This is a genomic window from Mycolicibacterium holsaticum DSM 44478 = JCM 12374 (assembly GCF_019645835.1).
GTDB lineage: Bacteria > Actinomycetota > Actinomycetes > Mycobacteriales > Mycobacteriaceae > Mycobacterium > Mycobacterium holsaticum.
In genome coordinates this window covers 4,678,007-4,731,973 of the sequence record NZ_CP080998.1, presented here as the reverse complement: position 1 = coordinate 4,731,973, position 53,967 = coordinate 4,678,007, and the positions used below count along the sequence as shown (strand labels likewise).

At 67.8% G+C, this 53,967-nt stretch carries 59 protein-coding genes, 1 tRNA gene and 1 pseudogene (2 of these 61 only partly in view); 35 read left to right on the top strand and 26 right to left on the bottom strand.

What is annotated here, in order from left to right; all coding sequences use genetic code 11:
• The 3 genes from K3U96_RS22760 to K3U96_RS22750 all read right to left on the bottom strand — a co-directional run.
• Window positions 1-670: the 5' portion of a hypothetical protein gene (locus K3U96_RS22760; protein ID WP_220691187.1), read on the bottom strand. Its footprint begins 602 nt before the window's first position; 670 of the gene's 1,272 nt are visible here — the first part of the coding sequence; it begins with the start codon at window positions 668-670; its stop codon lies beyond the left edge, outside the window.
• Between the two features lie 90 nt (window positions 671-760).
• Window positions 761-2,401 (bottom strand): fatty-acid--CoA ligase FadD8, encoded by a 1,641-nt coding sequence (gene fadD8, locus K3U96_RS22755; protein ID WP_230982256.1) that lies wholly within the window; start codon window positions 2,399-2,401, stop codon window positions 761-763.
• 69 nt (window positions 2,402-2,470) lie between these two features.
• Window positions 2,471-3,388 carry an oxygenase MpaB family protein gene (locus K3U96_RS22750; RefSeq protein WP_069406349.1) on the bottom strand — a complete coding sequence of 306 codons (918 nt, stop codon included), beginning with the start codon at window positions 3,386-3,388 and terminating at the stop codon, window positions 2,471-2,473.
• A gap of 293 nt (window positions 3,389-3,681) precedes the next feature.
• Here K3U96_RS22750 and K3U96_RS22745 point away from each other — a divergent pair, with 293 nt between their 5' ends.
• Window positions 3,682-4,281 (top strand): Rv1363c family protein, encoded by a 600-nt coding sequence (locus tag K3U96_RS22745; RefSeq protein WP_220691185.1) that lies wholly within the window; start codon window positions 3,682-3,684, stop codon window positions 4,279-4,281.
• A 56-nt stretch (window positions 4,282-4,337) separates the two neighbouring features.
• Window positions 4,338-5,081, top strand: a complete 744-nt coding sequence (locus K3U96_RS22740; RefSeq protein WP_372515053.1) for a mannan-binding family protein — start codon at window positions 4,338-4,340, stop codon at window positions 5,079-5,081.
• Between the two features lie 110 nt (window positions 5,082-5,191).
• Here K3U96_RS22740 and K3U96_RS22735 read toward each other — a convergent pair whose 3' ends face one another.
• The gene (locus tag K3U96_RS22735) at window positions 5,192-5,653 is read right to left on the bottom strand and encodes a YciI family protein (protein WP_220691184.1); all 462 of its coding nucleotides are present in this window, start codon (window positions 5,651-5,653) and stop codon (window positions 5,192-5,194) included.
• 99 nt (window positions 5,654-5,752) lie between these two features.
• Here K3U96_RS22735 and K3U96_RS22730 point away from each other — a divergent pair, with 99 nt between their 5' ends.
• The gene (locus tag K3U96_RS22730; protein WP_220691183.1) at window positions 5,753-7,357 is read left to right on the top strand and encodes an amidohydrolase; all 1,605 of its coding nucleotides are present in this window, start codon (window positions 5,753-5,755) and stop codon (window positions 7,355-7,357) included.
• Window positions 7,358-7,359: 2 nt separating this feature from the next.
• Window positions 7,360-8,928 (top strand): long-chain-fatty-acid--CoA ligase, encoded by a 1,569-nt coding sequence (locus K3U96_RS22725; protein ID WP_220691182.1) that lies wholly within the window; start codon window positions 7,360-7,362, stop codon window positions 8,926-8,928.
• A 7-nt stretch (window positions 8,929-8,935) separates the two neighbouring features.
• On the opposite strand, the gene K3U96_RS22720 is transcribed toward K3U96_RS22725, so the two are convergent.
• Window positions 8,936-9,553 (bottom strand): SOUL family heme-binding protein, encoded by a 618-nt coding sequence (locus K3U96_RS22720; protein WP_220693654.1) that lies wholly within the window; start codon window positions 9,551-9,553, stop codon window positions 8,936-8,938.
• A 112-nt stretch (window positions 9,554-9,665) separates the two neighbouring features.
• On the opposite strand from K3U96_RS22720, the gene K3U96_RS22715 reads away from it, so the two are divergent.
• Genes K3U96_RS22715 through K3U96_RS22705 form a run of 3 tightly spaced genes read left to right on the top strand, consistent with a single transcriptional unit; the run spans window position 9,666 to window position 12,367 of the window.
• The gene (locus tag K3U96_RS22715; RefSeq protein ID WP_220691181.1) at window positions 9,666-10,631 is read left to right on the top strand and encodes an o-succinylbenzoate synthase; all 966 of its coding nucleotides are present in this window, start codon (window positions 9,666-9,668) and stop codon (window positions 10,629-10,631) included.
• A gap of 53 nt (window positions 10,632-10,684) precedes the next feature.
• The gene (locus K3U96_RS22710; RefSeq protein ID WP_230982255.1) at window positions 10,685-11,644 is read left to right on the top strand and encodes a GlxA family transcriptional regulator; all 960 of its coding nucleotides are present in this window, start codon (window positions 10,685-10,687) and stop codon (window positions 11,642-11,644) included.
• Window positions 11,645-11,656: 12 nt separating this feature from the next.
• Entirely contained in the window at window positions 11,657-12,367 is a 711-nt protein-coding gene (locus K3U96_RS22705) for a DJ-1/PfpI family protein (RefSeq protein WP_220691180.1), read from the top strand.
• Here K3U96_RS22705 and K3U96_RS22700 read toward each other — a convergent pair.
• The gene (locus K3U96_RS22700; RefSeq protein WP_220691179.1) at window positions 12,364-13,245 is read right to left on the bottom strand and encodes a PDDEXK-like endonuclease domain-containing protein; all 882 of its coding nucleotides are present in this window, start codon (window positions 13,243-13,245) and stop codon (window positions 12,364-12,366) included. The genes K3U96_RS22705 and K3U96_RS22700 overlap by 4 nt on opposite strands.
• Window positions 13,246-13,361: 116 nt before the next feature.
• Between K3U96_RS22700 and K3U96_RS22695 the strand changes: the two genes are divergently transcribed.
• The 3 genes from K3U96_RS22695 to K3U96_RS22685 are packed head-to-tail and all read left to right on the top strand — an operon-like array spanning window position 13,362 to window position 16,392.
• Window positions 13,362-14,150 (top strand): alpha/beta fold hydrolase, encoded by a 789-nt coding sequence (locus tag K3U96_RS22695; protein WP_069406467.1) that lies wholly within the window; start codon window positions 13,362-13,364, stop codon window positions 14,148-14,150.
• The gene (gene menD, locus K3U96_RS22690; protein ID WP_220691178.1) at window positions 14,147-15,802 is read left to right on the top strand and encodes a 2-succinyl-5-enolpyruvyl-6-hydroxy-3-cyclohexene-1-carboxylic-acid synthase; all 1,656 of its coding nucleotides are present in this window, start codon (window positions 14,147-14,149) and stop codon (window positions 15,800-15,802) included. The genes K3U96_RS22695 and menD overlap by 4 nt, the downstream gene beginning before the upstream one ends.
• A 29-nt stretch (window positions 15,803-15,831) precedes the next feature.
• The gene (locus K3U96_RS22685) at window positions 15,832-16,392 is read left to right on the top strand and encodes a DUF3592 domain-containing protein (RefSeq protein WP_275086057.1); all 561 of its coding nucleotides are present in this window, start codon (window positions 15,832-15,834) and stop codon (window positions 16,390-16,392) included.
• Here K3U96_RS22685 and K3U96_RS22680 read toward each other — a convergent pair.
• On the bottom strand, window positions 16,353-17,024 hold the full coding sequence (locus tag K3U96_RS22680; protein WP_220691177.1) for a DsbA family protein: 672 nt from the start codon (window positions 17,022-17,024) through the stop codon (window positions 16,353-16,355). The genes K3U96_RS22685 and K3U96_RS22680 overlap by 40 nt on opposite strands.
• Window positions 17,025-17,133: 109 nt before the next feature.
• Here K3U96_RS22680 and K3U96_RS22675 point away from each other — a divergent pair, with 109 nt between their 5' ends.
• The gene (locus tag K3U96_RS22675) at window positions 17,134-18,261 is read left to right on the top strand and encodes a glycosyltransferase family 4 protein (protein ID WP_220691176.1); all 1,128 of its coding nucleotides are present in this window, start codon (window positions 17,134-17,136) and stop codon (window positions 18,259-18,261) included.
• Window positions 18,262-18,264: 3 nt separating this feature from the next.
• Here the strand turns inward: K3U96_RS22675 and K3U96_RS22670 are convergent, their stop codons facing one another.
• The gene (locus K3U96_RS22670) at window positions 18,265-19,089 is read right to left on the bottom strand and encodes an SDR family oxidoreductase (protein ID WP_220691175.1); all 825 of its coding nucleotides are present in this window, start codon (window positions 19,087-19,089) and stop codon (window positions 18,265-18,267) included.
• A 69-nt stretch (window positions 19,090-19,158) separates the two neighbouring features.
• Between K3U96_RS22670 and K3U96_RS22665 the strand changes: the two genes are divergently transcribed.
• The 3 genes from K3U96_RS22665 (at window position 19,159) to K3U96_RS22655 (ending at window position 22,780) form a co-directional block, all read left to right on the top strand.
• Entirely contained in the window at window positions 19,159-19,845 is a 687-nt protein-coding gene (locus tag K3U96_RS22665; protein ID WP_069406471.1) for a demethylmenaquinone methyltransferase, read from the top strand.
• Window positions 19,846-19,981: 136 nt separating this feature from the next.
• On the top strand, window positions 19,982-21,679 hold the full coding sequence (locus K3U96_RS22660; protein ID WP_230982254.1) for a hydroxysqualene dehydroxylase: 1,698 nt from the start codon (window positions 19,982-19,984) through the stop codon (window positions 21,677-21,679).
• A gap of 45 nt (window positions 21,680-21,724) precedes the next feature.
• Window positions 21,725-22,780: an alpha/beta hydrolase fold domain-containing protein gene (locus K3U96_RS22655; protein ID WP_220691173.1), complete on the top strand. Its 1,056-nt coding sequence runs from the start codon at window positions 21,725-21,727 to the stop codon at window positions 22,778-22,780.
• Here the strand turns inward: K3U96_RS22655 and K3U96_RS22650 are convergent.
• From K3U96_RS22650 to menJ, 3 genes are all read right to left on the bottom strand, one after another.
• Complete coding sequence (locus tag K3U96_RS22650; RefSeq protein WP_220691172.1) at window positions 22,777-22,989, bottom strand: hypothetical protein; 213 nt, start codon at window positions 22,987-22,989, stop codon at window positions 22,777-22,779. The two genes, K3U96_RS22655 and K3U96_RS22650, sit on opposite strands and share 4 nt — an antisense overlap.
• Window positions 22,990-23,084: 95 nt before the next feature.
• Window positions 23,085-23,525 (bottom strand): GAF domain-containing protein, encoded by a 441-nt coding sequence (locus K3U96_RS22645; protein ID WP_220691171.1) that lies wholly within the window; start codon window positions 23,523-23,525, stop codon window positions 23,085-23,087.
• Window positions 23,525-24,745 carry a menaquinone reductase MenJ gene (menJ, locus tag K3U96_RS22640; protein ID WP_220691170.1) on the bottom strand — a complete coding sequence of 407 codons (1,221 nt, stop codon included), beginning with the start codon at window positions 24,743-24,745 and terminating at the stop codon, window positions 23,525-23,527. The genes K3U96_RS22645 and menJ overlap by 1 nt, the downstream gene beginning before the upstream one ends.
• 21 nt (window positions 24,746-24,766) lie before the next feature.
• On the opposite strand from menJ, the gene grcC1 reads away from it, so the two are divergent.
• Window positions 24,767-25,774, top strand: coding sequence for a nonaprenyl/(2E,6E)-farnesyl/geranylgeranyl diphosphat synthase (gene grcC1 / locus K3U96_RS22635; RefSeq protein WP_205871009.1), 1,008 nt, complete (start codon window positions 24,767-24,769; stop codon window positions 25,772-25,774).
• Window positions 25,775-25,863: 89 nt separating this feature from the next.
• Complete coding sequence (htpX, locus tag K3U96_RS22630) at window positions 25,864-26,754, top strand: zinc metalloprotease HtpX (RefSeq protein ID WP_069404997.1); 891 nt, start codon at window positions 25,864-25,866, stop codon at window positions 26,752-26,754.
• On the opposite strand, the gene K3U96_RS22625 is transcribed toward htpX, so the two are convergent.
• The gene (locus K3U96_RS22625) at window positions 26,748-27,227 is read right to left on the bottom strand and encodes a nitroreductase family deazaflavin-dependent oxidoreductase (RefSeq protein ID WP_220691169.1); all 480 of its coding nucleotides are present in this window, start codon (window positions 27,225-27,227) and stop codon (window positions 26,748-26,750) included. The two genes, htpX and K3U96_RS22625, sit on opposite strands and share 7 nt — an antisense overlap.
• Window positions 27,228-27,328: 101 nt before the next feature.
• Between K3U96_RS22625 and K3U96_RS22620 the strand changes: the two genes are divergently transcribed.
• Window positions 27,329-27,901 (top strand): hypothetical protein, encoded by a 573-nt coding sequence (locus K3U96_RS22620; protein WP_220693652.1) that lies wholly within the window; start codon window positions 27,329-27,331, stop codon window positions 27,899-27,901.
• A 13-nt stretch (window positions 27,902-27,914) separates the two neighbouring features.
• On the opposite strand, the gene K3U96_RS22615 is transcribed toward K3U96_RS22620, so the two are convergent.
• Window positions 27,915-28,940: an NAD(P)H-dependent glycerol-3-phosphate dehydrogenase gene (locus K3U96_RS22615; protein ID WP_220691168.1), complete on the bottom strand. Its 1,026-nt coding sequence runs from the start codon at window positions 28,938-28,940 to the stop codon at window positions 27,915-27,917.
• 70 nt (window positions 28,941-29,010) lie between these two features.
• Entirely contained in the window at window positions 29,011-29,502 is a 492-nt protein-coding gene (locus K3U96_RS22610) for a YajQ family cyclic di-GMP-binding protein (RefSeq protein ID WP_220691167.1), read from the bottom strand.
• Window positions 29,503-29,617: 115 nt separating this feature from the next.
• Here K3U96_RS22610 and K3U96_RS22605 point away from each other — a divergent pair.
• A tRNA-Tyr gene (locus K3U96_RS22605) sits at window positions 29,618-29,700 on the top strand.
• 16 nt (window positions 29,701-29,716) lie between these two features.
• On the opposite strand, the gene K3U96_RS22600 is transcribed toward K3U96_RS22605, so the two are convergent.
• A complete protein-coding gene (locus K3U96_RS22600) occupies window positions 29,717-30,952 on the bottom strand; it encodes a tyrosine-type recombinase/integrase (RefSeq protein ID WP_220691166.1) in 1,236 nt (411 codons plus the stop codon).
• 333 nt (window positions 30,953-31,285) lie between these two features.
• On the opposite strand from K3U96_RS22600, the gene K3U96_RS22595 reads away from it, so the two are divergent.
• From K3U96_RS22595 to K3U96_RS22540, 12 genes are all read left to right on the top strand, one after another.
• Window positions 31,286-31,516 (top strand): helix-turn-helix transcriptional regulator, encoded by a 231-nt coding sequence (locus tag K3U96_RS22595; RefSeq protein WP_230982252.1) that lies wholly within the window; start codon window positions 31,286-31,288, stop codon window positions 31,514-31,516.
• Window positions 31,517-31,561: 45 nt separating this feature from the next.
• A complete protein-coding gene (locus K3U96_RS22590; protein ID WP_220691165.1) occupies window positions 31,562-32,578 on the top strand; it encodes a hypothetical protein in 1,017 nt (338 codons plus the stop codon).
• Between the two features lie 71 nt (window positions 32,579-32,649).
• Complete coding sequence (locus K3U96_RS22585; RefSeq protein ID WP_220691164.1) at window positions 32,650-32,796, top strand: hypothetical protein; 147 nt, start codon at window positions 32,650-32,652, stop codon at window positions 32,794-32,796.
• Window positions 32,793-33,119, top strand: coding sequence for a hypothetical protein (locus tag K3U96_RS22580; protein WP_220691163.1), 327 nt, complete (start codon window positions 32,793-32,795; stop codon window positions 33,117-33,119). Before K3U96_RS22585 ends, K3U96_RS22580 begins: the two co-directional genes overlap by 4 nt.
• Complete coding sequence (locus K3U96_RS22575) at window positions 33,116-33,319, top strand: hypothetical protein (protein WP_220691162.1); 204 nt, start codon at window positions 33,116-33,118, stop codon at window positions 33,317-33,319. The genes K3U96_RS22580 and K3U96_RS22575 overlap by 4 nt, the downstream gene beginning before the upstream one ends.
• Window positions 33,316-33,594, top strand: a complete 279-nt coding sequence (locus tag K3U96_RS22570) for a hypothetical protein (protein ID WP_220691161.1) — start codon at window positions 33,316-33,318, stop codon at window positions 33,592-33,594. The genes K3U96_RS22575 and K3U96_RS22570 overlap by 4 nt, the downstream gene beginning before the upstream one ends.
• Window positions 33,591-34,373 carry a hypothetical protein gene (locus K3U96_RS22565; RefSeq protein ID WP_220691160.1) on the top strand — a complete coding sequence of 261 codons (783 nt, stop codon included), beginning with the start codon at window positions 33,591-33,593 and terminating at the stop codon, window positions 34,371-34,373. The genes K3U96_RS22570 and K3U96_RS22565 overlap by 4 nt, the downstream gene beginning before the upstream one ends.
• Window positions 34,370-34,753, top strand: coding sequence for a helix-turn-helix domain-containing protein (locus K3U96_RS27180; RefSeq protein ID WP_220691159.1), 384 nt, complete (start codon window positions 34,370-34,372; stop codon window positions 34,751-34,753). Before K3U96_RS22565 ends, K3U96_RS27180 begins: the two co-directional genes overlap by 4 nt.
• Window positions 34,754-34,785: 32 nt before the next feature.
• The gene (locus tag K3U96_RS22555; protein WP_230982251.1) at window positions 34,786-35,358 is read left to right on the top strand and encodes a hypothetical protein; all 573 of its coding nucleotides are present in this window, start codon (window positions 34,786-34,788) and stop codon (window positions 35,356-35,358) included.
• Window positions 35,355-35,738 (top strand): capsid cement protein, encoded by a 384-nt coding sequence (locus K3U96_RS22550; protein ID WP_220691157.1) that lies wholly within the window; start codon window positions 35,355-35,357, stop codon window positions 35,736-35,738. Before K3U96_RS22555 ends, K3U96_RS22550 begins: the two co-directional genes overlap by 4 nt.
• A 14-nt stretch (window positions 35,739-35,752) precedes the next feature.
• The gene (locus K3U96_RS22545; protein WP_220691156.1) at window positions 35,753-36,637 is read left to right on the top strand and encodes a major capsid protein; all 885 of its coding nucleotides are present in this window, start codon (window positions 35,753-35,755) and stop codon (window positions 36,635-36,637) included.
• A gap of 19 nt (window positions 36,638-36,656) precedes the next feature.
• Window positions 36,657-37,121: a phage protease gene (locus K3U96_RS22540; protein ID WP_220691155.1), complete on the top strand. Its 465-nt coding sequence runs from the start codon at window positions 36,657-36,659 to the stop codon at window positions 37,119-37,121.
• Window positions 37,122-37,624: 503 nt separating this feature from the next.
• On the opposite strand, the gene K3U96_RS22535 is transcribed toward K3U96_RS22540, so the two are convergent.
• The 3 genes and pseudogenes from K3U96_RS22535 to K3U96_RS22525 all read right to left on the bottom strand — a co-directional run.
• On the bottom strand, window positions 37,625-38,725 hold the full coding sequence (locus K3U96_RS22535; protein ID WP_220691154.1) for a class I SAM-dependent methyltransferase: 1,101 nt from the start codon (window positions 38,723-38,725) through the stop codon (window positions 37,625-37,627).
• Window positions 38,726-38,827: 102 nt separating this feature from the next.
• Window positions 38,828-39,817: a Bpu10I family restriction endonuclease gene (locus K3U96_RS22530; RefSeq protein WP_220691153.1), complete on the bottom strand. Its 990-nt coding sequence runs from the start codon at window positions 39,815-39,817 to the stop codon at window positions 38,828-38,830.
• A 468-nt stretch (window positions 39,818-40,285) separates the two neighbouring features.
• Window positions 40,286-40,600 (bottom strand): annotated as a pseudogene (locus tag K3U96_RS22525) (O-methyltransferase); the annotation flags it as partial.
• 209 nt (window positions 40,601-40,809) lie between these two features.
• Between K3U96_RS22525 and K3U96_RS22520 the strand changes: the two are divergent.
• Complete coding sequence (locus tag K3U96_RS22520; protein ID WP_230982250.1) at window positions 40,810-41,841, top strand: Bug family tripartite tricarboxylate transporter substrate binding protein; 1,032 nt, start codon at window positions 40,810-40,812, stop codon at window positions 41,839-41,841.
• A 211-nt stretch (window positions 41,842-42,052) separates the two neighbouring features.
• Here K3U96_RS22520 and K3U96_RS22515 read toward each other — a convergent pair whose 3' ends face one another.
• Entirely contained in the window at window positions 42,053-42,535 is a 483-nt protein-coding gene (locus K3U96_RS22515) for a hypothetical protein (protein ID WP_220691152.1), read from the bottom strand.
• A gap of 141 nt (window positions 42,536-42,676) precedes the next feature.
• Here K3U96_RS22515 and K3U96_RS22510 point away from each other — a divergent pair, with 141 nt between their 5' ends.
• Window positions 42,677-43,525 carry a phytanoyl-CoA dioxygenase family protein gene (locus K3U96_RS22510; protein WP_220691151.1) on the top strand — a complete coding sequence of 283 codons (849 nt, stop codon included), beginning with the start codon at window positions 42,677-42,679 and terminating at the stop codon, window positions 43,523-43,525.
• Window positions 43,526-43,533: 8 nt separating this feature from the next.
• Here the strand turns inward: K3U96_RS22510 and K3U96_RS22505 are convergent, their stop codons facing one another.
• The 3 genes from K3U96_RS22505 to K3U96_RS22495 form a co-directional block, all read right to left on the bottom strand.
• Window positions 43,534-43,962, bottom strand: a complete 429-nt coding sequence (locus K3U96_RS22505) for a hypothetical protein (RefSeq protein WP_220691150.1) — start codon at window positions 43,960-43,962, stop codon at window positions 43,534-43,536.
• A gap of 123 nt (window positions 43,963-44,085) precedes the next feature.
• A complete protein-coding gene (locus tag K3U96_RS22500) occupies window positions 44,086-44,574 on the bottom strand; it encodes a hypothetical protein (RefSeq protein WP_069405867.1) in 489 nt (162 codons plus the stop codon).
• A 43-nt stretch (window positions 44,575-44,617) separates the two neighbouring features.
• A complete protein-coding gene (locus K3U96_RS22495; protein WP_220691149.1) occupies window positions 44,618-45,004 on the bottom strand; it encodes a DUF2237 family protein in 387 nt (128 codons plus the stop codon).
• Between the two features lie 62 nt (window positions 45,005-45,066).
• Between K3U96_RS22495 and K3U96_RS22490 the strand changes: the two genes are divergently transcribed.
• Entirely contained in the window at window positions 45,067-46,317 is a 1,251-nt protein-coding gene (locus K3U96_RS22490) for a KasA/KasB family beta-ketoacyl-ACP synthase (protein WP_220691148.1), read from the top strand.
• A gap of 48 nt (window positions 46,318-46,365) precedes the next feature.
• On the opposite strand, the gene K3U96_RS22485 is transcribed toward K3U96_RS22490, so the two are convergent.
• The 4 genes from K3U96_RS22485 to K3U96_RS22470 form a co-directional block, all read right to left on the bottom strand.
• A complete protein-coding gene (locus K3U96_RS22485; protein ID WP_069405856.1) occupies window positions 46,366-47,259 on the bottom strand; it encodes a cyclopropane mycolic acid synthase family methyltransferase in 894 nt (297 codons plus the stop codon).
• 71 nt (window positions 47,260-47,330) lie between these two features.
• Entirely contained in the window at window positions 47,331-48,275 is a 945-nt protein-coding gene (locus tag K3U96_RS22480) for a cyclopropane mycolic acid synthase family methyltransferase (protein WP_220691147.1), read from the bottom strand.
• A 119-nt stretch (window positions 48,276-48,394) separates the two neighbouring features.
• A complete protein-coding gene (locus K3U96_RS22475; RefSeq protein ID WP_220691146.1) occupies window positions 48,395-50,764 on the bottom strand; it encodes a lysylphosphatidylglycerol synthase transmembrane domain-containing protein in 2,370 nt (789 codons plus the stop codon).
• An 88-nt stretch (window positions 50,765-50,852) separates the two neighbouring features.
• Window positions 50,853-52,019 (bottom strand): FAD-binding domain, encoded by a 1,167-nt coding sequence (locus tag K3U96_RS22470; RefSeq protein ID WP_069404461.1) that lies wholly within the window; start codon window positions 52,017-52,019, stop codon window positions 50,853-50,855.
• 80 nt (window positions 52,020-52,099) lie between these two features.
• Here K3U96_RS22470 and K3U96_RS22465 point away from each other — a divergent pair, with 80 nt between their 5' ends.
• The gene (locus tag K3U96_RS22465; protein ID WP_069404462.1) at window positions 52,100-53,464 is read left to right on the top strand and encodes a cytochrome P450; all 1,365 of its coding nucleotides are present in this window, start codon (window positions 52,100-52,102) and stop codon (window positions 53,462-53,464) included.
• A gap of 41 nt (window positions 53,465-53,505) precedes the next feature.
• Window positions 53,506-53,967, top strand: the 5' portion of a protein-coding gene (locus K3U96_RS22460) for a S15 peptidase family protein (protein WP_230982249.1). Its footprint extends 2,010 nt past the window's final position; the window shows 462 of its 2,472 coding nt (coding positions 1-462); the start codon lies at window positions 53,506-53,508; its stop codon lies off the right edge, out of view.

Below are 53,967 nucleotides of genomic sequence, written 5' to 3'. Positions count from 1 at the left end.
CAGCGAGCCGGTCGACACGGCGCTGCAGTTGCTCGGCGGTGTAGGGGGCGCGTTCGCCGACCGACAGCCGCTGCATGTCGACTGGGAAATGCTCGACGAGCTCAGCTGGCAGCCGACCGGCCTTGTGTGAGCCGGCGAGCCGGCCGAGCGCACCCAGCATCGCCTCGTAGTGGCCGAGCGGGTCGGGCATCCTGTAGTCCAAGCACTTGTCGTAGTGAGGCTCGATACCGTTGGCGCCGTAGGCGATTCGTTCGGTGATCAGGATGCCGGTCCCGGTTGCTGCGTGGTAGTCGGCGAACAGGCAACCCGGCACCGTGATCGGAAAGCCCGGTGTGCGCGACAACAGGGCGAAGCGGACCTCGAACTCCATCTGCGCGCGTCCGCGGTCGCGCGCCGCGTCGTCGAAGTCGCGCGAGAACTTGACGAACAGCTCGTCCGGCAACCCCGCCGCGGCGGAGTAGTCGACCGACAGCAGTGCCTTGCGGCCGGTGCTGCCGCCGCGGAACTCCCGCAGGTCGGTGATGGCGGCGACGTCGGCGTGTGCGCCGAGCACCCCGGAGCGGCGGAACGCCTCGGTGAGAAACGCTGGCCCGCCGGCACGTAACGCGTCGACGTGTGCGGGCAGGTCAAGGCCGAGGGAGTCGCCGCGCACCCAGCCGTCGTCGCTCATCGGTAGTCACCTTCTTCCGCGAGCGTGCGCAAACTCGGGTGTTTTGTCGGCGTGTCGGCCGCTGACACGCACGCTCGCGCCCAAGGGGAATTAGCCGACGGCGCGCTCAGAACCCTCCCAGAACTGTGCGCGCACCGCCTTCTTGTCGGGCTTGCCCAGCGCCGTCACCGGCACCGAGTCGACGACGATCACCTGCTTGGGCGACTGCACCGAACCCTTGCGCTCCTTGACCGCGGCCTGGATCTCCGCGGTCATGCGGGCCACCGCATCCTCGGACCCGTCGGCGTCGGGGCGCAGCACCACCACAGCGGTCACCGCTTCGCCCCACTTCTCGTCGGGGGTGCCGATCACGCACACCTGGGCAACCGAGGGATGTTCGGCCACAACGTCTTCCACTTCCCGCGGGAACACGTTGAAGCCGCCGGTGACGATCATGTCCTTGGTGCGGTCGACGATGTAGTAGAAGCCGTCGGAGTCCTCGCGGGCCAGATCACCGGTGTGCATCCAGCCGTCATGAAAGGTCTTAGACGTCTCGTCAGGACGGTTCCAGTAGCCCCCGGACACCAGCGGGCCGGACACGCAGATCTCGCCGACCTCGCCCTGGGGCACCGGCTGGCCGTCCTCGCCCAGCAGGGCCACCCGCGAAAACAGCGTCGGGCGCCCGCACGACGTCAACCGCTTCTCGTCGTGATCGCCCTTGGCCAGATATGTGATCACCATCGGGGCTTCGGACTGGCCGTAGTACTGAGCGAAGATCGGCCCGAAGCGGCGGATCGCCTCGGCCAACCGCACCGGGTTCATCGCCGACGCCCCGTAGTACACCGTCTCCAGCGACGACAGGTCGCGGGTGTGTGAATCCGGGTGATCCATCAACGCATAGATCATCGACGGCACCAGCATGGTGGCGGTGATGCGCTGCTCCTCGATCACCCGCAGCACCTCGGCCGGGTCGAACTTGGACAGCACCACCATCTCGCCGCCCTTGACGATGGTCGGCACGAAAAACGCCGCCCCGGCATGCGAAAGCGGCGTGCACATCAGGAATTTCGGGCGCTCGGGCCATTCCCACTCGGCCAGCTGGATCGTCGTCATCGTGGTGATCGACTGCACCGTGCCGATCACGCCCTTGGGCTTGCCGGTGGTGCCGCCGGTGTAGGCCATCCCGCCGATGTGGTCGGGCGGCAGATCCGCCGCGACCAGCGGACGCGGCGCGTACTTCTCGGCCTCGGCGGTGAGATCGACTGCGACGCCGGTCAACGCCTGGGGCACCGGGCCGATCGTGAGGATCTGCTTGAGCGACGGCACCTTCTCCAACAGGCCCAGCGCGCGCTCGACGAACATCGGCACCGGGTCGATGATCAGCGCCGAGACGCCGGCATCGTCGAGCACATAGGCATGGTCGTCGAGGGAACCGAGAGGATGTAGTGCCGTGCGCCGGTAGCCCTGGGTCTGGCCGGCGCCGATGATCATCAACACCTCGGGGCGGTTCAGCGACAGCAGCCCGACCGCCGCGCCGCTGCCCGCACCCAGCGCCTCGAACGCCTGAATGTACTGGCTGATGCGTTCGGCCAACTCGCCGCCGGTCAGCGTCGTGTCGCCGAGGAACAACACCGGTTTGTCCTTGTTCCGCTTCAACGCTCCCACGGTGAGGTGGCCGGAGTGGATGGGGTGGCGCAGGAGGTCCACCGACGAGCGCTCGCGCGAGGAGTCAACAGCCTGGGTCATGGCCATCACACTAGAACGTGTTCCAGAATGCCTACCCGGTACCCCGGAACTGCCCGGATCCGGCGTACGACGACCTCAGAACCGGGCCGGGACGCGGCCCCGTTCGCGCAACCAGCCCTTCCGCGCGGCCGGGTACCACTTGAACGACGCGGGCACGCCGGGCCAGCCCGTCCGGATCGCGGCGCGGATGGCGCGGTAGCGACGTTCGTCGCCGCGGCTCCACGGAATGTCGAAGCGCTCGCGCACCAGCGGTGGCAGGCCGCCGAAGATGACCAGCCGCATCGGCGGGGCCAGCGCCATGCGCACCGGCAAGGTGGGCAGCAACGCATCGGCCAGCGGACGAAGCCGCGGGTGGGTCGGATAGTCGGGTGAGGCGCTCATGTCCGGGATCGCCGGCCGGCCGATGAACTCGATCAGATAGTCCGACGCCGGGTTGGGCGCCAGCACCTCGCGGCAGTACCGGTCGACCTCGCGCTCGAAGGCGACCCGGTCCGCGGGCACGACACTTCCCGTCATGCCGTAGCGGCGGTACCACTCGCAGCCCTCGGCGTACAACTGCTCGCTTTCGCGCGCGGTGAGCCGGTGCCGATCCCAGTACATCGCGATCCGGTCGACCATGCGCTGAAAGGTCGCATGCGCCCACCAGAACGTCTCGGGGTTCAGGGCGTGGTAGCGGCCGCCGCCCATCCGCGCGTCGAGGGTGCCCTTGATGTCGTGGTGGAAGTCGCGCACGCGCAGACCCGTCGCCTCGGCTTGGGGACCGTCGTACACGGTGCCCAGAATGCCGGGCAGCGAACGGAATACCCGGTCGACGGGGTCGTCGAAGAAGTCGGAATGATCGATCAGGCCCTGTCCGATGGCGGGGTGCATGGTTTGCAGCAGACCCGCGGTGCCGCCCTCGAACGCGATGCGCATGTCCCCGGCCCACCGCCACAGCAGCGAGGACGGTCCGAGCGTGGTGTGCCGTTCAGCGGGGGAGTTGACCGATGCCATGGTGTTGCTCTCCGAAGTACCTGTCCAACGGTGGCGCACTGGACCCTGCACCCCAGGGCTCGGGGTAGGCCCGACCGGGTCGGGTGCGCGAACGCACCTGATGGTGAGCGGTGTCCTTGGCGATGACGGGCATCACCGCCCAGGGTAGTGCGCGCAACGGCTTCGGCCCGCATGCCCTCGCGGCCCCGGGCGAGGTGTGGGCGTCGCGCACCCGCGTCAGCGTCGATTGTGCAACGCCATGGGCGGTCCTTCCCATCGAGCCGGCCCGCTGATCCGAGCGCTAGGAGATGATGATGTCCGTGAGCACCGACGAAGACCGCGAGACTGGCGAGGAACCCGACGAGGGCGACGCTGCAAAGCAGGCCGAAGCTCCCGACACCACCGAGGACAGCGGCGCGGCGCCCGCCGCCCCGAACTGGCGCCGTCGCGCGCTGCGCGCAGCGGTGGCGGCGGCGTTCGTGGTGCTTGCCGCCGCGGTCGGGTTCCTGGGTTGGCAACTGTGGCAGGAGCGGCAGATCACGCAGGCCGGCGAGCAGGCCCGGCAGGCGGCGACCGACTACGCACAGGTCTTGACGAGCATCGATTCGGAGAAGGTCGACGAGAACTTCGACGCGGTGCTCGACGGCGCGACCGGGGAGTTCAAAGACATGTACTCGCAGTCGAGCTCGCAGCTGCGGCAGTTGCTGATCGACAACAAGGCGTCCGCGCACGGGGTCGTGCTGGAATCCGCGGTCCAGTCGGCGACCAAGGACAAGGCGGTCGTGCTGCTGTTCGTCGACCAGTCGGTGTCCAACACCAACGTGCCCGACCCGCGCATCGATCGCAGTCGCATCAAGATGACGATGGAGTACGTCGACGGTCGTTGGCGCGCAAGCAAGGTCGAGCTGCCCTGAGGAGACACGCGATGAGCCTGCTGAGTCGGGCAGTGGCGGTGGCCGCGGTCGCCACGATGGTGGTCGCCGCACCTGTCGCCGAGGCGTCGGCGCCCTCGTTCTGTGACGAGCTGGGCGGGCAGTGGGACGGCCAGTACTGCCGCACGGCGGTGCCCTCCGAACGAAAGGCCGTCCGCGACATCAAGATCGCCATCCCCGGCGATCTCGTCGACAATCCGGTGACGGGTCCGGTCATCCGGGATTACCTCGGCACGCTGATGAACAACTGGAAAACCGCGGCCACCAAGATGGTCGCGGACAGTTTCGGGGAGGGTAACTACCAGATCTTCCGCCGCGGCGACGTTCTCAGCGTCGTGTTCCGCGAGACTTATCACGCCGACGGGCCGGACTTCAACAATGCGTACCGCACGTTCACCTTCGACATGGCCGACGGCCGGCGGCTGCAGTTGGCCGATCTGGTCAAGCCCGGGTTGGATCCGCTGACCGCGATCGCGCCGCTGGCGCAACCGTTCGTCGAGCAGGCACTCGATGCCGCCCCGCCGCCGCACCAGCCGGGCACGTACCCGTTCGCGATTGACCGCTGGAGCCCCGACAAGGTCTACTCCGGCGCATACAAGGCGTGGGCGCTGACGCCCGACGAGCTGGTCATCTACATGCCGGACTATCCGGTGGCCCACGATCGGCCGATCGACTTCACCCCGGGCATCATGCAGTGGTCGATGGACGGCGGCACCGTACAGGCGCACATCCCGCTCACCGCGCTGGCACCGATACTGCGCCCCGAGTTCGGCGGCCGATAGCCCCCGTGCGCTGAGGGGAGATCAGCAGCGTGCCGCCAAACTGCATTCCGGCAGGTGTGCCGTCGAACTTTCGGTGACAAAACGCAGTTTCACGGCAACGGCACCAGCGCCTAGCCCAGCCGGTCCGCGTCCGCTCGCGCTTGCGCGGCGATCTTCTCGGCCAGCTCGGCCTTCCACCGGATCTCCTTTTGGACCCACGGATTGTCCTGCGGAAACTCGAAGGTCTCCGCCACGCGCCGCACTTCGATCTTGACGCCCTTGCCCAGCGGCACCTTCCTCGCCCACTGCTTGGCCTCGTCCTTCGACGACACCTCGAGGATCCAGAACCCGTTGAACACGTCGGCGCCGGGGTACGGGCCGTCGGTGACCGTCGGCGGGTCGGCGTTGAAGTCGACGACGAAGCCCTCCTCGGGTCCTGTCAGGCCCTCGCCGGCCCGTAGGACGCCGGCCGTGATGAGCTGCTCGTTGAAGCGGCCCATCTCCTCGAAGATCTGGTCGAAGTCGATGTCGGCCTCCGCCATCGCGGCCTCGGCCTCCGCGGTGGACCGCATGATCAGCATGTAGATCGCCATTGGGGTGTCTCCTTGGGTAGTGCACGTGTTGACAAAAAGACCGACTCGCCCCGGCGAGATTTCTCATCGCAGTTCGCAACGGCCTGCAAAGATGACCGGATGCCGACCGCTGACCTCGTCCTACGGGGCACCGTGCTCACCGTCGACGAGAACCGACCCACTGCGCAGGCGCTGGCGGTGTCCGAGGGCCGCATCGTCGCCGTCGGCAGCAGCGCCGACGTCGAGAGCTGGGTCGGCCCGGAAACCCGACAGCTCGACGTCGAGGGCTGCGTGATGCCGGGATTCGTTGAAGCACACGGGCACCCGCTGATGGAGGCGATGGTGCTCTCGGACGCCATGGCCGATATCCGGCCGGTGACGCTGCGCGACGCGGACGCCGTCGTCGCCGCGGTCCGCGCCGAGGTCACCGCCCGCGGCGCCGAGGGTGCCTACCTCAACGGTTGGGATCCGCTTCTGCAGCAAGGGCTCCCGGAACCGACGTTGGCGTGGCTGAACGCGATGGCGCCCGATTCGCCGCTGGTGATCGTGCACAACTCCGGGCACAAGGCGTATTTCAACACCGCCGCCGCCGCCCGCGCGGGCCTGACCCGCGACACCCCGGATCCCAAGGGCGCCAGCTACGGCCGCGCCGCCGACGGTGAACTCGACGGCACCGCCGAGGAGATAGGCGCGGTGTTCTCGCTGCTGACAGGCGCGATCCAGCCCGACGACTATCCGGCGATGCTGCACGCCGAACTGGGCCGGCTCAACCGGGCCGGCCTGACCACGTGTTCGGAGATGGCGTTCGACCCCGCGTTTCGTCCCGTCGTGGCGCAGATGCGCGAGGAGCTCACCGTGCGGCTGCGGGTCTACGAGATCTCCAACGCCCAGATGGCCACCGACGCGGTCCCCGACAACGGCGACGACCTGTTCCGGCAGCCCGGCATCAAGATCTGGGTCGACGGCTCGCCGTGGGTCGGCAACATCGACCTGTCGTTTCCGTACCTGGATACCGACGCCACCCGCATCATCGGCGTCACACCCGGATCGTGCGGCTGCGCGAACTACACCGCCGAGCAGCTGACCGAGATCGTCGGCGCCTACTTCCCGCGCGGCTGGCAGCTGGCCTGCCACGTCCACGGCGACGTCGGCGTCGACACCATCCTCGATGTGTACGAAGACGTGCTGCGCCGGCATCCGCGCACCGACCACCGGCTGCGCCTCGAACACGTCGGCGCCATCCGCCCCGAGCAGCTGCAGCGCGCCCACGACCTCGGCGTCACGTGCAGCATCTTCGTCGACCAGATCCACTACTGGGGCGACGTGATCGTGGACGGCCTGTTCGGCCCCGAACACGGAAACCGGTGGATGCCCTGCGGTTCGGCGGTCGCCACCGGGATGCGCATCTCGCTGCACAACGATCCGCCGGTCACCCCCGAGGAGCCGCTGCGCAACATCAGCGTGGCCGTCACGCGCACCGCGCCCAGCGGCCGGGTGCTCGGCGCCGAGGAGCGGCTCACCGTCGAACAGGCGATCTGCGCGCAGACCATCGACGCCGCCTACCAACTGTTCGCCGACGACATCGTCGGATCCCTGGAAGTCGGCAAGTACGCCGACATGGTGGTGCTGTCGGCCGACCCGCGTGCGGTGCCGCCCGAACAGATCGCCGATCTGGAGGTTCGCGCAACTTTCCTGGCTGGCGCGCAGGTTTATGGCACGCTCTGAACATGTCTGACCTGGCTGACCCGCGTTTCCTCGACGAACGAACCGCCCACTGGGCTCAAACCAAGCCCGGTTCCGAGGCAATGACGTACCTGGACCGCACCTGGACCTGGGCGCAATGGAACGATCGGGTGCGTCGGCTCGCCGGCGCGCTGACCGAGCGCGGCGTCCAACGCGGCGACGTGGTGGCGTTCCTGGACAAGAACCATCCCGCCTGCGTGGAGCTGACGCTGGCCGCGGCGTCGTTGGGCGCGGCCAACGCGATCATCAACTTCCGGCTGGCCGCCGACGAACTCGACTACGTGCTCAACGACTCCGACGCCAAGCTGCTGATCGTCGGATCCGAACTCAAGCCGGGCATCGACAAGATCCGCGACAAACTCACCAACATCGAACACGTCATCGAGGTGACACCCGAAGGCGGGGACGGCGACGAGTACGAGGCGATGCTGGCCTCGGCGACGCCGGTGAACCGCGGCGCCGACGTGACACCCGACGACGTGGCCATCATCATGTACTCCTCGGGCACGACCGGGCGCCCCAAAGGCGTTGAGCTGACACAGGCCAACATCATCGCGCACACCATCAACGCGCACGAGGGCTTCGACTTCGACGACGGCGACAAGAGCATGGTGTCGATGCCGCTGTTCCACGTCGGCGGTTCGTCCTACGTGCAGTTCGGCCTGCACGACGGGGTGCCGAGCGTGATGACGCGCGAGGTCGACGGCGTCTCGCTGGCCGGCGCGATCCTCAAGGGCGCCAACAGGACCTTCCTGGTACCCGCGGTGCTGGCCAAGGTGCTGGAGTCCGGCGAGGACGCGGTGAAACTGTTCGGCGCGCTCAAGACGTTCGCCTACGGCGCGTCGCCGATGCCACTGCCGCTGTTGCGGGAGGCATTGAAAGCGTGGCCGGACACCGAGTTCATGCAGGTGTACGGGCTCACCGAGGTGTGCGGGGTGATCAGCCACCTGCTGCCCGAGGTGCACCGCGATCCCGGCCGCCAAGAACGGCTGTCCAGCGCGGGCACCTTGGTGCCCAACGCCGAAGTGCGCGTCGTCGACCCGGACACACTGGAAGACGTGCCGGCCGGCCAGCAGGGCGAATTGTGGTTCCGCTCACCACAGTTGATGAAGGGCTACCACAACAAGCCGGAGGCCACGGCCGAGGCGATCACCCCCGACGGCTGGTTCCGCACCGGTGACGTGGGCCGCGTCGATGACGGCGGCTACATCTTCGTCGAGGACCGGCTCAAGGACATGATCATCTCCGGCGGTGAGAACATCTACTCCATCGAGGTCGAGCGGGTGATGGCCGAGCATCCCGCGGTCACCGACGTCGCGATCATCGGCATCCCCGACGACAAGTGGGGTGAGGTCGTCAAAGCCGTTGTCTCTCTTGAGGGCTCGGCCACGCCCGAGGAGCTGATCGCGTGGTGCCGTGAACGGCTGGCAGCCTACAAGTGCCCCAAGAGCGTCGACATCGCCGACGAGTTGCCGCGCAACCCGACCGGCAAGATCCTCAAGAAGGAACTGCGCAAGCCGTACTGGGAGGGCCGCGACCGGGCGACGGTGTAGGGCTGCGCTACTGGCGCACCGGGATCGCGATCTCGTTGCGGCGGCGGAACGGTACCGTCCATGGCGGGTCGTAGAACCAGGACTGGGCCGGTCCGTCCGCCTCGATCCCGTTGGCGCGCAGCGTCTCCGAAAGGTCCTCGGTCCGATCGGCGACGGCGCGCGGACTGCGGTCACCGCTGAACCGCAACACCGCGACCGTCTCACCGGGCACCGTCACCAGCCGCACCTTGTCGTCATCGGGGGCGGGCAGCGTGTCCAGCGTCCACTTCGCCGGCATGTAGAACCGGATCGTCGACTGCCTGCCGTCGCGGGCCTGCGCCACCGGCGCCGTCATCGCGATCTTCTCGCGCGCCTGCTGGCTGACCGGCGCGGTCATCGCGATCGTCTCGTCGCGGTGGTTGCCGCCGAAGATGTAGCCGGCGAGTCGGCGGAAGCCGATGTTCCTGGCGCGTTCTTCGTCCTCGGTCACGGTGGTCTCAGCCGCGACCCGGGGACCGTACCGGCGGATCTCCACGTTGTCGGTGAGCTTGGTGGCCACGTAATGCGGCTCCTCGGTGCCGACCCGGATGCCCACGATCGACAACACCGATTCGCCGACCTGACGGGGAATCTCGAGCAGCCGCATCATCGTCGGCTCAACATCGCGGTGGTGGGCGGCACAGTTCTCCTCGGGGCCTAAGTGTTCGTCCAAGAATTTGCCGGTTGCGCCGAGAATTAAACATCGGCCGTGGGGCAGGATGGACGACGTGCCCGGCCTCGACGACATCCTCGACCGTCTGCATGTCGTCGCGCTGCCCATGCGAGTTCGGTTCCGCGGCATCACTGTTCGCGAGGTCGCGCTGATCGACGGGCCCGCCGGGTGGGGCGAGTTCGGCGCGTTCCTCGAATACCGGCCGCCTGAGGCCGCGCACTGGCTGGCCTCGGCCGTGGAGGCCGCCTACCAGCCGTCGCCGCCGAAGCACCGCGACCGCATCCCGATCAACGCCACCGTGCCCGCCGTCGCCGCCGCGGCCGTCCCCGAGGTGCTGGATCGGTTTCCCGGGGCGAAAACGGCGAAGGTGAAGGTCGCCGAACCGGGGCAGACGCTGGCCGACGACGTCGCGCGCGTCAACGCGGTGCGCGCGCACATCCGCACGGTGCGCGTCGACGCCAACGGCGGCTGGACGGTCGCCGAGGCGCTCACCGCCGCCGCCGCGTTGACCGCCGACGGCCCGCTGGAGTACCTAGAGCAGCCGTGCGCGACGGTCGCGGAGTTGGCCGAGTTGCGCCGCCGCGTCGACGTGCCGATCGCCGCCGACGAGAGCATCCGCAAGGCCGACGACCCACTGCACGTGGTGCGCGCCGGAGCCGCCGACGTCGCGGTGCTCAAGGTGGCACCGCTGGGCGGCGTCGCGCGGATGCTGGACATCGCCGCGCAGATCGACATCCCGATCGTGGTGTCGTCCGCGCTGGACTCGGCCGTGGGGATCGGACGCGGGTTGCTGGCCGCCGCGGCGCTGCCCGAACTGCGCCACGCGTGCGGGCTGGGCACCGGCGGGTTGTTCGTCGAGGACGTCGCCGAACCGCCGCGGGCCGTCGACGGCACGCTGCCGGTCGGGCCCGTCGTCCCCGATCCGGCCCGGCTCGAGGCGCTGGCCGCCCCACCCGACCGCAGGCGGTGGTGGATCGACCGGATCCGGGCCTGCCACGCGGTCGTGTCCTAATTTGTGGGGCACGTGGCATAGACGCCACGTCGGTGGTGCAGAACACTGATCACGTGCGATCGGTACTCATCCTCGGCTACCCGGGCGTCCAGGCCCTCGACCTGGTCGGCCCGCACGAGGTGTTCACCGGCGCCGCGATGTACCTGCAGGCCCACGGCCGCGACGGCTACCAGGTGCGCGTCGCCACCGCGGACGGCGAACCGGCGACCACCGGGACCGGTCTGGCCTTCGTCGCCCAACCGTTACCCGACCCGCGCGAACCCGTCGACACCGTGATCCTGCCCGGCGGGTACGGCGTGGACGAGGCCCGCGCCAACCCCGACGTCATCGCCTGGGTTCAGGTCGTCGCGCAGCACGCGCGCCGCGTCGTCAGCGTCTGCACCGGCGCGTTCCTGGCCGCGCAGGCCGGTCTTCTCGACGGCTGCCCGGCCACCACGCACTGGGCGTTCGCCGACCGGTTGGCCCGCGAGTTCCCCTCGGTGGCCGTCGATCCCGAGCCGATCTTCGTGCGCAGCAGCCCGCAGGTCTGGACCGCGGCGGGCGTCAGCGCCGGCATCGACCTGGCGCTGTCGCTGGTCGAAGACGACCACGGCACCGACGCCGCGCAGACCGTCGCGCGCTGGCTGGTGATGTACCTGCGCAGGCCCGGCGGGCAGACCCAGTTCGCCGCGCCGGTGTGGATGCCGCGCGCCAAACGCGCACCGATCCGGCAGGTGCAGGAAGCCATCGAATCCGAACCCGGTGGGCTGCACAGCGTTCCGGAGCTGGCGCGCCGCGCCGCGATGAGCCCGCGCCACTTCACTAGGGTGTTCACCGAGGAGGTGGGGGAGGCGCCGGGGGCCTACGTCGAACGGATCCGCACCGAGGCCGCGCGCCGTCAGCTCGAGGAGACCGACGACACCGTCACCGCGATCGCCGCGCGCTGCGGTTTCGGCACCGCGGAAACGTTGCGCCGCAACTTCGTTCGCCGGCTCGGCGTATCCCCCGACCAGTACCGCAAGACGTTCGCCTGACAAGGAGATGACATGCAGATCGCGATCATGGTGTACCCCGGCTACACCGCGCTGGACTTCATCGGCCCCTACGAGGTGCTGCGCAACCTGCCCGACACCGAGGTGCGGTTCGTCTGGCACGAACCGGGTCCCGTCGCCGCCGATTCAGGGGTGCTGCTCATCGGCGCGACGCACTCGTTCGACGAGACGCCGTCTCCGGATCTGGTCCTGGTACCCGGCGGCGGGTCGACGTTCGAGCACGCCCGCGACGAGAAGGTGCTCGACTGGGTCCGGCGCGTTCATGAGACGTCCACCTGGACGACGTCGGTGTGCTCGGGCTCGGTGATCCTGGCCGCGGCCGGTCTGCTGGCGGGCCGGCGGGCCACCTCGCACTGGATGGCGCTGCCGACGCTGAAGGCGTTCGGCGTCGAACCGGTCGGCGATCAGCGGATCGTGCGGGAGGGCAAGATCGTCACCGCGGCGGGGGTGTCGGCAGGCATCGACCTGGCGATGTGGCTGTGCGGGCAGATCGGCGGGGAGGCCAAGGCCAAGGCGGTGCAGCTGGTGATCGAGTACGACCCGCAGCCGCCGTTCGACTCCGGGCACACCTCCAAGGCGTCGGTGGCCACCAAGGCGGCCGCGTCGGCGCTGCTGACCCGCGACATGGTCAAACAGCACCAGTTGGCGCCGTCGATGAAGCTGGTCTGGAGCGCGGCGCTCAAACGGGCGATTTCGGCGCGCTAACGCCCCGCCAGCGTCCGTGAGCGCGCCGAAATCGCCGAGCGGATGGCGGCGAGAACCCGCTGGGGGTACTCGACGAGGTCTAGCCAGGTAAAGCGCAGCACCTGCCAGCCGTGCAGGATCAGATAGTTCTGGCGTCTTCTGTCGTGCTGGAACGCCTGCTGGTCACTGTGGAACGCCCAGCCGTCGACCTCGATCGCGATCTTGAGTTCGCGAAATGCGACGTCGATCGTGTACGGGCCGCACGGATGGTTGGCCTGCCATCCGGTGACGCCTGCGCTGCGGAGCAGCTTGAGTAGCAGCCGCTCCGCCTCCGACCGGGCGCCATCGGAGGCCGCGTACAACAGGCGGCGTGCCCGAGGCGAGCCGTATCGCCCCTTGTTGCGCAGGTGCGCACGCCACAACTGGCGCAGGGTGACATGGCGTTGCAGCGCAGAGTCCAGCAACCCGACGCCGCCACCGCGCTGCACCGCAGCTTCCACGACGGTCAGGTCCAACGCCGTCAGCCGAAGTCCGCTGTGCTCGACGACATCGGATATCCCGAGGTCGCGCCGTCGCACCCGGCATCCGGCACGGCTGCGTCCGTGACTGTTGCGGGGGACCGTCACCTCGACGATGTCGGGAGCAAACCTGGTCAGACCGTGCCACCATGCGGCCGCGAGACCGCTTGCCGCGGCCTGAGAGCCGTAACCCCATACCGCCGCGCGGATACGTGCTGCGTCGGTGAACGGTCGGTCCGCTGCGAAATACACGCCGCGCGTGCAACGGCGCCAATGCCCGGAGGACACGCGTCGCTGCACGGCCTTCTGGCTCAGGCCGGCGTGACGGGCCTGGGCCAGCGTGATCACGCCGTCATGTCGGCGCAAGAAGTCGTCGATCATGACTCTTCGGACGCACACCAACCTCGGGCGGTTCCATCCCCGTGCGATTTCGGCGCGCTGACGCCCCGCCAGCGTCCGTGAGCGCGCCGAAATCGCCACCAAGTACCGTCGTCAGCGTGAATTTGGCCTATGACGACCGCGGTAGCGGTCCCGCTGTGGTGTTCATCGCCGGTCGCGGCGGTGCGGGCCGGACCTGGCATCTGCACCAGGTCCCTGAGTTCCAGCGGGCCGGCTATCGCTGCATCACCTTCGACAACCGTGGCGTCGGCGCCACCGAACAGGCCAGCGGGTTCACCATCGAGACGATGGTGGGCGACACTGCGGCGCTGATCGAGAAGCTCGACGCGGCGCCCGCACGGCTCGTCGGCGTGTCGATGGGCTCGTTCATCGCCCAGGAACTCATGCTGTCGCGCCCCGAACTCGTCGACCGCGCGGTGCTGATGGCCACCCGCGGCCGCACCGACCGCACCCGCGAGTTCTTCCGCAGCGCCGAGTGGGAGCTGACCGAGTCCGGTGTCCGGTTGCCGCCCAGCTATGACGCCAAAGTCCGGCTGCTGGAAAGCTTTTCGCCGAAGACCCTCAACGACGACGCCAAGGTCCGCGACTGGATCGACATGTTCATGATGTGGCCGACCAAGCCGACGCCGGGGCTGCGGACCCAGCTGGGCGTCGGGCCCGACGGCAACCGGTTACTGGCGTACCGCGTCATCACGAACCCCGCGCTGGTCATCGGGTTCTCCGACGACGTGGTGCTGCCGCCGCACCTGGGCCGCGAGGTGGCCGACGCCATGCCCAACGGCCGCTTCCTGGAGATTCCCGACGCCGGGCACCTGGGCTTCATCGAACAACCGCAGATGGTCAACGAGGCGGTGCTGAAGTTCTTCGCCGATAGTCTGGAGTCGTGAACCCATCGACCGCGCAGGCCCGCGTGGTCGTCGACGAACTCATTCGCGGCGGCGTGCAAGACGTCGTGCTGTGCCCGGGGTCGCGCAACGCACCGTTGGCGTTCGCTCTGCACGACGCCGACCGGGCCGGCCGCCTGCGGCTGCACGTGCGCATCGACGAGCGCACGGCGGGGTATCTGGCGATCGGGTTGGCCGTGGCCGAGCAGGCGCCGGTGTGCGTGGCGATGACGTCGGGCACCGCGGTGGCCAATTTGGGCCCGGCGGTGGTGGAGGCCAACTACGCCCGGGTGCCGCTGATCGTGCTGAGCGCCAACCGGCCCTACGAGCTGCTGGGCACCGGCGCCAACCAGACCTTCGAGCAGCTCGGCTACTTCGGCACCCAGGTGCGCGCGTCGATCAGCCTGGGCCTCGCTGAGGAGGCGACCGAGCGGATGGCCGAGCTCAACGCCCAGTGGCGGTCGGCGACGTGCCGAGTCCTGGTGGCGGCCACGGGATCCCGGTCGGCCAACGCGGGCCCGGTGCAGTTCGACATTCCGCTGCGCGAGCCGCTGGTGCCCGGCGCCAGTGAGAGCCCCGACACCCGCGGCTACGCGCTCGACGGCAGGCCCGGCGGCAAGCCGTGGACCTACACCCCGCCGGTCACCTTCGACCAGCCGCTGGACATCGACCTCACGCCGGACACCGTCGTCATCGCGGGCCACGGCGCGGGCGAGCACCCCAACCTGGCGGCGCTGCCCACGGTCGCCGAGCCGACGGCGCCGGCTGCCGCCAACCCGCTGCATCCGCTGGCGTTGCCGCTGATCCACCCCAAACAGGTCGTCATGCTGGGCCGCCCCACCCTGCACCGGCCGGTGTCGGCCCTGCTGGCCGATCCGTCGGTGCCGGTGTACGCGTTGACGACGGGCCCCCGCTGGCCCGATGTCTCCGGGAATTCGCAGGCCACCGGCACCCGCGCCGTCACCTCGGGCGCACCGCATCCGGGCTGGCTGAAGCGCTGCGCAGAATTCAATCGGCATGCGTTCGACGCGGTCCGCGGCCAGCTCAAGGCGCATCCGCTGACCACCGGGCTGCACGTGGCCGCCGCGGTCGCCGACGCGCTGAGGCCCGGGGACCAGCTGGTGCTCGGCGCGTCCAACCCGGTGCGCGACGCGGCGTTGGTGGGGTTGACCACCCAGGGCATCAAGGTGCGCTCCAACCGCGGCGTGGCCGGTATCGACGGCACGGTGTCGACGGCGATCGGGGCGGCGCTGGCACATGAGCGGGCCACCGCCGCCGGCAGCGGCCGCACGATCGCGCTGATCGGTGATCTGACTTTCGTGCACGACAGCTCGGGGCTGTTGATCGGGCCGACGGAGCCCACGCCGCGCAACCTGACCATCGTGGTGTCCAACGACAACGGCGGCGGCATCTTCGAACTGCTCGAGCAGGGCGATCCGCGGTTCTCCGACGTGTCGTCACGGATCTTCGGCACCCCGCACGACGTGGACGTGGGCGCGTTGTGCCGGGCGTATCACGTGGAGAGCCGCCAGCTCGAGGTCGACGACCTGGCCGATGCCTTCGCCGAGCCGTTCGAGGGGATGCGGGTGCTGGAGGTGAAGGCTGACCGGTCCTCGTTGCGGGCATTGCACGCGTCGATCAAGGCGGCGCTGTGAACCTCAGCGAGCTCAGGCACCCGATCACGTTGGTGCACAACGTGTTTCCGAACCTGTCGGCTGATCCCAATGGGTCGCGCACTCAGCGGGTGTTCCGGCGGATCCGCATCGTGATCGTGATCGTGGCGTGCCTGGTGACGCTGCAGTCGGTGCTGATGGTGTTGGGCGCGTGGCGCAACGACCGCCAGATCGAACGGCACATGGGTGTCGCGGAGGCCGAGGTGCTCAGCGCGGGGCCGCGGCGGTCGACGATCGAGTTCGTCACCCCCGACCGCGTGACATACCGACCGGAGTTGGGAGTGCTGTACCCGTCGGAGTTGGAGACGGGGATGCGCATCTATGTCGAATACGACGTGAACAACCCGGATCTGGTGCGGGTGCAGGACCGTAACGCGTCGCTGGCGATCATCCCGGCCGGTTCGATCGCGGTGGTGTGCTGGCTGATCGCGGGCGTGGCGCTGGCGGGCTCCAGCCTGGCCCAGCGTCACCTCACGCGCCGGAAGGGACAACCGGGCGGGGAAGCGCCCGACGATCCCGGCGCGGCGAGTGCTCAGGACTGGACGAGGTTCACCAACCAGTCGTCGTCGTAGATGTCGATCCGCTCGTCGTGGACCAGGTCGTAAACCGTTGGTGTACCGGTGCTCAACGGATCGATCTGATAGAGGTACTGAAAATTGGTCACCTCCATGTCGGCGATGTTCACCGCTGAGCCACCGGTAGCGACGCGCTTGACCGCGCTCTCGGGAAGCTGGGCAGCCCTTGCCATCTCGGCCATTTCATCGTCGCTGGGGCCTTGGCCGCCGGGCTGCTGGTGTGCCCACAGCTCCTCGACGAACCGTTGGAACTCCGCGCCGGTCGCGTCGGCGTCCGCGGCCAGGAACAGCGCGTTGCTCACCCGCGCGGAATGTCCGTCGGTCTCGTCGTCCAGAAACGTCAGCGGACGGTAGGTGACCTTCAACTGTCCGACGCCGATGTAGTAGGCGAGCTGATCGCCGAAATCGGCCTGCAGATCCGCGCAGTGCGGGCACTGCGGTTCGGTGAAGATCTCGATACGGGCGGGCGCGTTCTCGAATCCGGCGACGACGCCGAAGCCGTCCTGGCTCACCTCGACCGGCGGTTTCTGCGGATCGGGCTGTGCGGTGCCCGCGACGTGTCTGGTGCACCCGGCCGCGACGAGCATCACCGCGACCGCCAGCAGCGCCAGGATCCGGGATACCCGCATGTCAACCGCCTTTCCAGTGGGCAGCCTACTTGACAAAACACCCCAGGTCTTCGCCCGCTGTACGCCGCGACGCAACCTCGCCGACAACCACCGCTGCGACCATTTCGGCGTGCGCGTTGCCATCGTCGCAGAGTCCTTCCTCCCCAACGTCAACGGCGTCACGAACTCGGTGCTGCGGGTGCTCGAGCACCTTCGCCGCACCGGACACGAGGCCCTCGTCATCGCCCCCGACACCCCGCGCGGTCAGCCTCCCGCCGATCGCGTGCACGACGGTATCCGGGTGCACCGGGTGCCCTCGCGGATGTTCCCCGCCGTCAACTCGCTACCGCTCGGCGTCCCGCGGCCCCGGATGCTCGGCGTGCTGCGCGGATTCGACCCTGACATCGTGCATCTGGCGTCCCCGGCGCTGCTCGGCTACGGCGGGCTGCACGCGGCCCGGCGCCTGGGTGTGCCGGCCGTCGCGGTATTCCAAACCGACATCGCCGGTTTCGCGCGAAGCTACGGTGTCGGGTTCACCGCCCGGGCCGCGTGGGCGTGGACCCGGCACCTGCACAGCCGCGCTGACCGCACCCTGGCGCCGTCCACCGCCGCAATGGAAGACCTGAGCGCACACCGCGTTCCCCGGGTGCACAAGTGGGCGCGCGGTGTCGACATCACCGGGTTCGCGCCGTCGGGACGCGACGACACGCTGCGCCGCAGCTGGTCACCGCACGGCAAACCCATCGTCGGTTTCGTCGGGCGCCTGGCGCCGGAAAAGCACGTCGAACGGTTGGCGGTGCTGGACGCCCGCGACGACCTGCAACTCGTCGTCGTCGGTGACGGTATAGCCCGAGCCAAACTCCAAACCGCTTTGCCTTCAGCGATTTTCACCGGCGCACTGTACGGTGCGCAACTGGCGACGGCCTACGCGTCGATGGACGTGTTCGTCCATCCCGGCGAGCACGAAACGTTCTGCCAGGCCGTTCAGGAGGCGATGGCTTCTGGCCTGCCCGTCGTCGCCCCGAACGCCGGCGGACCGCGCGACCTGGTCGCTTCCTACCGCACCGGGCTGCTGCTCCCCGTCGACGAGTTCGAGGCCAAGCTACCCGCCGCCGTCGATCACCTGATCGCCGAGCGGGCACGCTACTCGGCCGCCGCTCGCCGCAGCGTGCTCACCCGCACCTGGCCCGTCATCTGCGACGAGTTGCTCGAGCACTACGACGACGTGCTCGGCCGCCGCCGCCGCGAAGCCGCCTGATGCTCAGCCCTGCGCGTCGATGGCGACCGGCTGCCACTGCTCCCAGGTCTTGATCCGGTTCTCGTACTCGGCCTTGATCATCTCCAGCCCGTACTCACCGAAAAACACTCGCAGCGGCGGGTTTTCGGCATCAATGACCTTGAGTAGCGCCCGGGCCGTCGCCCTGGGGTCACCGGGTTTGGCGACGCGCTGGCTGCGGATCCGGTCGGCCTCCTCGTGCACCTCTTTGTAGTCGGGCAGCGGATCCGAGCGCCGCGCCGATGCCCCGCTCCAGTCGGTGGAGAAGCCGGCCGGCTCGATCAACGTGACGTGGATGCCGAACGGGGCCACCTCCTGCGCCAGCGCCTGCGAGAAGCCCTCCAGCGCCCACTTGGAGGCGTGGTAGAGCCCGAGGTTCTGAAACGCCGCCACCCCGCCGATCGACGACACCTGGATGATGTGCCCGCTGCGCTGGGCCCGCAGGTACGGCAGCGCGGCCTGGGTCACCCACAGCGCACCGAACACGTTGGTCTCGATCTGATCGCGCGCTTCCCGTTCGCTGACCTCCTCGACGAAACCGAAGTGGCCGTACCCGGCGTTGTTGACCACGACGTCGAGCCGCCCGAAGTGGTCGTGGGCCTGCTTGACCGCGGCGAAGTCCGCCTCGCGATCGGTGACATCCAGCTGCAGCGGCAGCAGCGCAGCGCCGTACTCCCGGGAAAGATCGTCCAGGGTGGCGAGGTTGCGCGCCGTCGCGGCGACCTTGTCACCACGCTGCAGGGCCGCCGTCGCCCACTCGCGGCCGAACCCGCGCGATGTCCCGGTGATGAACCAAACCTTTTCGCTCATGTCCTTAATATGCCCCCGACGTGGCTTCGCATTCCCGGCTTCGCCGGGTTCACAGGTAGCGTCGTCGCCGTGAGCCGCGCGACGCTGGAAAAAGACCCGCACGAGGTCGCATCGATGTTCGATGCGGTCGCGCGCCGCTACGACCTCACCAACACGGTGTTGTCGCTGGGTCAGGACCGGTTCTGGCGGCGTGCGACGCGCGCGGCGCTGCGGATCGGGCCGGGCGACAAGGTTCTCGACCTGGCGGCGGGCACAGCGGTGTCGACGGTGGAGCTGGCGGCCTCGGGCGCGTGGTGTGTGGCCGCGGACTTCAGCGTGGGCATGCTGGCCGCCGGCCGCCAGCGCGACGTGCCCAAGGTGGCAGGCGACGCCACCCGGTTGCCGTTCGCCGACGGCGTTTTCGACGCGGTGACGATCAGTTTCGGGCTGCGCAACGTGGTCAACCACACCGCCGGGCTGCGCGAGATGGCGCGCGTGACCCGCCCGGGCGGGCGGCTGGTGGTGTGTGAGTTCTCGACGCCGACGAACCGGCTGATCGCAACGGCGTACAAGGAGTACCTCATGCAGGCTTTGCCGCGAATCGCCCGCACGGTGTCGTCGAACCCGGAAGCCTACGTCTACCTCGCCGAGTCGATCCGCGCATGGCCCGACCAACCCGCCCTGGCCCGCGAGATTGCCGACGCCGGGTGGTCGTCGGTGCGGTGGCGCAACCTCACCGGCGGAATCGTGGCACTGCACGCCGCGACCAAGCCTTAGCTGCGCCACGGCGTGTCGCGACCCCGTCACGCAGAATCAGCATTAACTTAGCGGCATGTCGGGTGATGCTCCACACCCTCACCTGTCTCGCAGGACGTTCCTCGTCGGAACCGCCACCGCGGCAGCGTTGGCGTCCATGCCGCCGCGAGCCCACGCCGCCCCCGGTAAGACGGTCGCGGTGTTCGGCGCGGGTATCGCGGGGTTGACCGCCGCGCACGAGCTCGTCGACCGCGGCTACCAGGTCACCGTCTACGAACGCAGGGAACTCGGCGGAAAGGCCCGCTCGATACCGGTCCCGAACTCCGGTGCCACCCCGCTGCCCGGCGAACACGGCTTCCGGTTCTTTCCCGGCTTCTACCGCAACGTCACCAACACGATGCGCCGAATCCCGTTCCCCGGCAACCGGAACGGCACCTGGGACAACCTGACCAGGGCGACGTCGTATCTGCATTCCGGGCTGGGCCGCGCGGATCTTACTGTGCCGCTGCCGCTTCCACTTCCCACGATTCCCAATCCGATCACCCCCCAGGTTTTCATCGAATCGGTCACCGCGGTGTTCGAGACGTTGTTCCGGCTGCCTCCGCTTGAGGCGGTGTACGCCGCGCAGAAGCTCGCCGTCTACGTCACCAGCAGCGCCGAACGCAAGCTCGGCCAGTGGGAGAACATGACGTGGGAGGACTACATCGGGGCCAATCGAAAGTCCCGCGAATACAACCGCTATCTGGCCGACGGCATCATCCGAAACCTGGCCGCCTCCAAATCCAAAGACGCCAGCGCCCATTCGATCGGCCTGGTCGGCGAAGCCTCGGTCTGGTCCATCCTGATGTTCGGAAACGACATCGACGGCAAGGGTTTCGACCGGGTGCTCAACGGCCCGACGAGCTCGCAGTGGCTGGACCCCTGGATCGAGCACCTGCGCGATCAGGGTGTGCAGTTCCGGGTCGGGCAGGCGCTGGCGCGCTTTACCCCCAACGGCAGGCACATCGAATCGGCCACCGTCGTCAGCCAGGGCGGCATACCGCAACCCGTCGTCGCCGACTGGTACATCTCGGCCGTGCCGTGCGAAAAGCTCGCCACCGTCTTGACCGACGACGTCATCGAGGCCGACCCGCAGCTGGCCAACATCGCGCTGCTGCGCACCGAGTGGATGAACGGCCTGATGTTCTACCTCAAGGAACGGGTGGACGTCACCAAGGGCCACGTCAACTACGTCGACACCGGCTGGGCGATCACGTCGATCAGCCAGGAGCAGTTCTGGAAGAAAAGCCTCACCGAATACGGCGACGGCACCGTCAAGGACTGTATGTCGGCGATCATCTCGGACTGGAGCACGCCGGGCAACTTCAACGGCAAGAGCGCCCGCGACTGCACACCCGAGGAGGTCGCCCATGAGGCGTGGCAACAGATCAAGGCCCACCTCAACGACACCGGCAAGGTCGTCGACGACGACATGGTGCACTCGTGGTTCCTGGACCCGGCGATCATCGGCTCGGGCACCCCGGATGTGCGCAACGACGAACCGCTGTTCATCCAGGATCCGGGCTCGTGGCATCGCAGGCCGAACGCGGTGACGGGGATCGACAACCTGTTCCTGGCGGGCGACTGGGTCAAGACCGATCAGAACGTCACGACGATGGAAGGCGCCAACGAGGGCGGGCGTTACGCGGCCAACGGGGTGCTGCAGGCATCGGGCTACAACGGCGACATGGTCAAGATCGTCGAGTTGTTCCAGGCGCCGTGGTGGGGCCCGTTCAAGGAGCTCGACCGCGGCCGCTACCGCTCGGGTCTGCCGCACGCGCTGGACATCTTCGACTCCAGATGGCCGACCAAATAGCCCAGGTAGCACCACAACAACGCTGCCTCGTTGTACGGTCGCGAAATGTACGGACGTCTGGCAGACCCCGAATCCACACTCGGCACCGATCCGCGCGCTGATCCGCGCATGGTCAAGGCGTTCGCGCCGTTCGGCCTCGACGGCCGCCTCCCGGCTGCGCCGCTGACCGTCGACTCGCCGCTGGCGGACCGGCTCGAGTACGCCGCGATCAACGAAGAAGGCATGGGGGCCATCCTGGACGTCTTCGCCCAGGCTGCACCGCAGGTCACCGGCGTCACCACCACGACGACTCAGATCACCGGCGTCGACGACAACCTCATCACCGTCTACGTCAGCCGTCCGGACGGGGCGCCCGGCGCGTTGCCCGCCGTCGTGCATCTGCACGGGGGCGGCATGGCCATCGGCAGCGCAGGCGATGTGAGCTACCGCCGCCTTCGCGAATACCTTGCTGCCACAGGGGTTGTCGTCGTCGGCGTGGAATTCCGCAACTCGGGCGGCAAGCTCGGCCCGCACCCGTTCCCTGCAGGCCTGAACGACTGCGCGTCTGCCGTGCAGTGGGTCGCGGCCAACCGCGCGGAGCTTGGCGTCAGCCACCTGATCGTGTCGGGGGAGTCCGGCGGGGGCAACCTCACCCTCACCGTCGCGCACAAGGCCAAACGCGAAGGCTGGCTGGGGGACATCGCCGGGCTCTACGCCCAATGCCCCTATATCTCGAACCGCTGGCTCGACGAATGTGACGATCTGCCGTCGTTGGCGGAGAACGACGAGTACTTCGTCAGCCGCCAGCAGTTGGCGCTGCTGGGCTCCATCTACAACCCGGACGGCTCGCACGCCGACGACGCCACCTGCTGGGCCGGCGCAGCCACCGAGGACGAGCTGACCGGGATGCCCCCGCATGTCATCTCGGTCAACGAGCTCGACCCGCTGCGCGACGAGGGCCTGCTGTACTACCGCCGGCTCGTCCGCGCGGGCGTGCCCGCCGTGGGCCGCGTGGTGGCCGGCACCTGCCACGGTGGCGACCTGCTGTTACCGCATGTCATGCCCGAGGTGTTCGACGCCAGCATCCGCGACGTCAGCGGGTTCGCGAAATCGCTTGCCTAGCCGACGGACTGAATGTTGTTGGGCACCAAGATGATTTCGCCCATACTCTGCTTCGGTGCGCGCGGCTGTTCGGTGAGCCGTTCGCACACCCCGACATAGGGCACGTCGCGGCACGGACCCGACGGCGCCGCGGCGGCGACACCGGCCGAACCCATCGCCGCGGTGATGGCGACGACACCAAGCGCTGCTCGAATTGTCAGACCACGCATCGTGGTTCCTTCCCTCGATGCATTGATGAACGCCGTCGCGCTCAAGAGTAATCCCGGCGGGTGCCGCTGAACAGGACGCCTAGCTGGGCTTACAGTTAGTCTGACTCGACAATGCCTGCGTCCCAAGCCCGTTGCGTCTGCGTACCGACGCCCGGGCGGTGGGTCTGCTGGAAGTTGCGTCCGCCCCGACCGAAGGTGGCCACGACGGCCGCGGGCACCGCGGCTTCGGTGAGCGGCCGCGCCAGCCACCGGCACGGGCGGACATGAACCAGATCCACCGTTGCGCCGTCACCGTCGTAGAAGTACGGCCCGGCGATGCGGCCCAGCCAGTACAGCCCGTCGGTGTCGCGGGTCCACACGAACGCGCCGTCTTCGACATCGGCGAACCGGTCCACCCGGCGCTGCAACCGGTGATCCGCACCGGCTTCGCCGAAGCCCACCAGACCCGAAGCCAACGCGCGCTCGACCGCCGCCGCCGCATCGAAATCGTCGCTGCGGGAACGCATCGGGGCGCGGTAGACGGCGGGCTCTGTCATCAGCGAAACGGTGGGCGCTCGTCGATGCGTCGCGACGCCATCCCCGCCGCCCGCCACAACCGGGCCACCCAGTCGGCGTCCTCCTCGGTGACGAAATTGCCCATCACGCGCACCGCGACCGTCATCAAGAAATCCGACCGCATCGCCACCGGGCCCGCCAGCGGCAGGAACCGCGGAATCGTCAGCAACAGAGCCAGCCGTCGCGCAACCGAGAACCCGCGCGCATAGTGCTCCGACAGCACCGCAGGCCACACCGCCGACAGGTCACCGGACCCCAACAGCGACGCCGCCAGCCGACCGGTCTCCAACCCGTAGTCGATGCCCTCGCCGTTGAGCGGGTTGACACAGGCCGCCGCGTCCCCGATCAGCATCCAGTTCGGCCCGGCCACCCCCGACACCGCGCCACCCATCGGCAACAGCGCCGACAGGCCCGCCCGCGGCTCACCGGAAAAGCCCCACTCGTCGCGGCGCAGCCCCGTGTAGTACGACATCAGCGGCCGCAACGCCGCGTCGGCCGGGCGCCGCGACGTCGCCAGCGCGCCGACGCCGATGTTCACCTCACCGTTGCCCAGCGGGAAGATCCAGCCGTAGCCGGGCAGCACCTCACCCTGCGGCGAGCGTAGCTCCAGATGTGAGGTGATCCACGGCTCGCTGGCCCGCGGTGTGGCGATATACCCGCGGATCGCCACGCCGTACACGGTTTCCTGGTGCCACTGCCTGCCGAGTGCCCGGCCCAGCGTCGAGCGGGCGCCGTCGGCGACGATCAGCTCCCGACAGCCGATCGAGGCTCCGGAGTCCAGCTGCAGCGCCGACACCCGACCCGACGAGTCGTGGGACGCCTCAACGGCTTTCACGCCGAGCAACATCTTGGCGCCCTCGTCGGCGGCGACCATGCGGATGCGGTCGTCGAGCTCGGTGCGCGGGACCGCGCTGGACGTCGCCGGGAACGACGGCCCCGGCCACTTGATTTCGACGTCGGCGCCAAAGCCCGACATCCGCAGCCCACGGTGGCGCACCCGGCCGTCCAGCCACGAACCCAGCCCCAGCCGCTCCATCTCCTGCACCGCGCGCGGGGTCAGGCCGTCACCGCAGGCCTTGTCGCGGGGGAACTGCGCGGAATCGATCACCAGGACGTCGCGTCCGGCGCGGCACGCCCAGGCAGCGGCCGCCGATCCGGCCGGTCCGGCACCCACCACCACCACGTCGGCTCGCAGATCCATGGTTCCCAGTATGTTGGCTGTGTGAGAACCCCAGCGAGCGTGGTGGCGGGAGTGGATTTCGGGGACCCCGCGTTCGCGCAGGATGTCCGCGACGCCGTGGCGCGCATCGAGGACTTGATGGCCGCTGAGCTGGGCAAAGCCGACGAGCTGATGTCGGAGGCCGTCCAGCATCTGTTCCAGGCGGGCGGCAAGCGGTTCCGTCCGCTGTTCACGGTCCTCTCGGCGCGGTTGGGCCCCGAACCCGACGCGTGGCAGGTGACGGTCGCCGGTGCGGTCATCGAACTCGTACACCTGGCGACGCTGTACCACGACGACGTGATGGACGACGCGCAGATGCGCCGCGGCGCCCCGAGCGCCAACGCCCGCTGGAGCAACAACATTGCGATCCTGGCGGGTGACTACCTGTTCGCGACGGCTTCGCGGCTGGTCAGCAGGCTCGGTCCGGAGGCTGTGCGGGTGATCGCCGATACGTTCGCGCAGCTGGTGACCGGGCAGATGCGCGAAACCCGCGGCGCCGCCGACCTCGTCGACTCCGTGGACCACTACCTCAAGGTGGTGTACGAGAAGACCGCCTGCCTGATCGCGGCGTCCGGCCGGTTCGGGGCCACGTTCTCCGGCGCCGACGACGAGCAGATCGAGCGGCTCAGCCGCCTGGGCGGCATCGTGGGCACCGCGTTCCAGATCTCCGACGACATCATCGACATCGACAGCGACCCCGAGGAATCCGGCAAGGTGCCGGGCACCGATCTGCGTGAAGGGGTGCACACGCTTCCCGTGCTTTACGCGCTGCGCGAAACGGGCCCGGAGGCCGACCGGCTGCGTGAGCTGCTGGCCGAGCCGGTCGACAACGACGACGACGTTGCCGAGGCGCTGCGGCTACTGCGCAGGTCGCAGGGCATGGTGCAGGCCAAAAAGACCGTCGCGCAGTACGCCGCGCAGGCCCGCGAAGAGCTCAACCACCTGCCCGAAGGCCCCGGCCGCGACGCGCTGGCGACGCTGGTGCACTACACGGTCCATCGGCACGGCTGAGCCTGTTCGGAACCGGGGGGATCGGCTCAGCGTTATGTCAGCGAAGACTTCCAGCTCCACCTAAGAGCTCCAAGCAGGAGGAATCCGCGATGACGTGGAACCCGCACGCGAACAGGTTCAAGACGTTCCTGTTGCTGGCGCTGTTCTCTGGGTTGATCGTCGGCGTCGGTGCGATGTTCGGCCGCAACATCATGTTCCTGGCCGTGCTGTTCGCCGTCGGGATGAACGTCTACGTCTACTTCAACAGCGACAAGCTGGCGCTGCGTGCGATGCACGCCCAGCCGGTCAGCGAGATGCAGGCGCCGATGATGTACCGCATCGTGCGCGAGCTCGCGACCACGGCGCGCCAGCCGATGCCGCGGCTCTACATCAGCGACACGGCTGCGCCCAACGCCTTCGCGACGGGCCGCAACCCGCGCAACGCGGCGGTGTGCTGCACGACGGGCATTCTGGGCATCCTCAACGAGCGTGAGCTGCGCGCGGTGCTCGGCCATGAGCTGTCGCACGTCTACAACCGCGACATCCTGATCTCCTGTGTGGCCGGGGCGATGGCGTCGGTGATCACCGCGCTGGCCAACCTCGCGTTCTTCGCGAGCATGTTCGGCGGTAACCGCGGCGGCGGCGCGAACCCGTTTGCGATCCTGCTGGTTTCGCTGCTCGGCCCGATCGCGGCCACGGTGATCCGGCTGGCGGTGTCACGGTCGCGCGAGTACCAGGCCGACCAGTCCGGTGCGGAGTTGACGGGTGATCCGCTGGCGTTGGCCAGCGCGCTGCGCAAGATCAGCGCCGGGGTGGAGCAGGCACCGTTGCCGCCCGACCCGAAGCTGGCCGATCAGGCGCACCTGATGATCGCCAACCCGTTCCGCGCCGGGGAGAAGATCGGCAAGCTGTTCTCCACGCACCCGCCGATCGAGGACCGGATCCGCAGGCTCGAGCAGATGGCAGGCCCCGGTAATCACAGAGGCCCGGGCTACTACTGAGGCGTTAGGCGCAACTCGACCATCGGCAACGCGGTGTTCTCGGTTGCGATCGGGGCGCCCAGCGTGGATTCCAGCACGGGCTTCAGCCTGTCCCATGCGCGGCGGTGACGGCTGATGTAGCGGCCGAGCGCGGCGTCGGCTTCGCTGGTGCTCAGCACCCGCGCGGTCGCCGGCGCCGAGACCCTGGTGCCGACGGACACCCGGACGTTCGGGTCGGCCTCGATGTTGCGGTACCACTGCGCGCGTGTGCCGAAGCCCGAGGCCACCACGTAGGTGTCGGGGTCGGGATGGTCGATCACTTCGAGCACCACGTGGCGCTTGAGGCCTGAACGCCTGCCGATGTGTTCGAGCTGCAAAATCCGCGAGCCCAGCAGAAACCCGAGCCGCGCGCGGTACAGCCAGATCGGGGCACGCATCAGCGGTCGCGACCGAAGTACCGCGCTACCGGCCTTGGCTATCGCATCCGAGAGCATCACTCCAAGGGTAGCGATTTCGGCGCGCTCACGGACGCTGGCGGGGCGTGAGCGCGCCGAAATCACGTAACGGGCGGGCGCTGCGGGCCGATGATCTCGATATGCGAGCCGCCGCCCAACCCCTTACTGTGTGCACTGTGCTGAACAGAGTCCTGGCCGGTGCCCTCGGCGCAGGCGCGGCGCTGGCCGCCGTCTCGGGCGTCGCCGCCGCGCAGCCGCCGTCGCCGCCACCGGCTCCGCCCGCGCCCGACGTGAACGCGTACGCGCCGGTGAAGCCCTCCGACTACGCGGTGATGGACGGCAGCTGGTACGCGTTCACCACGCCCGACGGGTTGACCTGTGTGCTGCAGCGCAGCGGCGGCTACGGCTGCAGCGGAGCGATTCCCGCCGCGCCCAACGGCGCCAACTTTGTCAGCGGCGGTCCGGGCGCACCCGGGTTCGCCACCACCGACGGCGCGGTGTTCGGTTTCGTCGGGGAGGCCAAGCCGCTTCCGGCCGGGTCGCGGATCAGCTTCCAGACCGTCAGCTGCGGCAGCGACGGTTCGGTGACGACGTGCGCGGACAGCCGCAACCAGTCCGGGTTCGTGCTCAGCCCGGCGGGCAGCTACATCATCAACAACGGCCGCAGCCCGCTGCTGGACCGCCCCGAGGGCACCAACCCGTACTTCAACTAGCTTCGGCTCGGCCCTAGAACCCGGCGCCGTGCACCTCGTGGCCCGGCTTTTCGACCATCAGCCCGCGGTAGGCCTGCTCGACGGTCGAACCGTGGTTGACCACGCCGTCGACCTCGCGCGCGATCGGCATCGACAGCCCGTACTCGTTGCAGAACTCCATGATCACGCTGGCGGCCTTGACGCCCTCGGCGACCTGGTTCATCGACGCGATGATCTCGTCGAGCGGCTTGCCCGCACCCAACTGCTCGCCGACGTGACGGTTGCGGCTGCGCTGCGAGGTACACGTGACGATCAGATCGCCCATCCCGGCCAGGCCCGCGAACGTGTCGCGGTGCCCGCCCATCGCCTCGCCCAGCTTCGACATCTCACGCACCGCGCGCGCCATCACCATCGCGCGCGTATTCTCGCCGATCCCAAGCGAATAGCCCATGCCGACCGCGATCGCGTACACGTTCTTCAACGCGCCCGCCATCTCCACGCCGACGACGTCGTCGGTGGTGTAGGTCCGAAAGCGCTTGGTCCGGAACAGCTGCGCCAGATTCGCCGCCAGCTGCGGGTCGGGCATTGCGAGCACGGCGGCGGCGGCGTACCCCTCGGCCACCTCGCGCGCGATGTTCGGCCCGGCCAGGATTCCGGCCGGATGCCCGGGCAGCACCTCGGCGACGATCTGGCTCATCCGGTAGTTGGTGCCCTGCTCGAGACCCTTGACCAACGACACCACCGGCACCCACGGCCGCAGTTCCTTGGCCAGTTCGGTGAGCACCCCGCGGAAGCCGTGCGAGGGCACACCCATGACGATGACGTCGGCGCACGTGGCCGCCTCGGAGAAGTCCGTGGTGGCCGTCAGCGACTCCGGTAGCTCGACCTCGTCGCCGAGGTACTTGCTGTTGCGGTGGTTGTCGTTGATGTCCTTGGCGGTCTCCTCGGAACGCACCCATTGCAGCGTCGGCCCGCGCCTAGCGCAGATGGACGCCACGGTGGTGCCCCAGGAGCCCCCACCGAGGACGACGACTTTGGGTTCGCGCTTCGCAGGTGCCATGCCGATCAGGTTAGGGCCGGCAGCGGCAAACCAGGCCGGATTCGGAAACCAGCAGCGCCGGTGCCGGGCGTCAGCGGTAGTTGACGAACTGCAGCGCGACGTCGAGGTCGGCACCCTTGAGCATGGCGATGACGGCCTGCAGGTCGTCGCGCTTCTTCGACGACACCCGCACCTCATCGCCCTGGATCTGGGCCTTGACGCCCTTGGGACCCTCGTCGCGGATGAGCTTGGTGATCTTCTTGGCGTTCTCGCTGGTGATGCCCTGCTTGATGGTGCCGCTGACCTTGTAGGTCTTGCCCGACGCCTGCGGCTCGCCGACCTCGAAGGACTTCATCGAGATGTCGCGGCGGATGAGCTTCTCCTTGAACACGTCGATCGCGGCCTTGACGCGTTCCTCGGTCGAACTGGTGATGACGATGGTTTCCTCGCCCTGCCAGGCGATGGAGGTGTCGGTGCCGCGGAAGTCGAAGCGGGTAGCCAGCTCCTTGGCGGCCTGGTTGAGCGCGTTGTCCACCTCCTGGCGGTCGACCTTGCTGACGACGTCGAACGATGAATCCGCCATGGATCCGTCCTCCTTGATGGTCTGCTCATGGACTGGTGCCGTTTTCGTCTTCAGCCCATCCTCGTTGTACCCTGCTAGTCGCACCAAACCGGGTCACCCGGCGGTGCAGCACCCAGGCAGGTTGCCCGAGCGGCCAATGGGAGCGGACTGTAAATCCGTCGGCTTACGCCTACGCAGGTTCGAATCCTGCACCTGCCACGCGCTTTTCCGCAGTTCAGGCCCGCTTTTCGGCGGGCCTGATTGCGTTGGTGGACACGACCGCCCGCAGGCCGCCCGCAGTAGATTCCGCGGCCGCGTCGAATGCGTCGGCAACGGCGTCGAGGTCGTCCGGCATTAGATGGCCGTATCGGTCGAGGGTGAGCACCGCTGTCTTGTGCCCGAGTAGCCGCTGCACCACTTTCACGTTCGCGCCCGCACTGATCGCCAACGACGCGCACGTGTGCCGCAGATCGTGCAGGCGCACGCCGTCGCACCCGTCGACCGCCGCCGTCGCCTTCTGGAACGTGTACCGCGCCTGACCGAGGGTGAGGTAGCCGCCGCCGCGCGCCGATGTGAACACCAACGCCGACCCATCCCGGTCGGCGATCTCGGTTGCCAGCAGACGGGCGACGAACGCAGGCACCGGCACCGTCCGGCTGCTGTGGTTCTTCGTCGGGCCCTCCACCAAACCGGTCTTGCGGACATACGTCACCGATCGGCGGACCCGAATCCGGCGCGCGGTCACATCGACATCGGCCGCCTGTAGCGCCGCCGCCTCGCCGAACCGCAGACCGCAGTAGCCGAGCAGGAGGACGAGGGTGCGGAGGTGGCCGGACGCGACGGCAACGCGGTGGAGTTGGTCGTGGGTGAGGTACCGCTGCTCGGTCTCGGGGAGGCGGGGGAGGTCCATGCCGTCGGCCGGATTGGCAGGGAGGTGCTTGGCGCGCACCGCGAACTTGAGCACCGCGCCGACGAGTTGGTGGGTCTGCCGCACCCGCGACGCCGACAACCCGACGCCCTCGAACCGCGCCGACCCGTCGGCCGATAGGCCGGTGATCCACACCTGGAGGTCGTCGTATCGGACGTCACGCAGCGGCACGTCCCGCCAGCGCGGCAGCACGATGGTGTCGAGGATGCTTCGGTATCCGGCGACGGTCTTGGGTGACCGGGTGGCCTTGGTGGCGATCCACCGCTCGGCCATCGTCCCGAACGTGATCGCCGACTTCGCCGGATCGGTCCACGTGCCGGTCACCTGGTCGCTGACTTGGTTGTCGAGCCACTTCTGCGCGTCGACCTTGCGGCCGAACAGCTTCTCGTGCTCGCGGCCGTCGTCGTCGACATAGCGGGCACGCCACCGCGAGCCCTTGCCGTAGTTGGACGATTGCTCGGTCTTCGTGGTGCCGTCGGGGAGGCGGACGGTCCGCGTCCAACGGTCCTCGACACCGGCGCGACGCTTGCGCTTGGCGGTCATGCGTTGATCTCCCGTCGGATCGTGCGGGGCTGTGCTCCCATCATCCCACGCCGCCAACACTGCTAACACACTCTGCGGCAAAAGGATTCGGACCATCATCCGCCGCGGTAGCAGCGTCACCAGCCACCGCGTTATCGGTGCAGGTAGAGGCCTGTTTGATGGGACGGCCGGTGTTTCTGCGAGTGGTGGCGCTGCTACCGAAAGTGGTTGCACTGCAACCACTCTGGGACGATCCGCCCGTGACAAAGTCGCTAGGTTGTGCCTCAATGGTCGTACCCGCCCGAGACGCGGACAGCCACCATGACCAACGCCCGTCAACCAAGGAGACACGCAATGTCCCGCACGCCCACGCCCATCAGTAGCCCGTTCATGTCGACCCGCGACGTCGCCGCACTCACCGGCCTATCCGAATCCACCCTCCGCTGGTGGCGGATGAACGGCGGCAAAGAAGGGCCGCCGTCGTTCATTCTCGGGGGGAAGCGCGTCATGTACCGGCGTACCGAGGTGATGGCATGGATCGCCGCTCAGGAGGCCGGGTCGCGGGTCGGAAGCATCGAATACTAGTGCGCTGCAACCGCTCTCATTACCCAGCGACGCTAGGAGTTCCGCATGAGCGGGCAATTGGTGGGCGAGGTTCTCGACGCCCGTACCGGGCACCTCGCTGACCTGACGCAGGCGCAGACGCTCGCGCTAGTGGCGATCGCCGAGAAATGCCATACCGACAGTCGGCAGGGCTCGGTGCGACTGGCCCACGTCCAGGCCGCGATCGGCAAGTCGCCGCGAACAGCGGTGCGAACACTCGAACAGTTGAAGGACCGCGGGCTGATCCGGGTCGTGAAGCGTGGGTACAAGTCGCACGGCGTGGCGCGAGCGAACATCTACGAGTTGTTGGCGCTCACGCCACCCAGAGTGGCGCAACCAAGCGACAATGCTTGCGCCACCCAGGATGGCGTGAGCACAGCGGATGTGGTTGCGCCAACTCCCGATGTGGTTGCGCCATTTTCGGATGTGGTTACGCCACCCCTGGGTGGCACACTTGACGGTTCTATTGACGGTTCTCTTGACGGGAGCGCGTGCGCGCGCGAGGAATCGCCGACACCGGAACCGCAACCGTCGATTGACGACCTCCCCGAGGAACAATCCGCGGTCAACGACACCGCGTCGGCAGCGGCTATCGCCGTGCCGCCTCACATCGCCGCGCTGCCGGTGGCACTAATCCACTGGCCGCAGAACTATCCCGAACCCGAACCGGCGGAACGGTGCCCGGCCCACGCCGACTGGGACACCGAACGGGACGGGCCGGTGCCGAAGTGCGGCTCGTGTGGCGACCGCCGCAAGGCGCGCGAGGCATGGGAGGGCGAGCGGTCGAAGTGGTTCACCCGGCGCGGCGACGCGCGACGAGCGTGGAACACCGAATGCGACGACTGCGACGACGAGGGCTGGATCAACGACCCGTGGGACGAACTGCCCGCACCGCTCCGATGCCCGCACGCCCCGATCTGGGCGGCATGGTGGCAACACCACATCGCCCATCCGCGCTGCGACACCCACCGCGGCGTGCCGCTCGCCGACGCGATCGGATGCCCCGACTGTGACCTCGCCGACCGGCGGCAGGCGGCATCGTGAGCGGAAGCGGACCCATGCCGGTCGGGTCGCAATTGCCGCTCTGGATTCCATGCCACGTCTGCGGTGAGCCGATGCTGCTCAACCCGGACAGCTGGGACCTGTTCGAGACGTACGAGGCGGACGCGTGGCAAGACCACCGCGCGTGCACATGGGCGCAGCTCCGGTGGTCGGGCATCCCTGCCGAGATCGTTGATTACGCGCGGCGCGTGACGCTATGACCGCGCCCGCCGACCGGTGGATACGTGCCCACGAGTGGGCGCAGATCACCGCCGCCGTCGGCCTCGCACCTGGTGCCGTACCGGCGGATGTCATCGCCGCCCTGGGACGCCGCAGGGCGGGCAAGGATGCCGCTCGGACCGAGCGCGAGGCGCGAGCGGCCGCCATCCGGGGGTGCCGACGCTGCGATCCGTCGGGTTGGGTTCTCGGCCCGGACGGTGCGCCGGTGGACCCGGCGACGCGCTGCGATCACGCCGCGCCGACACCGCCGCCTGCTGGCCGCGACGTCACCGAGCCGCTCCATGAACCGCCGGGGGCGTCATGAGGTTGACGATCGCCAGCGCGGAGTACGCCGTCGCGGTGGTGCCGAAGCTCCGTGCTCGCCGGGTCTCCATCCGCGCAGGGCCGGTCACTTTGACCGTCTCACCCACCGAGGCGATAGCGCTCGCCGACGCGATCGTTGACGCCGCCGAACGCATCGACAACCCAACCACCACAACCGCGAAGGAGAACACCGAACTATGAGTAACGGCTTTGGACCCAAGTGCGAGCCAATCGAACACGAAGGCCGCACCTATCACGTGATTGACCACTGGACCAGTTGGGGGAACTGGGTCGAGATCAGAGGAGACGACGGCGGCATGACCGGAGACCGCTGGGGCAGGGCGACGGGCGGAACCGTCATCCTCCCGGACGAAGTTGCGCTGCGGGTGGCTGCGGAGATCCTGCGACAACCCACCGAAGACCTGCTCGCTGGGATCATCGACGGACCGGAAAACCCAGACGGCGGCAACCGATGAACCACCCGAGCGCGGGCGGCCACCCCGCCGACGACGATCCCGACGAGGCGTTGGTGCAACGGGTCGCCGCCCGGATGCGCGCCGCGGGCCGCCACGTGGTGACCGACGCTGATCCCGACGAGGTGCGGTGGTTCTTCCGGTCCGACCAGGCCGCCACGCTCGCGCTGTCGTTCGGCCTAGTCGGGCACGAGCGCGGGTTCGCGGCCGCGGTCGACTACGCGTCACGCCCGCGCCGCTGCGGCCACGACGACACCGGCTGGGCGCTGCTGCCCGGTTCGATCTGGCTCGCGGCCGCATACCGGCTACCCGTCGACCGGCTGCGGGTGCTGACCGCCGAGGAATCGCTCGCCGACCCGTTACCGCGGCCGGTGGCCGTCGACCGTGCCCGCGTGGAACTAGCCGCGTGGAGGGTCATCAACCGGCTACGCGACCACCTCACCGACGCCGAGGTGGCCGCGCTGCGGCTCCGGTGCGCGGGCGGCGACAACGACACCGAACTCCGGATGCAACGCGCCGCCGCCATGATGGCGCTAGGCCAGATCACCGGCGATGACGAGATGCGTTCGACCGCAACGGAACTGGCGCTCCGCGAGTGCTATGAGCGGCCGGGCTTGATTCCGTCGGTTGTGTTCTCGACGGTAGCGCCGCTCGTGGCCTCGGTGACCGCCGAGGACGGCACGGTGGACCCGCATCACCTCGCGGCGACTCTGCGCGCCGAGTTGGTGCGCGTCGACACGCTCATGGTCTTTCCGGACGCCGACGTGGGTGGGGTGGCGTGATCCGCCGCGCGGTGGTGGTCGACGTCGCCGACGTTGCGGTCATCCTCGCCACCATCGACGACCTGTTGCGGCGCACCAACCGGCAACCCACCGGCCGACTCGCCGGGGTCATCACCCGGCTAAACCGGTCGGTTTGTGATGCCTCGGACCCGAAAGGCGTCACAAGGTTTGCGTCGCAACCGGATTCGCGCCAACACTCGGCCTATGACCTATGCACCACGGCGGAGGCGGGGAAGGTCCTCGGGATCTCGTCACACGCTGTCCGGGCATTGGTTCGGCGCGGCCGGTTACCCGCGCACTCGACCGGCTCCCGGTGGTTGCTCCCGGTCAGGTCGGTTGTCGAACGCGCTGAGCGGAAGGCTGCGCGCCGGATCGGGTGACCATGCCGGTTGATACGCGCACGATTCCGAACGTGCCGCTAATCCACGTCGGCGAGCACGAGGCGTCGACCGGACCGTGGGATGTGACGCCCGAGGATCTGCGGTCGATCGTCGAGGCGCACGCGGCCGGGATCGTGCGGCCGGTCATCAAACTCGGCCACGAGGGTCCGCTGCGCGACGCCGGTCCCGCGTTGGGAACCGTCACCGACCTAGCCATCATCAACGGCGGCCGCACGCTGGTCGGCACGTTCACCGGTGTGCCGCGCGCCATCGCCAACCTGCTGCCGCACGCGTACCCGCAACGCTCGGTCGAGTGCCTACTCGACTACACCGACACCACCGGGCACGCATGGCCGGTTGTTCTGTCGGCCGTCGCGTTGTTGGGTGCCACCGCGCCCGCGGTGAAGGAACTCGACTCGCTCGCGGACGTGGCCGCGTTGTACGGCGTCGACCTGGCGGCCACCGCCGGACCGTCGGAGCGCCGCGTCGTCATCGCATCCGCTGCACCCGATCCCAGCGCCGACCGGGCGCGTGCCGTGGCCGTTGCCCGTGCCCGACGTACCCGCAACACCCGAACCGTCTCACACGAGAGGACACCCGCATGAGCACCACGATCGCCAACCCGTCGGTTTATGACCCCGGCAAGGACATCACCGCCGAAGCCACCGCCGCCGTGACCGCCCGCAGGTTCCTCGCGGTGTCGGGCAATAGGACCGCGGGAGGCAACATCGCCGTCGCCCCGGCCGCGGCCGGTGGCCGCACGTGCGGGGTGGCGGGCAACGACGCCGCCGCCGGTGGCCTCGTCCGCGTGGTGCGCGGCAACAGCCGCGTCGTGCGAGTCACCGCGGCAGGAGCCATCGCCGCCGGTGCCGAGGTCCAAGTGGGCGCGGGCGGAACCGCAACCACCCTCGCCGCCGGGAAGGCCGTTGGCTACGCCGTCACCGGGGCGGCCGACGCCACCGACGCCGAGATCTCGCTCTACTAGGGAGGATTCACGCAATGACAAGCCCACTCATCCCGGCGCTGTCCGGCCGCCAACTCACCGTCGACGTCGCGTTGCGGCAGCCGACGATCATCCGCGACCGGATCGCCCGGTTGGCCGACGCGCAGATCCTGCTGCCGAAGTTCTTCCGCACCCACGGCGCGAAGGTCGAAGGAGGCGGGCTTTTGTACTCGGTGGTGCAGGCGTCGGACTTCTTCACCACCGACGTCGAGAAGCGTTCGCCCGGTGCCGAGTACAAGGTCGTGGAGGGCGTGGAGCCTGAACCGCGGCTCGCGGTCGTCGAGGATTGGGGCGGCCGGTTCCAGGTGACCGACGAGCAGTTGTCCCGTAACGAGGTCAACTACCTCGACCAGCAGACGACCCAGTTGGCGAATACCATTGCGCGGAAACTGGATACGCGCGCCGTCGCCGCGCTCGCCGCCGCCAACATCGCCACGTTCACACCGGCGGCCGGGTGGGACGCATTGACGTTCGTCGGCCCGCTTGACGCCCTCACCCCGTCCGGCGATCGGCCGACGGCGCACTTCGCCGAGGCGCAGGAGATGGCCGACCTTGAGGAACTCGGCGTCACGCACGACACCCTCCTCGTGCACCCCGAGCAGGCCCGGCAACTCCGCACCGCCTACGCCGAGGACCTCGACGACATGCTCGCGTCCGCCGGGTACACCGAGGGCATGTTCGCCAACCCGCGCATCCCGGCCGGGACCGCGTTCGTGGCGCAGGGAGGCATGGTCGGCACCGTCGGCTTCGAGGCCGCGCTGACCGTCGAGGTGTACGACGACCGCTCGACGCGATCCAAGTGGGTGCAGGCCTACGCCGTGCCCGCGTTCGCCGTCGATCGGCCGTTCGCCGCCAAGAAGATCACCGGCCTAAGCGCGTAACCAGAAGGGAACGGACACAATGACTTTCACCGATGAACAGATCGCCGCGTTGCTCGATGCCCTCGGGCTACCGGCCGATACCGACGACCCGCAACTCGTCGTCGACACCGTGGCCGACCTCGCCGCGCAGGCCGCCGGGATGAACCCCGAACAGCCGTCGACGGTGGCCGCCGCCGCACGTCGACACGGCCTCGAACTCGTCGACCACGACACCCACGAGGCGCTCAAGCGCGACGCCGCCGAGGGCCGCAAGATCGCCGCCGCGGCAGCACGCGCCAAGGTCGAGGCCGCCGTCGACGACGCGGTGACCAAGGGCAAGATCACCCCGGCCCGCCGCAAGCATTGGGTCGAACTGATCACCGCCGATCCGGGCATGGCCGACGTGCTCGCCGCCGTGCCCGCCGAGACCGCGGTGCCCATGTCGGAGGTCGGCCACGCCGCCGACACCACGAACGGCGACGACAGCGGCGGGTGGTTCTACTGATCCGCTAGACCTCCGGGGGGATGGGGCGGGCGACCCACCCTCGGACCGCGCGCCGGGTTGAGCGACGGGCAACCGGCATGCTCGGCAGCGGCGCGGTGATCCCGGCGGGTTTCCTTCGTGCGCGCCGGGATCACCGCGACCAACAGGCCCGTCCGAGCGACGCGACGTCGGGAGGCGTGCCGACCGCGACCGAGCGCGCAACCGACCGTGATCGTCACCGTGCGCCCGGTACTCGCGGTCCTGGCGGGCCGTGGGCGGCCGAGCGGCGGCGAGGCGTGTCCTTGCCGGGCCTCGACATCGAGCGGCCCGTCTGCGGTCGCCTGACCGCCCGCCACGGGGAGCGCGGACGGGGTGCCGGACCCACCCCCGAGAATGTTGGGTAGGGGGTGAGGTGACTTCCGCCCGCGGTAGTCACGATTTTTTTATTGCGCGGCGGATAATCGCGGGAGGGAGCCTCACGCGCTGCGCAGAAAGCTACGGATCCGCGAACTACTTTGAAGCGCTCAGGGAATTGCAGGGTTATTGAATTCGGGCACCGGAGACGGCTTAACGGATTCGGCGACGTCGATTGCCGAGCTCAGTTCCCACCGGGCGTCTTTGCGATCGCTCCGAAGGGCCTCGAGGACTTGTCGACCGATGCGGGATCCGTATTTGGCAATCTCTGACTCGTGGACGTGCTCCACGCCGCCGCCGTGTCGATAGATAAGAATGTCCTCGTACACAAGCGTTCCGAACCTACTAGTGAAACGCCTCTCATGCTTTCGCAACAGTTCGACGTCGCATACGCCGACCGCCATGGCATGAAGTATGGCAGGGTTGGTCACAGACTCGCCGAGGACCTTGGATTCTCGTCCAATTACCCAAATCGACAGGCCACCTGGCCGCATCACTCGATTCAATTCGGCCAGGGCGAGCCCTAGGTCTTGAGCGTATTGGATGATTGTCAAGAATCGATTCTGCCGATGCTTCCGATTGGATCCAAACTCTGCGCGCGCGGCGGGTAGAACCTCCCATCCGAGAAGCTCAACCGCTGCCCGGTAATTTTGGTGGTAGTTGAATACGTTCACGTACGGTGGAGACGTGAGAGCAGTGGTCGCAGAGTTGTCAGCCAGACCTAGCGCTCTAGCATCCCCGAGCCTTACATCGATCGTCACGCCACGATCGGGTTGCGTTGCGAGGAGGGCGTCGATTTTGGACGCTGCACGGTCAAGACCCGATGCGCTGAACTCTTTCGAGTTTCCTAGCGTCAGCAAAAACAAGGCTTCCGCAATTAGACGAACATCCAGGTCAGGTAGGCTAGAAGCCGTTTTTGCAATGACCTCAGAGGCCGCAGTAGCGACCTTCGATAGCGCGGCATAAGCGTCGAGCGCAGCGCGGTGGCGCTCGCTCCACTCGATCCCCACTAGAGTATGCAGTCGCGCCAGAATGACTGCTGCTGGATTGACCTCGATCCCTGTACTTGCGAAGCCTTTGTGAGCGGCCTCGATCAAGGCGGTCCCGCTTCCGCAGAACGGGTCAATTACAAGCCCAGGTTTCGCGTAGGTAGTCAGCAACTCATCGACAAGGTCGGGAGTAAATTGCCCTCGCCAGGGAAGTCCGTTCATTCGGCGTCCCACCCCGACGTCCAAACTCTCCTGACTCACCGACGTTCTGTCGAACGGTATTGATTCGTAGTCGTGAAGTTGATTAGCGGCGTCTCTCATGGATCAGAACCATCCCCGTTCGACGGCGTTCGTCAGGTCTGCGTCTTGGTCACGCAGGACTTCTCTAACCCGGTCGACAAAGCGCTGAACAACCTCCAACCGCACGGGTTTTGCGCGAAGTTCCGCGAGGTAGCTGTCGCGATTCTCCTTACGATATTGCGGGTTGCTGTACTGTCGCCTATTTTGCGAACCAGTCCTTTTCGCGCGCAATACCAAAACTTCGGTGATGTCAGTGCCAGCAGAACTGATTGGAGTCATATCCAGGTACTCGCATATTAGGAAATAATGCGATCCGGGAGAGGCGATCCGAAGGTCGTGACTCGTCGCCGCCGCCTCTTGGAACATCGTCTTATCGAGGTTTGTCTTGAGTTCGGCGGCGATGTACGCGATGTAAGTTGTTTGATCGTCAGTAAGGTGCGCTGGAAAGCCTATGTCGAAGGATGAGCGCAGGTACGTCGGTCGGCCGATCGTGAAGTCTTGATCCTTGCTTCGTATAACAAGACCCGGATTCGAATTAGAATCAGATGCGGTGGATTGAAAATGGGCGGCAGCGAATGCCTTGGCTGGACCTACCGTCAATGTGGTCGAATCGAGTTCGGGCATGATGCGGGAATCCGTGAGCCAGGGAAACCACTCCTCCAAGATTGAGTTGTCGATCTTTAGTTGGCCCTTCTGGCGGTACAGAAACTCTGACTCGCTGTCCCAAATGAGATCGACTTCGATCGCTTCCTTGTACTCGTTCAACAAATTGACGAGATCGGCGACGCGTGCTTCACCCTCTGTCGTCAGAGAAGCCATGGCGGCTATCCAGGCCTCGTAACGTTCAAGCGCAATAGCGACGGCCGCGACGTCGCCGGGGGGCAGCTTCGAGTTACTGACGAGCTCCCTCAGCTTGTCGCCGTGCGGGGTGGGCCGCGCGGTCGGTTGCGTGTCTACGACCCCGACTGGCACTACTTCATCGGCAGCGTCCTCAGCGCCAATTTCCTCTGTCATTGCTCCCTGCAGGTATCCGGGGGTGGCCTCACTAGGTCGTGAGCCTAGACGTAGGACCTGACAGAACGCGGACGCCGCGCGCACCCGTTGGCGCGGGTGGCCGGAACCTGGCGGCTCCAAGTCACAGGCCTCATAAGCGAGACGCGCGAGAGATCCGAGATGAGAGTCGCTAGTCGACATAGAACGCATTTCCGGTACTTCGTGTTACTCGGAGCTGCGGACGCTTCAGGTTAACGAGTGCAGGTTAACGAGTGCGAATGATTCGCCCGCAGGCCGCCCGCAATAGTTCCGCCACACAATGCGACACACCAACGCCGCCAACTCGCTGACCTGCTGGTTTGCCGACACGCCGTTGCGCACCAACAACACAAACGCCAAGAGGGGCGGACTGTAAATCCGTCGGCTTACGCCTACGCAGGTTCGAATCCTGCACCTGCCACCAGCGCCACTGCCGGCGGGGCTGTCGCCTCAGCCGCGGTAGACCGACGCCAGCACCAGGTCGGGCAGCAGCGACTGATACTCACCGTGCGCCTTGTGCTCGACGGTGTCCCGCTCGCGGACCTGATGGTTGCGCATGTAGGCGCGGTACTGGGGTGCCCCGGGGATCAGGACGTTGTCGGCCACGACGACCGACCCCGGATGCAGCCAGCCGCGCTCGACGATGCTGAGCAGATCGGTCAGATAGGCGTTCTTGTCGTGGTCGAGGAACACCAGATCGATTGACTCGCAGGTGATTCGTATACGTCGGCCAACTCGATCGAGGGTGCGCCCGCCAGCGCCGACACACTGACGGGAACGGCGAACGGATTGCTCAGTGTGGTGCCGTCATTCACCAGGTAGGTGAAGGTGGTGGTGGCCCGCCGACGACGTCGGGACTCGGCCGATAAGTGAGCAAACCCACGAAAACGTAAATTCGCCGCGCGGCTGATCGGCGCACCTTACGGTGTTGTCAGCGGACGCGGCATCACTGCGCCGACCGGACGGGCAACCGGATGAACGCAAATGCTCACCGACGCAGCCCGATCACCACCCGCGAGGAGCGCAACACCCCGATGTTCAAGCCCGCCTTCAGCGCCATGATCGCTGCCCTGCTCTTGCTGACCGGCGGGGCGCTCGTCGCTCCGAGCGCCGCGGCGTCGCCCTATCCCACTGGGCCAGTGACGATGACGGCGGGCGCCGATCCCGGCAGCGGGTTCGATCTCACCATCCGCGCGGTCGTGGACGCCCTGCAGCAGGAGCACATCGTGAATGTGCCGCTGCCCGTGCAGAATCGCCCCGGCGGCAGCGGTGCCGACTTCCTGGCCACGATGGTGCAGGACCACCGTGGGGCTGATGACCAGGTCGCGGTCACGTCGCTGTCGATGATGGTGAACCAGATCCACGGCGAGTCCGCGTACGGCTATCGCGATGTCACGATGATCGCCGGCCTGATGACCGAGTATTACGTCGTCGTGGCGCGTCCGGGCGCCCCGTTCGCCGACCTCGGTGCGCTGATGTCGGCGATCAAGTCCGACCCGGCGCACGTCACCGTTGGCGCCGCTCACGACGACGAGGTGCCATTCGACCTGCTGGTAGCGGCCGCAGGTGGTGACCCGTCCACTGTGCGGTACGTCACGCACGAGGGTGGCGGCGACCAGAGCGCGGCGCTTCGCAACGGCGAGATCAACGTGGCCATCGGCGGTGTCAGCGAGTTCGTCGATCAGGTGGCCTCAGGTGACCTCATCGCACTCGGTGTGCTGGCCGAGAACCGGTTGCCGGGGTTGGACATTCCCACCGCGAGAGAACAAGGACTTGACGTCACATTGTCGAATTGGCGCGGCCTTTACGGACCGCCCAGCATGCCGACGTACGCCGTCGAGTACTGGCAGTCGGCGCTCGCCCGGATGGTGGTGTCACCCACGTGGCGCCAGATCGCAGAGCGCAACCATTTCACGACGAATTTCATGATCGGTGAACAGTTTCAGACTTTCCTGGCCGAGACCCAGGCTGACGTCGAGACCGCGGTGGCATCCGCGCGGCGGTGACCGAAACCGGTGAGACCTAGGGCAGTGGGCGCAGCGCCGCGCCGCCAGCAGCCGGCGTCACCGGGTCAAGTGCTCCAGTCGGTTCAACAGAATCGCTTGGACCAAGCCACTTTTGAACCCGAAGTGATACTGCACCGCCGACTTGTTGGCCATGCCCGCTTCGGGGCGGATCAACGACCCTGTGTGCAAAATCGAGGCAAGCGACGTGCGCTCACGCGGGGGCGAACCGCACAGCGGCGATGCGTTCCCGCCGCACCGCGTCGGTGAAATCGGCGACCGAGGGTATGCCGCCGTCGCGGAACTTCAGGCCCATCATCGTCGGCGCCCGTCTGGGTCCCCAGGTCTTTGCGCAGCGGTGGCACAACTCGGCGACGAGCGCGATATCGGTCAACAGTTCACCGCGCATCTTCGTCGTCCGGCCATCAACCACCACCTCGCACGTCGTCCCGTCACGGAAGTTGTTCTTCCACCCCGCCGCGGTCAACGCGTACAGGTCACCGTCGATCTTGTGCGCGCTCACCGGAATTGAGTATTGGCGGCCGGTTTTGCGGCCGACGACGTCGATCACCATCATCCGGCTGCGCAGCGGTCCGGCCAGCGGCGTGCGGAGCAACTTGGCAAGCCACGGGTTCACGATCCGCAGCACTTTGTCCGGCGGATGCGACGCGCTGACCGCGGGGGATTGTTCTGCCATGCGTGCCACGGTAGGACGTGCGGGCTGAGTAGATCGGGTTCTGGCAAAAGTGACGGCTTGACCATCGCTGCCGGCTTGACCATCGGTGCCGTCGGGTCCAGTGTTGGCTACAGGCCGACGAACACGCAGGGAGGGCCGCCGATGAGCATCGACGACGATCCGGTCACCACCCTTGATGACCTGCGCACGGATCTGGCGAGCCGACACAAATGGACACCCAGCAGCGGCGCCGCCGTGGAGCCGGCGATCGTCGACGCCGACATGGCGGCCCTGGATCGCCAGGGTTACGTCATCTGGGAGAACCTGCTCAACGCCGAGGAGTGCCGGCAGATCCGGGACACCGTCGGACCCTGGCTTTCGCACACCGGACGCAACTCCTTCGAAGGACGGCGCACCCAGCGCATCTACAGCCTGCTGAGCAGGACACGCGTCTGCGACCGGCTCGTCGACCATCCGCGCGTGCTCGCTGTCCTCGACCGGCTGCTGATGGCCAACTACCTGCTGTCGGCGCTGCAGGCCATCAACATCCAACCCGCAGAGACCGCGCAGCTGGCGCACCATGACGACGGGTTCTATCCGATCCCGCGGCCCCGCGATCCCCTTGCCGCCGCGACGATCTGGGCCATCGACGAGTTCACCGCCGACAACGGCGCCACCGTGCTCTACCCGGGCAGCCACCGCTGGGGCAGGCGGCGCCCCGAACCCGACGATCCCGCGTTGCCCGTCGTCATGCCCGCCGGCTCCTGCGTCTTCTTCGTCGGCACGCTCTGGCACGGCGGCGGCGCAAACACCACCGAGAACGCGCGGCTGGCCGTCACCGCCCAGTACTGCCAGCCGTGGCTGCGGCCGATGGAGGCGTTCACGCTCTCGATTTCACGGGACACCGCGCGCGAGGTGTCCGAAGACATCCGCCGCATGATCGGCTACAGCATCCATCCGCCGTTCGTCGGCGCCGTCGACGGCCTGCACCCGCTGCGGCTGCTGGATTAGGGCGCTGGTCAGGCCGCCGCACGCCGATCGAAATGCGGCGCGGCGGCACGCGGCTGCTGGGCCGGCAAGCCGGAGCGGCCGGCGAGCAAGTTGAACTTGATCGCGAACATCTGCGCATCCCCGCTGGAACCGTACGAATACGGCAGCCGACGGTGGATCTCGTCGCCGGCGTTCTCGATGATGACGTGCACCTCGTCGGCGTCCTGGCCCTCCGTGACGGTGGTGGTGGCAGTCGCGCTGAGCCCGTCGAGAGGTATCCGTCGGGCATCGACACCAGACCCGACGAGCAGGTGCGTGCGGGTCAAGCGCAGGTCGTCGAAGGACAGCAGGACGCCGTCCGCGCGATCGCGCCGACGTTGTCGTCGCTCGACGACATACGCGACGGTCATCATGATCGCCATCGGCACGACCAGCGCGCTGATCAAAGCGGGACTCAACGTTGGGTCCATCGCTTCCCCCCTCAACTGGATGTCAATCAGTTTGAATTCATCACGACGTGATCCCCATCACATCACGAATTGGAAACGGTGTTTCCAAAATGAAAAAAATTCAAACGACGGTCATCCGGTGGGGGTCAACCGGATCGCCGCGAAACGTTCGCGGGCCACGGCCTCGGCAAACTCCTCGACCGTCGGGATCCGGTTCTTGTCGCGGAACTTGACACCCATCAACATCTGCGCGCGCTTGGCGCCGTAGGACTCCGCGCAGCGCCGGGAGATGTCGGCGACGGCGCCGGGGTCGGTGATCAGCTCACCGCGCACCCGGATGATGGCCCCCGCGTGCTGCAGGGTGGCGCGGGCGCCGTCGCGGAAGTTGTTCTTCCACGGCGCGCTCGTCAGCGCGTAGTACACGCCGTCGATCTGGTGGGCGGTCAACGGAAACGAGAACCGGCGCCCGCTTTTGCGTCCGGTGACGGTGAGCACCATCATCTGCTTGCGCAGCGAACCGACCAACGGCGTGTGCAGCAGGACTTTCATCGTCGGGTTGGCGACGCGCAACAAGCGTTCCGGGGGATTAGAGAGCGTGACCGCGGGCAATTCGTCAGGCATGCGCTCACGGTACGGCCTGGCCGCCACGGCTTCGCCCCGATCGTCAAAGGTCGCCGAGGTCGTCGGGCACGTCGACGGCGTGCTCGCGCAACGCCTCCAGCGGTACCACCTCCAGCGTGCGCTCGTGGGTGCAGGACAACACCACCGGCGCGGCCACGCCGGCCTGATACGCGCGCAGCCAGTTCACCGCGGTGACGCACCAACGGTCGCCGGGTTTCAGCCCGGGGAAGCGGAATTCGGGCCGAGGCGTCGACAGGTCGTTGCCGATGGCGCGCTGGTGATCGAGGAACTCCGCGGTCACCACAGCGCAGATGGTGTGCCTGCCGATGTCCTCCGGCCCGGTCGAACAACACCCGTCGCGGTAGAAGCCGGTGAGCGGGTCGGTGCCGCACGGTTCGAGCAGATTGCCAAACACATTGCGCTCAGACATCAAATCTCGCCTCCGCAGCATCGGGGTTCTACTCTAAATATTGGCATGGAGGAGCACCTGGTATGGCGTCGCTGACTACCGGCGATGGGTTGCCCGACGTCGTGGTTACGGCAGTATCCGCGACGACCGCGCTCGCGCCCGATGCCGAGCAGACATGGCGGCAACTACTGGACGGCGACAGCGGAATCCGGGCGCTGGACAAGTGGTTCGTCGGCGAATACGCATCACCGGTCAGCATCGGTGGACAGATTCGTGAGGACTTCGACGAACAACTCAACCGCGTCGAGAAGCGCCGGATGGCGTTCATGCAGAAGATGTCCACCTTGCTCGGACGCCGGCTGTGGGAGGCCGCCGGCTCCCCCGAGATCGACGCCAGACGGCTGATGGTCTCGGTCGGGCTGGCGCTCGGCTCGACCGAGGAGATCCCCGCCCAGTACGACGCATGGAGACAGAAAGGGCTGCGGGCGGTTTCGCCGCTGGCCGTGCAGATGTACATGCCCAACTCGGCGGCCGCCGCGCTCGGGCTGGACCATCAGGCCAAGGCCGGAATCATGTCGCCGGTGATGGCCGACGCCTCGGGTGCGGCGGCCATCGCGCAGGCGTGGCGCCACATCGTGTTCGACGATGCCGACGTCGCGATCTGCGGTGGCGTGGAAACCGAGATCGAGGCGGTGCCGGTCGCGGCGTTCATCCAGCAGGGCGCGATGTCGCTGAACAACGCCGACCCCGCCGGGGCCTGCCGCCCGTTCGACAAGAACCGCGACGGCATGGTGCTCGGCGAAGGCGGTGCGCTGCTGCTCATCGAGAAAGAGGAACACGCCAAGGCCCGCGGCGCGCGCATCCTGGCCCGGCTGATGGGCGCGGCGATGACGTCGGACGGCTACGCCGCCATCGACCCGGAGCCGTCCGGGGAGCGCGCAGGTGACGCGATCAGCCGCGCGGTCGAGGTGGCCGGGCTGACCCGCACCGACATCGACCACATCAACGCCCACGCAGCCGGCACACGCGTCGGCGACCTCGCCGAAGCGCGAGCCATCCACCGCGCACTCGGCAGGCACCAACCGCCGGTGTACGCCCCCAAGGCGGCGTTGGGTCACTCACTGGGCGCCGCCGGGGCGATCGAGGCCATGCTCACGGTGCTGGCGCTGCGTGACGGTGCCGTACCGCCGACCCTCAACTACACCGAGCCGGACCCGGAGATCGACCTCGACGTCGTCGCAGGCAGCCCGCGTCGCAGCGACTACCGCTACGTGCTCACCAACTCGTTCGGGTTCGGCGGCTACAACGTGGCGCTGGTCTTCGGCGCCCCCTAGCGGCTCGTGTGCGTCTGGGCGCGCTCACCGCGCCTCAGCGCACACAAATCACTTGACGAGGGTGAACTGCCCGACCTCGCAGATGCCGCGCTCGAAGAAGTCCGCGCAGCCGGTGAGGTAGCGCATATAACGCTGGTAGATCTCCTCGGATGTCACTGCGACGGCCTCGTCGTGACGGGCCTCCAAGGCGTCGGCCCAGGTCCGCAGGGTCCGCACATAGTGCGGGGTCAGCTTGTCCAGCTCCTGCAGCGTGAACCCGGCGTCACGGGAGAAGTCGACGACGTCCTCGTCGCACGGCACGGCGCCGCCGGGGAAGATCTCCTTGGCGATGAACCGCATGAACTTCAGGTCGCTCATCACGATCGGAATGCCCAGCTCCGGCCACCGTTTGAGCGGGTGGCCCATGATGGTCTGCAACAGCAGCCGACCGTCGCCGGGCATGACGCGGTAACACGTTTCGAAGAACGCCTTGTACTTGGACTTGGGCCACGCCTCGAACGCCTCGATGCTGACGATGCGGTCCACGCGGCCGTCGAACTCTTCCCAGCCCTGCAGCTGCACCTGGCGCGAGCGGTCGGTGTCCAGACCCGCCAGCATCTCGCTGGCGAACGCGCGCTGGTTCTTGCTCAAGGTCAGGCCGACGACGTTGACGTCGTACTTCTCGACCGCCCGCTTCATCACCGAGCCCCAACCGCAGCCGACATCGAGCAGCGTCATTCCCGGTTGCAGGTCGAGCTTTCCGAGCGCGAGGTCGATCTTGGCGAGCTGCGCCTCTTCCAGGGTCATGTCGGCGCGCTCGAAGTAGGCACTGCTGTAGGTGCGCGACGGATCTTGGAACAACCCGAAGAACTCGTTGGATATGTCGTAATGGGCCTGAACATCTTCGTATGCTGGCCGCATATCCGTCGAGATCTTCGTCGAGCCCGACCTGCTCTCCGACATCCGCGTTCGGCTCCTTCAGTTATGTGGTGCGTGATGGACGCACTGTGTATATCTCAATTTTCGTAAATCGGCTAAACGCCTGCCTTCTCGCACGTGAACTGACAGACGTCGGTGTAGCCGTCGCGGAACAGGTCAGCGCAGCCGGTGAGGTACTTGCGGAACCGCTCGTACACCTCTTCGGAGGTGACGGCGATCGCCTCGTCCTTCTTGGCCTCGAGGTTGGCTGCCCAGGTGTCCAACGTCTTGACGTAGTGCGGCTGCAGATGCTGCTCGCGCGTGACGGTGTAGCCCGCCTTGACGGCGTGGTCCCTGACCATCGAGGCCAGCGGCAGCCGGCCGCCGGGATAGATCTCGTCCATGATGAACTTGATGAAGCGCACGTTGGACATGGTCAGCGGCAGGTTCTTGGCTTTGATCTCGTCGTCTTCGGGAATGATGATCGTGTGTAGCAGCATCACCCCGTCATCGGGCAGCCAGTTGAACGTCTTCTTGAAGTAGTCGTCGTACTTGTTGAACCCGAAGTGCTCGAACGCCCCGATCGACACCACCCGGTCGACCTGACCCTCGAACTCCTCCCAGGGCTGCAGCCGCACCTCCATGTGCCGCTTGCTTTTCGAGTTCGCGAACCAGTGGTCCTCGATGTGCTGTTTCTGGTTCTCGGACAGGGTCAGCCCGATCACGTTGACGTCGTAGCGGTCGACGGCCCGCATGATCGTGGAGCCCCAGCCGCAGCCGATGTCCAGCAATGTCATGCCCGGTTGCAGGCCCAGCTTGCCCAGCGCGAGGTCGACCTTGGCCATCTGGGCCTCTTCGAGCGTCATATCGTCGCGGTCGAAGTAGGCGCAGCTGTACGTCTGGGTCGGGTCCTGCCACAGCTTGAAGAAGTCGTTGGAGATGTCGTAGTGGAATTGGACTTCGTTCTTGTCCGAGCCGCGGGCCGAAGCCGCCGACTTCGACAACCACTTGGACTCTGGCGTGGGTGCAGACCCCGTCGTTGCGCGTGATGAATCTGTCATCGTCACCCTTGTTCAGATTGGGTTTTTTATGAACATCGCGCAGGATTTCTCGACACGATGGGTTGACAGTACCCTCTGTTGGCCCGGTGGTGGAACGGCCCCGCCGACGCGTCGACCTGCTAAATTCGTTCGTTCTTCGTCATCCAGCGCATCACCTGCCACCCGGCGAAGACGGGCAGCCAGATGGTCAGAACGCGGTAGAGCAGCACGGCGGGCACCGCGACCGCCGCGGGCATCCCGAACGCCGCCAAACCACCGATCAGCGCCGCCTCCACGGCGCCGACGCCGCCGGGGGTGGGGGCCGCCGAGGCCAGCGTTCCGCCCACCATCGTCACCACGGTGACGGTGATGAACGACGTGTCGCCGCCGAACGCCTCGATCGCCGCCCACAGCGCGAACGCGTTACCCAGAGTCGTCGCCGCACATCCTGCGACGATGATCGCCAGCCGCCGGGGTTCGCGGGCGAGCTCGCCGAGGTGGCCGACCATCTCCTGCAGCCGCGGCCGCACCGCCGTGGCCAGCCACCGGCGCAGCTTGGGCACCAGCAGGAACGTGCCGACCAGGCCCAGCGCCAACCCGGCGACCAGGTACAGCACCGCGATGTCGGGGACGAAGCGGCCCAGGTCCGCCGATGCGCCGGCCGCGGTGCTGAAAAAGATCAGCAGCCCGATGTGCGTGATGACCTGGACCGACTGCTGCAGCGCGACGGCGGTGGTGGCGCGCATCGGGGCGACGCCGCCCTTCTGCAGGTAGCGCGCCGACAGCGCGAGGCCGCCGACGCCCGCCGGGGTGGTGGTGGCGGCGAACTTGTTGGCGACCTGCATGACCGTCAGCCCGCGCAGCGTGACCAGGCCGTCGGCGCAGGCCCAAAGTGCCGCCGCGGCACCGATATACGTCAGCCCCGACGCCGCCAGCCCCACCAGTGCCCACCACCAGTTGGCGGTGCGCAGCTCGGTGATGAACGTCGGCACCGAGCTGATGAACGGGTAGGCGACGTACACCAGCGCGATCAGCAGCACCAGCTGGACGATCTGGCTGCGGGTGAACCGGGTGACCGTCTCGGAGCGGATCTCGTCGACGCGGGTCTGCCGTTTGACCTCGTCGCGGGCTTCGGTGATGACCGCGCCGGCATCGTCGACTGACTGTCGGATATGTTGTGGCACAGCGGCTTTGGTGAGACGACGGGATGCCGTGAGCACGGCGTCTTTGCCGAACGAGTCGATGGCCGCGCGCACGGCCGACGGCGCGTCGTACAGGTCGGTGGTGGTGACCAGCAGCTGGGCGATGTCGGAGCGCAGCTGGGCGTCGGTGGCGCCGTACTCGGCCCGCTCGAAGCCGCCGAACAGCACCTCGTCGTCGGCGACGGTGATCTTGCTGCCGCGCAGGTCGCCGTGGGAAATCTGGCAGTCGTGCAGCGACCGCAACGACTCCCACACGCGGCCGACGGGGATCGTGTGCTCGTCGATCGGGGTGCCCCGGGCGGGGGTGTGCGCGTAGAGGGTCCAGCCGCGGTCGAGCGCGGCGACGCTGATCGTCGAGGTGCTGGCCAGGCCGAGTTGACCGATCGCGATCGCCATCAACGCGCGGTGTTCGACGAGGCGGCGCATCGAGGCATGCAGCGGCGCGGTTTCGCGGTTGCGCAGCCGCAGTTTGAGCCACAGTTGGCGCAGCACGCCGCCGCCCCGCTGGTGCGGCCCGTAGAGCTCCATCACCGCCGACGATTTCTGATCCACGCACGTCGCGAGCATCACCAGCGGCCCGGCGCCCGCGGGCCGGACCACGGTCAGCCCGGAGACGACGCAGCCGCGCCGCGCCATCGCGCGCACCGCGCCGTCCAGCGGCACCTCGAGGCCGGGGGTGCCGACGGCGAGCACCACGAGCGCGCCGACGAACCAGCCAACGGCCAGGCCGAACAGCGAGCGCGCGGGCACGACCGCGCTGATCACCAAATGGATCGGCACGAATGCCAGCAGCAGGGCCCACCACCAGCGCCGCCAGCGCGCGGGCAGCCACGGCCCCGAGACGGTGAGCACTGCGACCAGCATCGCGATCCAGCGCGGGTCGTCGACGAACTGGGAGGTGACCGAGTCGAGGCGTTCGGACAGGTCGAAGTGCCAGCGTGGAGCCGCGATGCCGGTGCCGGTGATCGACAGCGCGAGCCCGGCGATGGCCGCGGCGGCCCCGTAGGCGCCCAGCAGCTTCCACTGCCGCGACATGATCAGGCCGACCAGGATCAGGAACGGCAGTGCCAGCAACGCGATGCCGTACGCGATGTACACCAAGTTGGACTGGGTGGGGGTGAGCACGCCCACGATGCCGGAGATCGACTGCTCAAGGGCCACCCACTCGTAGCGGGTGACCAGCGAGCTGAAGATGACGATCGCCAGAAACAGCCCCGACAGCACGACCCGCAGGATGTCGTTGGTCCGCCGGGTCAGCGGCTGCAGCAGGCTGCCGGAAACGGCGATCTCGCGCCCGTCAACGCGCATGTCTCCACGATCTTTCGATTCCCGGGTCGCGGGGGTAGCGACTCGCCGACAACTTATCGGTCTTGCGCGATCTGGCGGGGTTGCCCCGCTACAAGGCGTAGTCGGGCAACTCGAAATCGTCCGCGGTGCTGCCGGCGAACCGCCGCGTCAGCGGCGGGAACGACATGCTGCGGATGGCGAGGTCGCGAAACCGCAGGCCGAGTCGGGTCTTGGGGGCGAAGAAACCCAGCAGCTGTTTGGCGTTGGCCTGCTTGCCCTCGACGAACGGGCGCAGTTGAGTCTCGTAGTCGGCGAACGCGCGGTGGTGATCGCCGCGGGCGCGGTGCAGTTCTCCGGCGAGCACGTAGGCCTCGGTCATCGCCAGCCCGCTGCCCTCGCCGCCGAGCAGCGAGATGCAGGCGGCCGCGTCGCCGATCAGCAGCACCCGGCCCTGGCGCCAGCGGTCCATCCGGATCTGGCTGACCACGTCGAAGTAGATGTCGTCGGCGCCGTCGACCGCGGCAAGGATCTGCGCGCATTCCCAGCCGGCCCCGGCGAACTCGTTGTGCAGCTGCTGCTTTGGTGAAACGACGGTGTCGTCGTGGTCGGCGCGCCAGACGAACAGAAACAGCGTGCGGTCGCCGCGCAGCGCAAAGCGCGAGAGGTGCCTGCGCGGGGTGTTGTACATGACGTAGACGAGTTCGTCGCGCGGGCGGTAACCGTCGACCACGCAGGCGGCGACCTTACAGCCCAGGTAGTGCTCGAAGTTGCGTTCGGGGCCGAAGACCAGGCGGCGCACGTTGGAGTGCAGCCCGTCGGCGCCGATGACGAGGTCGAATTCGCGCGGTTCGGCGTGGTCGAAGGTCAGCCGCACCCCATCGGCGTGCTCGTCGAGCGTGGCGATGCTGTCCCCGAACAGGGTGTCGACCTTGCCGACAATGGTGTCGTAGACCGCGGCGGCGAGATCGCCGCGTGGCAGGCTGACCAGGTCGTCGCCGAGGATCGGGCGCATGCGCTCGAGGCTCAATTCGGCCTTGGCCTTGCCGGTAGGGCCGACCGTGCGCACCGATTGCACGTCGTAACCGGCATCGAGGATGGCCTGTTCGACGCCCATGCGTTGCGCCGTCCGGTAGCCGACGCCCCAGAAGTCGATCATGTAGCCGCCGGTGCGAAACGCCGGCGCCTGCTCGATGAGCGTTGGCCTGTGGCCGGTGCGCTGCAGCCAGTGCGCAAGTGCCGCGCCGGCGACGCCTGCCCCGCTGATAGCGACCTTCATATTCACCGCGAAAGCCAGCGTAGCGCCGCGCGCCGGCTTGGGGGTTTCGGGTTGCCGCCGAAGCTCGTACGCTATTAGGCATGAGTGGAACAGCGCGGGCGGGATTACCGCCGGGACCCCCGATTCCCTCGGTGATCCAGCTGATGCTGATGGCGCGGTGGTGGACGCAGTTCGTGGCGTGGTGCCGGCGCCGCTACGGCGACGTCTTCATGCTGCGCAACACGGTGATCGGGCCGATGGTGTATCTGGGCGACCCGGACGACATCAAGACGGTGTTCGCCGGCGATCCGCGGATCTTCCATGCGGGCGAGGCGAATTCGATGCTGGGTGGTTTGCTCGGCGACAGTTCGGTGCTGGTGGTCGACGGTGACGCGCACCGCGACCGGCGCCGGCTGATGATGGCCCCGTTCCACCGCGACGCGGTGGCGCGTCAGGCCGCGACGATGGCCGAGATCGCCGCGGAGAACATCGCGGGCTGGCCGGTGGGCCGGCCGTTTCCGGTGGCGCCGAAGACGTCGGAGATCACCCTGGAGGTGATCCTGCGGACCGTGATCGGCGCGAGCGAACCCGCCCGGTTGGCAGCGCTGCGCGAGGTGATGCCGCGGCTGCTCAGCATCGGGCCGTGGCAGTCGATCGCGATCGCCAAGCCCGAGCTGTTGGGCCGCCGGCCGTGGCGGCGGTTGCGGGCATACATGGCCGAAGCCGACCGGCTGCTGTACGAGGAGATCGCCGAGCGGCGCGCCGATCCCGACCTGGCCTCGCGCACCGACGCGCTGGCGATGCTGGTGCAAGCCGGTGGCGACGACAGAAACACCATGAGCGACAAGGAATTACGCGATCAGCTGATCACGCTGTTGGTCGCAGGCCATGACACGACCGCGACCGGGTTGGCGTGGGCGTTGGAGCGGTTGACCCGCCATCCGGCGGTGCTGGCCAAGGCGGTCGCCGCGGCGGACAGCGGAGACGACGACTACCTGGATGCGGTAGCCAAGGAGACGCTGCGGATCCGGCCGGTGGTGCCTGACGTGGGCCGGATCCTCAAGGAACCGGTCGAGATCGCGGGCTACCGGCTGCCTGCCGGGGTGATGGTGGTGCCGAGCATCACGTTGGTGCACGCCAGCGCCGCTATCTATCCACGGCCCGAGGACTTCGATCCGGACCGGATGGTCGGCGCAACGCTGAGCCCGACGACCTGGTTGCCGTTCGGCGGCGGTAACCGGCGTTGTCTGGGCGCGAGCTTCGCGATGGTCGAGATGCGCGTGGTGCTGCGGGAGATCCTGCGCCGCGTCGAGTTGGCCACCACCACGCGACCCGGGGAGAAGACGCGGCTCAAGCACGTCATCCTCACCCCCCGACGCGGCGCACAGATCACGGTGACGTCCCGCCGCGGTGATTTCGGCGCGCAAACGCCCGCTGAGCGCAACTTGGCGCACCGAAATCGCTGAATGCCGCACGGCCGGCGCGCGGTGTCGGTAAGTACGTACAGGTGGGACGGATCAGCGGGCTGGCGGTAGCCCTCGGCGTGAGCGCCGCGGTGCTGACGGGGCAGGGCGTCGCGTCCGCGGCACCGGACGCGACGGGTTCGGATGCGACGTCCGAGTCGGCGTCGTCGACGTCGTCGACGGAGACGGAGACGGAGACGACGGAGTCCTCGCAGTCCGCGCAGTCCGCGCAAGCCACCGATATCGAGTCGGCACCGACCGACGACGCCGACGACCAGGAGTCGACTCCGCTGCAGCGCGTGCAGAAGCGGTGGGAGCAGGCGCTGAAAACCAAACCCGCGAAGAGCGAGCCGAAGTCGACGGTGGGCAACGGTCGCGCCGCGAACTTCACCGAGAGCGCGCGGGACACCACCGAGGCCGACACGGATGAGGCCGAGACCGAGGCCGAGAGCAATGAGGCCGAGACCGCCGAGGCCGAGGCGGAGATCGAGACCGCCGAGCCGCAG

Coding starts and splice junctions, on each gene's coding strand:
- fadD8 (WP_230982256.1), bottom strand. CDS start 2,401: ATGGCCATGACCCAGGCTGTTGACTCCTCGCGCGAGCGCTCGTCGGTG.
- K3U96_RS22750 (WP_069406349.1), bottom strand. CDS start 3,388: ATGGCATCGGTCAACTCCCCCGCTGAACGGCACACCACGCTCGGACCG.
- K3U96_RS22745 (WP_220691185.1), top strand. CDS start 3,682: ATGTCCGTGAGCACCGACGAAGACCGCGAGACTGGCGAGGAACCCGAC.
- K3U96_RS22740 (WP_372515053.1), top strand. CDS start 4,338: ATGGTGGTCGCCGCACCTGTCGCCGAGGCGTCGGCGCCCTCGTTCTGT.
- K3U96_RS22735 (WP_220691184.1), bottom strand. CDS start 5,653: ATGGCGATCTACATGCTGATCATGCGGTCCACCGCGGAGGCCGAGGCC.
- K3U96_RS22730 (WP_220691183.1), top strand. CDS start 5,753: ATGCCGACCGCTGACCTCGTCCTACGGGGCACCGTGCTCACCGTCGAC.
- K3U96_RS22725 (WP_220691182.1), top strand. CDS start 7,360: ATGTCTGACCTGGCTGACCCGCGTTTCCTCGACGAACGAACCGCCCAC.
- K3U96_RS22720 (WP_220693654.1), bottom strand. CDS start 9,553: ATGCGGCTGCTCGAGATTCCCCGTCAGGTCGGCGAATCGGTGTTGTCG.
- K3U96_RS22715 (WP_220691181.1), top strand. CDS start 9,666: ATGGACGACGTGCCCGGCCTCGACGACATCCTCGACCGTCTGCATGTC.
- K3U96_RS22705 (WP_220691180.1), top strand. CDS start 11,657: ATGCAGATCGCGATCATGGTGTACCCCGGCTACACCGCGCTGGACTTC.
- K3U96_RS22700 (WP_220691179.1), bottom strand. CDS start 13,245: ATGATCGACGACTTCTTGCGCCGACATGACGGCGTGATCACGCTGGCC.
- K3U96_RS22680 (WP_220691177.1), bottom strand. CDS start 17,024: ATGCGGGTATCCCGGATCCTGGCGCTGCTGGCGGTCGCGGTGATGCTC.
- K3U96_RS22670 (WP_220691175.1), bottom strand. CDS start 19,089: ATGAGCGAAAAGGTTTGGTTCATCACCGGGACATCGCGCGGGTTCGGC.
- K3U96_RS22660 (WP_230982254.1), top strand. CDS start 19,982: ATGCCGCCGCGAGCCCACGCCGCCCCCGGTAAGACGGTCGCGGTGTTC.
- K3U96_RS22655 (WP_220691173.1), top strand. CDS start 21,725: ATGTACGGACGTCTGGCAGACCCCGAATCCACACTCGGCACCGATCCG.
- K3U96_RS22650 (WP_220691172.1), bottom strand. CDS start 22,989: ATGCGTGGTCTGACAATTCGAGCAGCGCTTGGTGTCGTCGCCATCACC.
- K3U96_RS22645 (WP_220691171.1), bottom strand. CDS start 23,525: ATGACAGAGCCCGCCGTCTACCGCGCCCCGATGCGTTCCCGCAGCGAC.
- menJ (WP_220691170.1), bottom strand. CDS start 24,745: ATGGATCTGCGAGCCGACGTGGTGGTGGTGGGTGCCGGACCGGCCGGA.
- htpX (WP_069404997.1), top strand. CDS start 25,864: ATGACGTGGAACCCGCACGCGAACAGGTTCAAGACGTTCCTGTTGCTG.
- K3U96_RS22625 (WP_220691169.1), bottom strand. CDS start 27,227: ATGCTCTCGGATGCGATAGCCAAGGCCGGTAGCGCGGTACTTCGGTCG.
- K3U96_RS22620 (WP_220693652.1), top strand. CDS start 27,329: ATGCGAGCCGCCGCCCAACCCCTTACTGTGTGCACTGTGCTGAACAGA.
- K3U96_RS22615 (WP_220691168.1), bottom strand. CDS start 28,940: ATGGCACCTGCGAAGCGCGAACCCAAAGTCGTCGTCCTCGGTGGGGGC.
- K3U96_RS22610 (WP_220691167.1), bottom strand. CDS start 29,502: ATGGCGGATTCATCGTTCGACGTCGTCAGCAAGGTCGACCGCCAGGAG.
- K3U96_RS22600 (WP_220691166.1), bottom strand. CDS start 30,952: ATGACCGCCAAGCGCAAGCGTCGCGCCGGTGTCGAGGACCGTTGGACG.
- K3U96_RS22595 (WP_230982252.1), top strand. CDS start 31,286: ATGTCCCGCACGCCCACGCCCATCAGTAGCCCGTTCATGTCGACCCGC.
- K3U96_RS22590 (WP_220691165.1), top strand. CDS start 31,562: ATGAGCGGGCAATTGGTGGGCGAGGTTCTCGACGCCCGTACCGGGCAC.
- K3U96_RS22585 (WP_220691164.1), top strand. CDS start 32,650: ATGCTGCTCAACCCGGACAGCTGGGACCTGTTCGAGACGTACGAGGCG.
- K3U96_RS22580 (WP_220691163.1), top strand. CDS start 32,793: ATGACCGCGCCCGCCGACCGGTGGATACGTGCCCACGAGTGGGCGCAG.
- K3U96_RS22575 (WP_220691162.1), top strand. CDS start 33,116: ATGAGGTTGACGATCGCCAGCGCGGAGTACGCCGTCGCGGTGGTGCCG.
- K3U96_RS22570 (WP_220691161.1), top strand. CDS start 33,316: ATGAGTAACGGCTTTGGACCCAAGTGCGAGCCAATCGAACACGAAGGC.
- K3U96_RS22565 (WP_220691160.1), top strand. CDS start 33,591: ATGAACCACCCGAGCGCGGGCGGCCACCCCGCCGACGACGATCCCGAC.
- K3U96_RS22550 (WP_220691157.1), top strand. CDS start 35,355: ATGAGCACCACGATCGCCAACCCGTCGGTTTATGACCCCGGCAAGGAC.
- K3U96_RS22545 (WP_220691156.1), top strand. CDS start 35,753: ATGACAAGCCCACTCATCCCGGCGCTGTCCGGCCGCCAACTCACCGTC.
- K3U96_RS22540 (WP_220691155.1), top strand. CDS start 36,657: ATGACTTTCACCGATGAACAGATCGCCGCGTTGCTCGATGCCCTCGGG.
- K3U96_RS22535 (WP_220691154.1), bottom strand. CDS start 38,725: ATGAACGGACTTCCCTGGCGAGGGCAATTTACTCCCGACCTTGTCGAT.
- K3U96_RS22530 (WP_220691153.1), bottom strand. CDS start 39,817: ATGACAGAGGAAATTGGCGCTGAGGACGCTGCCGATGAAGTAGTGCCA.
- K3U96_RS22520 (WP_230982250.1), top strand. CDS start 40,810: ATGAACGCAAATGCTCACCGACGCAGCCCGATCACCACCCGCGAGGAG.
- K3U96_RS22515 (WP_220691152.1), bottom strand. CDS start 42,535: ATGGCAGAACAATCCCCCGCGGTCAGCGCGTCGCATCCGCCGGACAAA.
- K3U96_RS22510 (WP_220691151.1), top strand. CDS start 42,677: ATGAGCATCGACGACGATCCGGTCACCACCCTTGATGACCTGCGCACG.
- K3U96_RS22500 (WP_069405867.1), bottom strand. CDS start 44,574: ATGCCTGACGAATTGCCCGCGGTCACGCTCTCTAATCCCCCGGAACGC.
- K3U96_RS22495 (WP_220691149.1), bottom strand. CDS start 45,004: ATGTCTGAGCGCAATGTGTTTGGCAATCTGCTCGAACCGTGCGGCACC.
- K3U96_RS22490 (WP_220691148.1), top strand. CDS start 45,067: ATGGCGTCGCTGACTACCGGCGATGGGTTGCCCGACGTCGTGGTTACG.
- K3U96_RS22485 (WP_069405856.1), bottom strand. CDS start 47,259: ATGTCGGAGAGCAGGTCGGGCTCGACGAAGATCTCGACGGATATGCGG.
- K3U96_RS22480 (WP_220691147.1), bottom strand. CDS start 48,275: ATGACAGATTCATCACGCGCAACGACGGGGTCTGCACCCACGCCAGAG.
- K3U96_RS22475 (WP_220691146.1), bottom strand. CDS start 50,764: ATGCGCGTTGACGGGCGCGAGATCGCCGTTTCCGGCAGCCTGCTGCAG.
- K3U96_RS22470 (WP_069404461.1), bottom strand. CDS start 52,019: ATGAAGGTCGCTATCAGCGGGGCAGGCGTCGCCGGCGCGGCACTTGCG.
- K3U96_RS22465 (WP_069404462.1), top strand. CDS start 52,100: ATGAGTGGAACAGCGCGGGCGGGATTACCGCCGGGACCCCCGATTCCC.